The organism is Clostridium estertheticum (genome assembly GCF_011065935.2).
GTDB lineage: Bacteria > Bacillota > Clostridia > Clostridiales > Clostridiaceae > Clostridium_AD > Clostridium_AD estertheticum_A.
The window spans coordinates 433,358-491,028 of the sequence record NZ_JAAMNH020000001.1; the positions used below are offsets into that span (position 1 = coordinate 433,358).

At 31.7% G+C, this 57,671-nt stretch carries 52 protein-coding genes and 3 riboswitches (1 of these 55 cut by a window edge); of the genes, 44 read left to right on the forward strand and 8 right to left on the reverse strand.

All coding sequences use genetic code 11. The features are described 5' to 3' along the window. Nucleotides 1-541: the 5' portion of a DUF4230 domain-containing protein gene (locus G9F72_RS02020; RefSeq protein WP_164956849.1), read on the reverse strand. It extends 71 nt beyond the left edge of the window; 541 of the gene's 612 nt are visible here — the first part of the coding sequence; the start codon lies at nucleotides 539-541; its stop codon lies off the left edge, out of view. Nucleotides 542-822: 281 nt separating this feature from the next. Here G9F72_RS02020 and glgP point away from each other — a divergent pair, with 281 nt between their 5' ends. The 3 genes from glgP to G9F72_RS02035 all read left to right on the forward strand — a co-directional run bounded on the left by glgP (nucleotide 823) and on the right by G9F72_RS02035 (nucleotide 4,175). After that, the gene (glgP, locus tag G9F72_RS02025; RefSeq protein ID WP_164956848.1) at nucleotides 823-2,442 is read left to right on the forward strand and encodes an alpha-glucan family phosphorylase; all 1,620 of its coding nucleotides are present in this window, start codon (nucleotides 823-825) and stop codon (nucleotides 2,440-2,442) included. Nucleotides 2,443-2,560: 118 nt separating this feature from the next. Next, nucleotides 2,561-2,713 (forward strand): hypothetical protein, encoded by a 153-nt coding sequence (locus tag G9F72_RS02030; protein ID WP_164956847.1) that lies wholly within the window; start codon nucleotides 2,561-2,563, stop codon nucleotides 2,711-2,713. Between the two features lie 88 nt (nucleotides 2,714-2,801). Next, a complete protein-coding gene (locus G9F72_RS02035) occupies nucleotides 2,802-4,175 on the forward strand; it encodes an MATE family efflux transporter (protein ID WP_224675921.1) in 1,374 nt (457 codons plus the stop codon). 50 nt (nucleotides 4,176-4,225) lie between these two features. On the opposite strand, the gene G9F72_RS02040 is transcribed toward G9F72_RS02035, so the two are convergent. The 3 genes from G9F72_RS02040 to G9F72_RS02050 form a co-directional block, all read right to left on the reverse strand. Then, nucleotides 4,226-5,254, reverse strand: coding sequence for a branched-chain amino acid aminotransferase (locus G9F72_RS02040; protein ID WP_164956845.1), 1,029 nt, complete (start codon nucleotides 5,252-5,254; stop codon nucleotides 4,226-4,228). Between the two features lie 238 nt (nucleotides 5,255-5,492). Continuing rightward, nucleotides 5,493-5,636 (reverse strand): hypothetical protein, encoded by a 144-nt coding sequence (locus G9F72_RS02045; protein ID WP_164956844.1) that lies wholly within the window; start codon nucleotides 5,634-5,636, stop codon nucleotides 5,493-5,495. A 127-nt stretch (nucleotides 5,637-5,763) separates the two neighbouring features. Further along, nucleotides 5,764-6,399, reverse strand: coding sequence for a RusA family crossover junction endodeoxyribonuclease (locus G9F72_RS02050; RefSeq protein WP_164956843.1), 636 nt, complete (start codon nucleotides 6,397-6,399; stop codon nucleotides 5,764-5,766). A 303-nt stretch (nucleotides 6,400-6,702) separates the two neighbouring features. Between G9F72_RS02050 and tsaD the strand changes: the two genes are divergently transcribed. Continuing rightward, nucleotides 6,703-7,725 carry a tRNA (adenosine(37)-N6)-threonylcarbamoyltransferase complex transferase subunit TsaD gene (gene tsaD / locus G9F72_RS02055; RefSeq protein WP_164956842.1) on the forward strand — a complete coding sequence of 341 codons (1,023 nt, stop codon included), beginning with the start codon at nucleotides 6,703-6,705 and terminating at the stop codon, nucleotides 7,723-7,725. Between the two features lie 4 nt (nucleotides 7,726-7,729). Here the strand turns inward: tsaD and G9F72_RS02060 are convergent, their stop codons facing one another. Continuing rightward, nucleotides 7,730-8,836, reverse strand: coding sequence for an AI-2E family transporter (locus G9F72_RS02060; protein WP_164956841.1), 1,107 nt, complete (start codon nucleotides 8,834-8,836; stop codon nucleotides 7,730-7,732). Nucleotides 8,837-9,124: 288 nt separating this feature from the next. On the opposite strand from G9F72_RS02060, the gene G9F72_RS02065 reads away from it, so the two are divergent. The 5 genes from G9F72_RS02065 to G9F72_RS02085 all read left to right on the forward strand — a co-directional run bounded on the left by G9F72_RS02065 (nucleotide 9,125) and on the right by G9F72_RS02085 (nucleotide 17,255). Continuing rightward, complete coding sequence (locus tag G9F72_RS02065; protein WP_224675922.1) at nucleotides 9,125-9,748, forward strand: TetR/AcrR family transcriptional regulator; 624 nt, start codon at nucleotides 9,125-9,127, stop codon at nucleotides 9,746-9,748. A gap of 24 nt (nucleotides 9,749-9,772) precedes the next feature. After that, entirely contained in the window at nucleotides 9,773-11,884 is a 2,112-nt protein-coding gene (locus G9F72_RS02070) for an efflux RND transporter permease subunit (RefSeq protein ID WP_202054842.1), read from the forward strand. A 63-nt stretch (nucleotides 11,885-11,947) separates the two neighbouring features. Continuing rightward, nucleotides 11,948-14,275 (forward strand): hypothetical protein, encoded by a 2,328-nt coding sequence (locus G9F72_RS02075; RefSeq protein WP_164956840.1) that lies wholly within the window; start codon nucleotides 11,948-11,950, stop codon nucleotides 14,273-14,275. 257 nt (nucleotides 14,276-14,532) lie between these two features. Next, nucleotides 14,533-14,994, forward strand: coding sequence for a two-component system response regulator (locus tag G9F72_RS02080; protein WP_164956839.1), 462 nt, complete (start codon nucleotides 14,533-14,535; stop codon nucleotides 14,992-14,994). A gap of 233 nt (nucleotides 14,995-15,227) precedes the next feature. Next, the gene (locus G9F72_RS02085) at nucleotides 15,228-17,255 is read left to right on the forward strand and encodes a urocanate hydratase (protein WP_164956838.1); all 2,028 of its coding nucleotides are present in this window, start codon (nucleotides 15,228-15,230) and stop codon (nucleotides 17,253-17,255) included. 97 nt (nucleotides 17,256-17,352) lie between these two features. Here G9F72_RS02085 and G9F72_RS02090 read toward each other — a convergent pair whose 3' ends face one another. After that, nucleotides 17,353-17,514 carry a hypothetical protein gene (locus G9F72_RS02090; RefSeq protein ID WP_224675923.1) on the reverse strand — a complete coding sequence of 54 codons (162 nt, stop codon included), beginning with the start codon at nucleotides 17,512-17,514 and terminating at the stop codon, nucleotides 17,353-17,355. A 121-nt stretch (nucleotides 17,515-17,635) separates the two neighbouring features. On the opposite strand from G9F72_RS02090, the gene G9F72_RS02095 reads away from it, so the two are divergent. The 20 genes from G9F72_RS02095 (at nucleotide 17,636) to G9F72_RS02195 (ending at nucleotide 38,394) form a co-directional block, all read left to right on the forward strand. Beyond that, nucleotides 17,636-18,736, forward strand: coding sequence for a hypothetical protein (locus G9F72_RS02095; protein WP_164956837.1), 1,101 nt, complete (start codon nucleotides 17,636-17,638; stop codon nucleotides 18,734-18,736). A 134-nt stretch (nucleotides 18,737-18,870) separates the two neighbouring features. Continuing rightward, nucleotides 18,871-19,302, forward strand: coding sequence for a hypothetical protein (locus G9F72_RS02100; RefSeq protein WP_164956836.1), 432 nt, complete (start codon nucleotides 18,871-18,873; stop codon nucleotides 19,300-19,302). Between the two features lie 297 nt (nucleotides 19,303-19,599). Then, a complete protein-coding gene (locus tag G9F72_RS02105; RefSeq protein WP_164956835.1) occupies nucleotides 19,600-20,358 on the forward strand; it encodes a DUF2087 domain-containing protein in 759 nt (252 codons plus the stop codon). A 14-nt stretch (nucleotides 20,359-20,372) separates the two neighbouring features. Beyond that, entirely contained in the window at nucleotides 20,373-21,263 is an 891-nt protein-coding gene (locus tag G9F72_RS02110; protein ID WP_164956834.1) for a GNAT family N-acetyltransferase, read from the forward strand. Nucleotides 21,264-21,345: 82 nt separating this feature from the next. Further along, a riboswitch (Lysine riboswitch) is annotated at nucleotides 21,346-21,525 on the forward strand. Nucleotides 21,526-21,701: 176 nt separating this feature from the next. Then, the gene (locus G9F72_RS02120) at nucleotides 21,702-22,082 is read left to right on the forward strand and encodes a hotdog fold domain-containing protein (protein WP_164956832.1); all 381 of its coding nucleotides are present in this window, start codon (nucleotides 21,702-21,704) and stop codon (nucleotides 22,080-22,082) included. Nucleotides 22,083-22,143: 61 nt separating this feature from the next. Further along, nucleotides 22,144-22,959, forward strand: a complete 816-nt coding sequence (locus G9F72_RS02125; RefSeq protein ID WP_164956831.1) for a 3-keto-5-aminohexanoate cleavage protein — start codon at nucleotides 22,144-22,146, stop codon at nucleotides 22,957-22,959. A gap of 43 nt (nucleotides 22,960-23,002) precedes the next feature. Further along, complete coding sequence (gene atoD / locus G9F72_RS02130; RefSeq protein ID WP_164956830.1) at nucleotides 23,003-23,656, forward strand: acetate CoA-transferase subunit alpha; 654 nt, start codon at nucleotides 23,003-23,005, stop codon at nucleotides 23,654-23,656. Between the two features lies 1 nt (nucleotide 23,657). After that, nucleotides 23,658-24,323, forward strand: coding sequence for a 3-oxoacid CoA-transferase subunit B (locus tag G9F72_RS02135; RefSeq protein ID WP_164956829.1), 666 nt, complete (start codon nucleotides 23,658-23,660; stop codon nucleotides 24,321-24,323). 12 nt (nucleotides 24,324-24,335) lie between these two features. Next, complete coding sequence (locus G9F72_RS02140; protein WP_164956828.1) at nucleotides 24,336-25,373, forward strand: zinc-binding alcohol dehydrogenase family protein; 1,038 nt, start codon at nucleotides 24,336-24,338, stop codon at nucleotides 25,371-25,373. A 106-nt stretch (nucleotides 25,374-25,479) separates the two neighbouring features. Beyond that, on the forward strand, nucleotides 25,480-26,733 hold the full coding sequence (gene ablA / locus G9F72_RS02145) for a lysine 2,3-aminomutase (protein WP_164956827.1): 1,254 nt from the start codon (nucleotides 25,480-25,482) through the stop codon (nucleotides 26,731-26,733). A 1-nt stretch (nucleotide 26,734) separates the two neighbouring features. Further along, nucleotides 26,735-27,778, forward strand: coding sequence for a hypothetical protein (locus G9F72_RS02150; protein WP_224675924.1), 1,044 nt, complete (start codon nucleotides 26,735-26,737; stop codon nucleotides 27,776-27,778). A 1-nt stretch (nucleotide 27,779) separates the two neighbouring features. Next, nucleotides 27,780-29,249: a MutS-related protein gene (locus tag G9F72_RS02155; RefSeq protein WP_164956826.1), complete on the forward strand. Its 1,470-nt coding sequence runs from the start codon at nucleotides 27,780-27,782 to the stop codon at nucleotides 29,247-29,249. A 1-nt stretch (nucleotide 29,250) separates the two neighbouring features. After that, nucleotides 29,251-30,804 (forward strand): lysine 5,6-aminomutase subunit alpha, encoded by a 1,554-nt coding sequence (locus tag G9F72_RS02160; RefSeq protein ID WP_164956825.1) that lies wholly within the window; start codon nucleotides 29,251-29,253, stop codon nucleotides 30,802-30,804. Between the two features lie 3 nt (nucleotides 30,805-30,807). Next, nucleotides 30,808-31,596, forward strand: coding sequence for an OAM dimerization domain-containing protein (locus G9F72_RS02165; protein WP_164956824.1), 789 nt, complete (start codon nucleotides 30,808-30,810; stop codon nucleotides 31,594-31,596). Between the two features lie 298 nt (nucleotides 31,597-31,894). Then, complete coding sequence (locus G9F72_RS02170; protein ID WP_164956823.1) at nucleotides 31,895-32,692, forward strand: thymidylate synthase; 798 nt, start codon at nucleotides 31,895-31,897, stop codon at nucleotides 32,690-32,692. Beyond that, nucleotides 32,692-33,189, forward strand: a complete 498-nt coding sequence (locus G9F72_RS02175) for a dihydrofolate reductase (protein WP_164956822.1) — start codon at nucleotides 32,692-32,694, stop codon at nucleotides 33,187-33,189. The genes G9F72_RS02170 and G9F72_RS02175 overlap by 1 nt, the downstream gene beginning before the upstream one ends. A 234-nt stretch (nucleotides 33,190-33,423) precedes the next feature. After that, nucleotides 33,424-34,695: a M14 family metallopeptidase gene (locus tag G9F72_RS02180; RefSeq protein ID WP_164956821.1), complete on the forward strand. Its 1,272-nt coding sequence runs from the start codon at nucleotides 33,424-33,426 to the stop codon at nucleotides 34,693-34,695. A gap of 301 nt (nucleotides 34,696-34,996) precedes the next feature. Then, complete coding sequence (locus tag G9F72_RS02185; protein ID WP_164956820.1) at nucleotides 34,997-35,947, forward strand: AAA family ATPase; 951 nt, start codon at nucleotides 34,997-34,999, stop codon at nucleotides 35,945-35,947. A gap of 12 nt (nucleotides 35,948-35,959) precedes the next feature. After that, entirely contained in the window at nucleotides 35,960-37,090 is a 1,131-nt protein-coding gene (locus G9F72_RS02190; protein ID WP_164956819.1) for a DUF58 domain-containing protein, read from the forward strand. Then, nucleotides 37,087-38,394 (forward strand): hypothetical protein, encoded by a 1,308-nt coding sequence (locus tag G9F72_RS02195; protein WP_164956818.1) that lies wholly within the window; start codon nucleotides 37,087-37,089, stop codon nucleotides 38,392-38,394. The genes G9F72_RS02190 and G9F72_RS02195 overlap by 4 nt, the downstream gene beginning before the upstream one ends. A 142-nt stretch (nucleotides 38,395-38,536) precedes the next feature. Here the strand turns inward: G9F72_RS02195 and abc-f are convergent, their stop codons facing one another. Then, nucleotides 38,537-40,462 (reverse strand): ribosomal protection-like ABC-F family protein, encoded by a 1,926-nt coding sequence (gene abc-f / locus G9F72_RS02200; RefSeq protein WP_164957053.1) that lies wholly within the window; start codon nucleotides 40,460-40,462, stop codon nucleotides 38,537-38,539. 265 nt (nucleotides 40,463-40,727) lie between these two features. Between abc-f and G9F72_RS02205 the strand changes: the two genes are divergently transcribed. The 13 genes from G9F72_RS02205 (at nucleotide 40,728) to G9F72_RS02265 (ending at nucleotide 54,272) form a co-directional block, all read left to right on the forward strand. Continuing rightward, nucleotides 40,728-41,366 (forward strand): redox-sensing transcriptional repressor Rex, encoded by a 639-nt coding sequence (locus tag G9F72_RS02205; RefSeq protein WP_164956817.1) that lies wholly within the window; start codon nucleotides 40,728-40,730, stop codon nucleotides 41,364-41,366. A 217-nt stretch (nucleotides 41,367-41,583) separates the two neighbouring features. Further along, on the forward strand, nucleotides 41,584-42,363 hold the full coding sequence (locus G9F72_RS02210) for a short-chain-enoyl-CoA hydratase (RefSeq protein ID WP_164956816.1): 780 nt from the start codon (nucleotides 41,584-41,586) through the stop codon (nucleotides 42,361-42,363). A gap of 74 nt (nucleotides 42,364-42,437) precedes the next feature. Beyond that, the gene (locus G9F72_RS02215) at nucleotides 42,438-43,577 is read left to right on the forward strand and encodes an acyl-CoA dehydrogenase (protein WP_164956815.1); all 1,140 of its coding nucleotides are present in this window, start codon (nucleotides 42,438-42,440) and stop codon (nucleotides 43,575-43,577) included. A 14-nt stretch (nucleotides 43,578-43,591) separates the two neighbouring features. After that, nucleotides 43,592-44,374 (forward strand): electron transfer flavoprotein subunit beta/FixA family protein, encoded by a 783-nt coding sequence (locus tag G9F72_RS02220; RefSeq protein WP_224675925.1) that lies wholly within the window; start codon nucleotides 43,592-43,594, stop codon nucleotides 44,372-44,374. Nucleotides 44,375-44,388: 14 nt separating this feature from the next. Further along, nucleotides 44,389-45,399 (forward strand): electron transfer flavoprotein subunit alpha/FixB family protein, encoded by a 1,011-nt coding sequence (locus G9F72_RS02225; RefSeq protein WP_224675926.1) that lies wholly within the window; start codon nucleotides 44,389-44,391, stop codon nucleotides 45,397-45,399. Between the two features lie 126 nt (nucleotides 45,400-45,525). Then, a complete protein-coding gene (locus G9F72_RS02230; protein WP_164959536.1) occupies nucleotides 45,526-46,374 on the forward strand; it encodes a 3-hydroxybutyryl-CoA dehydrogenase in 849 nt (282 codons plus the stop codon). A 211-nt stretch (nucleotides 46,375-46,585) separates the two neighbouring features. Next, on the forward strand, nucleotides 46,586-47,752 hold the full coding sequence (locus G9F72_RS02235) for an iron-containing alcohol dehydrogenase (protein ID WP_164959535.1): 1,167 nt from the start codon (nucleotides 46,586-46,588) through the stop codon (nucleotides 47,750-47,752). Nucleotides 47,753-47,942: 190 nt separating this feature from the next. Next, nucleotides 47,943-48,045, forward strand: a riboswitch (glycine riboswitch). Nucleotides 48,046-48,293: 248 nt separating this feature from the next. Continuing rightward, nucleotides 48,294-49,163 carry a sulfide/dihydroorotate dehydrogenase-like FAD/NAD-binding protein gene (locus G9F72_RS02240; protein WP_164959534.1) on the forward strand — a complete coding sequence of 290 codons (870 nt, stop codon included), beginning with the start codon at nucleotides 48,294-48,296 and terminating at the stop codon, nucleotides 49,161-49,163. Further along, nucleotides 49,163-50,545 carry an NADPH-dependent glutamate synthase gene (gltA, locus tag G9F72_RS02245; protein WP_164959533.1) on the forward strand — a complete coding sequence of 461 codons (1,383 nt, stop codon included), beginning with the start codon at nucleotides 49,163-49,165 and terminating at the stop codon, nucleotides 50,543-50,545. The genes G9F72_RS02240 and gltA overlap by 1 nt, the downstream gene beginning before the upstream one ends. 328 nt (nucleotides 50,546-50,873) lie before the next feature. Beyond that, complete coding sequence (gene gap, locus G9F72_RS02250) at nucleotides 50,874-51,914, forward strand: type I glyceraldehyde-3-phosphate dehydrogenase (protein ID WP_164959532.1); 1,041 nt, start codon at nucleotides 50,874-50,876, stop codon at nucleotides 51,912-51,914. A gap of 254 nt (nucleotides 51,915-52,168) precedes the next feature. Next, on the forward strand, nucleotides 52,169-52,582 hold the full coding sequence (locus G9F72_RS02255) for a C-GCAxxG-C-C family (seleno)protein (RefSeq protein ID WP_164959531.1): 414 nt from the start codon (nucleotides 52,169-52,171) through the stop codon (nucleotides 52,580-52,582). A 19-nt stretch (nucleotides 52,583-52,601) separates the two neighbouring features. Beyond that, nucleotides 52,602-53,483: a DNA-3-methyladenine glycosylase family protein gene (locus G9F72_RS02260; protein ID WP_164959530.1), complete on the forward strand. Its 882-nt coding sequence runs from the start codon at nucleotides 52,602-52,604 to the stop codon at nucleotides 53,481-53,483. A gap of 75 nt (nucleotides 53,484-53,558) precedes the next feature. After that, nucleotides 53,559-54,272: a TVP38/TMEM64 family protein gene (locus tag G9F72_RS02265; protein WP_164959529.1), complete on the forward strand. Its 714-nt coding sequence runs from the start codon at nucleotides 53,559-53,561 to the stop codon at nucleotides 54,270-54,272. A gap of 32 nt (nucleotides 54,273-54,304) precedes the next feature. On the opposite strand, the gene G9F72_RS02270 is transcribed toward G9F72_RS02265, so the two are convergent. Beyond that, a complete protein-coding gene (locus tag G9F72_RS02270; protein WP_164959528.1) occupies nucleotides 54,305-54,961 on the reverse strand; it encodes a TIGR01906 family membrane protein in 657 nt (218 codons plus the stop codon). A gap of 350 nt (nucleotides 54,962-55,311) precedes the next feature. On the opposite strand from G9F72_RS02270, the gene groES reads away from it, so the two are divergent. Both groES and groL read left to right on the forward strand, forming a co-directional pair. After that, nucleotides 55,312-55,599: a co-chaperone GroES gene (gene groES / locus G9F72_RS02275; protein ID WP_164959527.1), complete on the forward strand. Its 288-nt coding sequence runs from the start codon at nucleotides 55,312-55,314 to the stop codon at nucleotides 55,597-55,599. Nucleotides 55,600-55,710: 111 nt separating this feature from the next. Then, complete coding sequence (gene groL / locus G9F72_RS02280; RefSeq protein ID WP_164959526.1) at nucleotides 55,711-57,339, forward strand: chaperonin GroEL; 1,629 nt, start codon at nucleotides 55,711-55,713, stop codon at nucleotides 57,337-57,339. Nucleotides 57,340-57,514: 175 nt separating this feature from the next. Further along, nucleotides 57,515-57,612: riboswitch (purine riboswitch) on the forward strand. The last annotated feature ends 59 nt before the right edge of the window (nucleotides 57,613-57,671 follow it).

The following is a 57,671-nucleotide window of genomic DNA, read 5'->3' on the forward strand; positions in this document are numbered from 1 at the left end:
TAGTATCAGCTCCACCTAAAAATCCAGTTTTAATTAAATCAGCTTCAGTCTTATTTTTCTGATTACTGATTTCGTTTATCATATCCTGAATACTAAGTTTGTTAAACATCGAGGATTTTTCATCATAAACAAAAAAATCTTCATTATTTATTACATGATCAAGAACTTTAGATTTTTTTAAAGTTATAGTAACACTTTTTTGATTTATAACAATATCTAAATCCTTTAAATCTACCCCCGCTTTAATATATCCACTGTATTTGATCAAAAAAGATTTTTCAGTAAAGGGGATATAGAAATCTTTAAATTTTTTGCTATCTGTGAGAGATATTATATTAGAATAGTTATATTTTATTGTGGATAGTTCTGATATTTTGGACAATCTTTCTGAAATTACAGTAGTACTTATAACTTTATCATTATTAAAATTGTTTATAATGGAATAAATCATTATTGCCCATATAGTTGTGCAAAATAGAATAATTAAAAAAATGAGTTTATTTTTATATTTTATAGGTTTTATGGCTGAGTTTAAATTCATGCTAAAGCAACTCCTTATAATATTTAAATGATTACATAATATGGCTATTATATTATATGGTAGTTAATAACATTTCAGAAGGAATGCCCTCTAATTTTGTAAAGGGAAGGGCATAATAAAATAATTTAGTGCAAACGGTTGCATGAAACGAAAATATTATGTATAATAATTATAAAAGGTAAAGTTATAATAAACTGAAAATTTAAAGGGTCATGAAAATTATAATTAATGATATTTTAATAAGTATTTATTATTAAAAAGGATATAGGAGGGAAAATTTAATGGATAATAATAATCTTCCAAGAGTTGCTTATTTTTGTATGGAGTATGGACTACATCCAGATTTTAAAGCTTATGCAGGAGGTCTCGGAATACTTGCAGGTGACCATTTAAAAGGGGCTAAAGATTTAAATCTTCCACTTGTGGGAATAGGACTTAAGTGGAAACAAGGATATACTGATCAACTTATAGATAAAAACGGAAAAGCCTATGATACATATCATAATTATGAATATGATTTCTTACAAGATACAGGGGTGAAAGTAACTGTTAAAATAAGGGATATAAATGTAGCGTGTAAGGTTTGGAAATTAGAGGAATTTGGAAATAATCCACTATACCTTTTAGATACTGATATACCAGAGAATGGGGATAATTGGATAACTGGACAGTTATATGGCTGGTTTGGTGAAGAAAGAATTGCTCAAGAAATAGTATTAGGTATTGGGGGGGTTAAAGCTTTAAGAGCCCTAGATATTCCTATAGATGTATACCATTTTAATGAAGGTCATGCAGCCCTTGCGGCTACAGAACTTATAAAGGAAAAAATGCAATCAGGATTTAGTTTTGAGGAGTCTTGGAATAAAACCCGCGAAGAAGTAGTATTTACAACTCACACTCCCATAGTTGAAGGTAACGAATCTCATCAGGTTTCTAAATTAGAGTATATGGGAGCATTTAATGGATTAACTAGGGAGCAAATGATTAGATTTGGTGGAGAACCATTTAATATGACGGTAGCTGGACTTAGATTATCAAGAAAGGCAAATGCCGTAGCACAGCTTCATAGGTCAACTGCAAATAAAATGTGGAAGACTGTTGCTGGAAGGTCTGAAATTATTGGTATAACTAATGGAATTCATAAACCAACTTGGGTAGACGACCGAATTACTGAGGCCTACGAAAACAATGGGGACCTTTGGAAAGTACACTTAACTGTTAAAAAGGAATTAATAGGATTTATTAAAGAAAGAACAGGAGTAGAACTAGATGCAGATAAGTTACTTATTGGATTTTCAAGAAGGGCTGCACCGTATAAAAGAAGTGATTTGATATTTACTGAGGAAGAAATTATATCTCCACTCCTCAAAAGCGGAAAAGTTCAAATTGTATTCTCAGGAAAAGCTCATCCCCTTGACGATACAGGAAAAGAAATAGTGGCAAAGCTTGTAAGAATGATGAAGAAGTATCCAAACAGTGTAGTATTCCTGGAAAATTACGACATGAATATAGGAAGAATGCTAACCAGGGGCTCAGATATATGGTTAAACAATCCAAGAAGGCCTTTGGAGGCCAGTGGAACTTCAGGAATGAAGGCTGCAATGAATGGTGTTCTTAACTGTTCTATTCTAGATGGTTGGTGGCCAGAGGCTTGCATCGACGGCGTAAATGGATGGCAGTTTGGGGATGCAGTAGGTCTTGATGATTTAACAGAAACTGAATTAGATATACATGATACGCAGGCTCTTTATGACACTTTAATAAATAGAGTTATGACTACTTATTATGGAAATAGAGAAAAGTGGGTAGAAATGATGAAAGAAAGTATTAAAACTACAAGCTATGAATTCTCAGTAGAGAGAATGCTTGATGAGTATTATAATAAAATGTATATAAAATAATAAAAAAAGCCATGAGAAATCATGGTTTTTTTCTATTTATAATGGGAAATACTAGAATTTATATTGGAGATAAGTTATTATATAGGTATGTATAACTACATAAAAGGAGATGAAATTAATGAGGTTATTTGCGCTTACACATGAAGAGGTATGGAAAAAGCTTAGTAAAGACATAATTGATAATGTAAATAATGTTATAGATAAAACAATTCATCACCAGTCACATATAAAGGGTGCAGGGGGCAAAGACCTATTAGTAGGAAGAAACTAATAAAAAAGAAACTAACGAAATATTTTACACAGAAAATGGTGATAAAGAAATAAGGAAATAGTGAATTATGGCAACAGGGGGGAGCAGCTTGGAGGATAAAGAAAAAATTACTGATACAAAACAAGTACGTAAAAAAATCTATTCCATGATTTTGCCTATAACTATTGAAAATATTCTGCAGATGACAGCCGGATTTGTTTCTATGGCAATGATAGGGCGTATTAACGCTATTGCAATAGTATCACTTGGACTTAGTGCAAGGATTACACAAATTATATGGGCATTATTTAAGGGGATTACAACAGGTGGAGTTGTATTTGTAGCACAAGCTTATGGTTCAGGCAATTCTAAAAAGGTTAAGCATGTTATTCAACAAACATTGTTATCTTCAATAATCTTAGTTTTTATGTTCCAGCAATTTGTATATTGGAAGGCCCCCTTATTACTGAAAATTTTCAATCCAAAACCAGACCTGTTAGGTAACGCAGTAATATATTTAAAGATAGTATCCTGGGGTCTCCCTTTTATGGCCATAATGCTTGTAGTGGCAGGAGTACTGCAGGCTACAGGAAATGCCAAAACACCAATGAAAATAGCATTAATAATGAATTTAACTAATATTGTTTTTAGCTTTATACTTATATTTGGTAAGTTTGGTATACCTGCTTTGGGAATTAGAGGAGCTGCCATTGCTACAATAATTTCACAGTTTACTGGCGCTATGCTTGGTATTTATGTGTTATTTAATAAATCTGGTATATTGTGTTCATTACTTAATAGAAAATTCTTTAAGTTAGACTTAATACAAATTAGTAAAGTATATAAAGTAGGAATGCCTACAGCCTTAGAGTCAATATTTTGGCAAATATCTGCTGTAATTTTAACAAGAGTCATATTATCTTATGGTGAAGTAGCTATGGCATCTTATCAACTTGGACTTCAAGCTGAATCAATTTCTTTTATGCCAGCCATGGGATTTGGTGTTGCAGCCACAGCGTTTATTGGTCAGGCAGTGGGAGCCAAAGATTCTATGCTCGGGAGAAAATATATGAAGGAATTACTTAAAGGTTCAGCTATGATTACTAGCGTAAGTGCTTTTATATTAATATTTTTTCCAGGATCAGTTATGAGACTTCTTACAAATGATGCAAAAATCGTAGAAATGGGAGTAATATACTTAATAGTAATGGGACTCGTGCAACTTCCTCAAAATATTGCAGGAGTTTTTAATGGAGCGTTAAGAGGGGCTGGATATACAAAGGTACCCATGATTGTAGCCGGTGTTGGAATTTGGGTAATAAGAATTCCACTATCACTACTTTTAACATATAAATTTAATATGAGTATAAATGCTATATGGGTAGTTATGGGACTCGACTTAGTGGTGAGATTTATTTTGAGCTTAACTTTATATAAAACAAGAGATATTTATAATAATGAATTGGTTTTTAAGGATAAATAATGAAAGGTTTACCAATATAAAAATTGGTAAACCTTTTATTATACTAATTATTATTTTACTTCTACAATCCATCCTTCTGGAGCTTCTACATCCCCAAATTGGATTCCATAAAGAGTATCATAAAGTTTTGTAGTAATTGGACCTACTTCTGTCTCACTATGGAAAACATGAAGTTCATTCTTATACTCTATACCACCGATAGGGGATATTACAGCAGCTGTACCACATGCACCTGCTTCTTTAAATTCAGAAAGATTATTAATTAGAACATCTCTTTCTTCTGTTTTCAATCCTAAATATTCTTTTGCAACGTGTAATAGTGAGTATTTAGTTATGCTAGCAAGTATTGATGGTGATTTTGGAGTTACAAATACATCATCCTTAGTAATTCCAAAGAAGTTTGCAGCACCAACCTCTTCAATTTTAGTATGAGTTGCAGGGTCAAGGTAGATACAATCTGCAAATCCTTTTTCTACAGCTTGTACATGAGCTAAAAGACTTGCAGCATAATTTCCTCCAACTTTTGCAGCACCAGTTCCGTTTGGTGCTGCTCTATCAAATTCTTCTGAAATCATAAAGTTTACTGGAGACATTCCACCTTTGAAGTAAGCACCTACAGGGCAACAGAATATACCAAATAAAAATTCAGGTGCTGTTCTTACTCCAAGATTATCACCGATGCCTATTACATAAGGTCTAAGATAAAGTGTTGCACCAGTTCCATATGGTGGAACGAAAGCTTCATTTGCTTTAACAACTTGAATACATGCATCAATAAATTTTTCAACAGGTATTTCAGGCATAAGAATACGATTACAACTTCTATTGATACGTTTAGCATTTTCATCAGGTCTGAACAGTTGAATTTTACCATCCTTTGTACGATAAGCTTTTAAGCCTTCGAAACATTGTTGGCCATAATGAATAGCTGTTGAAGCCTCACTTATAGTAATGTTGTTATCTTCAACTAATTTTCCCGCGTCCCATTTTCCATCTTTCCAAATTGAAACATAACGTAAGTCTGTCTTCATGTAAGTGAAACCTAATTTATTCCAATCGATGTTAACATTTTTACTCATATGAACCCCCTACTATGTAATATTTTTTTTAATTAAAATATAATTTATATAAAATATACTTTAATTTAAAATTATTATAACATAAAATATGGACGTGTCGCATTTATTATCAAGATTTTAATAAATTTAATTCATTTTATTTTTAAAATGAATTAAAAGTTGCGATAATAAAAATCTTGATCTATTATTGCAACTTTTTATTCAGTTTGTTATTTTTAAACTATATTATGATGAATTATCACTCTAATCCTTCAGGACTATTTTTTTTATCCTGCAATTTATTATTAGGAATATCATTTAAGGATTTAAAACTTGCAGTGTTTTCCATGTTATTTATAGCTTCATTAACCTTTTTGTTTTTAGTTTTTTTATTTCTGTTCATGAGTGCTGTCTCCCTTCATATTTTGCGCTATTTATATTAATAGCATAGCCATATTTATTGGTATTATGTATATATAAAGAGGGCAGTTTGTTCCATTTTATGATTTTTATAATAGAAGAAGTTGTACTTAAAATAATTTTTTGAAACAGTTTTTGCAGAGTGAAGTTTTACCTTTGTTTGCAGAAATACAGTTATCTTTTAATACAGACTTTCCACATACTTCACATATGAGCTTTGAGCAGCTATTAACCACCATAGAACTCGATTTATTTGCTTTAGAACCTATTGTGCTTTTCTTATTTGAAGGTGGATCATAATTAATTGGTGTTTGTTTTTCGTTCTTTTCAACTATTGCGTAATTCATAGCATATGTACTTTCACCAAAAAGCTCTAGTTCAAATCTGGGATTTTCCGTATCATAAAATTCCTCAATAATAAGTCTTGTAACTTGTGCATCATTTACTATAAGACCACTTTTCTCTATACCATCGAAAATACTTTTTGTTATGTTGTTTGTATCTGGGTGTCTTTTGATGCTTTTATAATATACTTTTAAAACAGCGATAAGAGACTCTGTTAAAAAAATATTGGAATTTTGAATTCTACATTGATAAGCAATTTCTTCTTCATACAAAGCATATCTATCATGGTATTTACCAGAATTATAAGGTAAAATAGCTCTGCCATTCATGTTGAATAGTTTAAAATTAGATTTTGAAATAGGTGAGCCTTTTATTATGACTTTTGCATAGGTGTTACTCATATTTTCCCCCTAGGATTTATTTCCAATAAATGATAATTATTATTTTTAACTTAATTTCTATGATATAATCACATAGATAATTGTATCATAAAGTAGGGATACTTAGTGAGAACACTTAAAAAACCGTATAAAAATTTGAAAAGTAAAAGTTAATAAAGTATAATTAATTTGTGTTATTAATAGATGTAAACATGCTTGAAAATTAACCTTCTTAAAATTTAATTTTTTAATTGAATATTTTTAGAACGTTTTTATGAATATGGGAAGAAACTATATAAACTATATTAAAGGTGGGTAAAAACAATGGAAAAGCAAATTAAAATACTTGCAATAGAATCCAGTTGTGATGAGACAGCAGCGGCAGTGGTAGTTAATGGTCGCGAAATTCTATCAAATATTATTGCATCACAAATAGATATACATGAAAAATTTGGAGGCGTTGTTCCCGAAGTGGCCTCTAGAAAACATATAGAAGTAATAAGTGCTGTAGTTCAGGAGGCATTGGACGCGGCTAAAGTTACATTAGATGAAATAGACGCAATAGGAGTAACTTATGGTCCAGGGCTAGTAGGAGCACTACTGGTAGGAGTTCAATATGCAAAGGGACTAGCATATGCAACTAATAAACCCTTAATTGGGGTTAATCATATTGAAGGTCATATTAGTGCTAATTTCATTCAATATAAAGAGCTAGAGCCACCATTTATGTGTTTGGTAGTTTCAGGTGGGCATACATTTATTGTATACATGAAGGACCACGGCGACTTTGAAGTTATGGGCCAAACGAGAGATGATGCAGCAGGAGAAGCTTTCGATAAGGTGGCTCGTGCTATTGGACTTGGGTATCCAGGCGGTCCTAAAATAGATAAAATTGCAAAAGAAGGCAATGCAGATGCTATAAAGTTTCCAAGAGCTAATTTTCATGATGATAGTTTAGATTTTTCCTTTAGTGGAGTTAAGTCTTCAGTGCTAAATTACCTAAATAAAATGAATATGAAAAATGAGAAAATTAATGTACCTGATGTGGCAGCATCTTTCCAAAAGGCAGTGGTTAATGTTTTGGTTCATAATGCCTTAGAGGCATGTAAAATAAAGGGTTTAGATAAAATAACAATAGCCGGTGGTGTAGCATCAAATTCTTGCCTTAGAGAAACTATGATAAGTGAAGGGCAAAAGAGAAATATAAAAGTTTTGTTTCCTGAAATGGTGCTTTGCACTGATAATGCAGCGATGATTGGGAGTGCAGCTTACTTTGAATTAATTAAAGGAAGAGTTTCGGGGCTAAAACTCAATGCAATACCAAACTTAAAGCTTGGAGAAAGATAGGATATTATAATTTAATATCCTTTTCTTTTAGTCTTCTACTAATGAATCTATTAGCGAGTAGTATAACAATTGCCATAGTGGGTACTGCAAGGAACATGCCAAGGACTCCAAAGGTTCCACCACCTATTAGTATGGAAAGAATAATAAGTAAAGGACTTAATCCAACAGATTTTCCAAGGATCTTTGGACCTAAATATAATCCATCAAATTGTTGAAGAATAATTATGAACAAAAGTACCCAAAAAGCTTTTACAGGACTATCAAGTAGAGTAATAAAAAAAGCGGGAATCATTCCAATTAATGGTCCAAAATAAGGAATCATATTTGTAACTCCAACTATTAAGCTTATAAGTATAACATAGGGCATTTTTAGAATGCTAAGTCCCACAAAGCATATAAAACCAATAATAACGGAGTCAATAAATTTACCTATAACAAAACCTGAAAAAATATTATTCGCTTCATTACTAAATTTTAGAAGGCCATCTGCATTTTCTTTTTTTAAAACTGCATAAATCAGCCTTTTTATATTTAGTATTAAGGTTTCTTTATCCTTTAAAAGATACAGTGAAACAACAAATCCTAGCAAAAACTTCATAAAAGAAGAGGTAAAGCCTACAGCTGTTAGGAAAGCGAAATTAATACCTGTATTTAGATACCTAGTTAAGTTAGACATAAATGTTGAGGTAGCTTGTTCTAAATATTTAGTTACACCATATTTATCAAGCAATTGAAGTTTATCCATATTATTAGAAACCCAAATTTGAGTTTTAGCTATGTAGCCAGGAGTTGCATCTGTCAATTCGCGAATACTTACACCTATATTAGGAGTTAGTATGGTGATACTGAAAAATGATATGCCTAAAACACATACATATATAATAAGTAAAGTTAATGCACGCTTTGTATGGAATTTTTTTTCAATGCTAACCATTATGGGGTTTAATAAGTAAGCAATACCGAAGGCCCATATAAAGGAGCTTATGTAGGATATAAAAACACTAGCAGCATTTGTAAGTACTTCTATATCATTTACTATTCTTAATAAAATAAATGATAATAAGATTATAGGAATTAATTTAATATAAGGGATTTTTCTATCGTTAAACAAGTTAATTCACTTCCTTAGTTAATGATTATTTTAGTAATAACATATGGAATAATTATATCATAAATTGTGTATATAAAAGATATTTATAATAATTTTAAGGCTACCATAAGTTTATGGTGGTCATTTTTTTTGCTCTTGTCAGGGACATTAATAGCTATTTAAAATGTTCATAATTTATTTACAATAATATTATTGACTAATGGTCATAAAAGAATATACTGAATAAGAGTGGTAGCAAAATGACTATTGGTCATAAATAAAATTCACAAGTAAGGTGGTAAATGCACTATGGAGATGGATAAAAATATTAAAGAAAAACAAAGTAAATCAGAGATAAATAAGTCTAAAAAACAAAAGAACTTATACGATGCAGCATATGAACTTTTTACAACTAAAGGAATTAATGACACAGCAATAAATGATATTGTAAAAAAAGCAGGGGTTGCTAAAGGAACTTTTTATCTTTATTTTAAAGATAAATATCACATTATTGACTTGATAGTTTTAAGAAAGAGTTCAAAAGTTTTAAAAGAAGCTATTGAGATATCTATGAATAAGGAGTTTGAAGAATTTAATGATAAAGTAATCTTCTTGGTAGATTATATAATTGAATATTTAAGAAAAGATAAAAAGCTTCTACGACTTATATATAAAAATCTTTCTTGGGGGATTTATAGAAAGGTCATAGCTGAACCTATGGAGTACAATGAAATGAAGGAAATCGCAAAAGTATTTATGGATAATATAGTGAGTGAAACCATGTGCATAACGGAAGCAGAAAAAATATTATTTATGATTATTGAACTAACAGGTTCAGTATGTTATAGCTCAATTATTTTAGAGGAGCCTGATACTATAGACAATATGAAACCTATTTTATTTAAAACAATTAAAAAAATATTACAAAATTAATTTTATAAGGAAGGGATGACCTAATTGAAAAAGTTCGGACATTTTATAGCGAAAAACAGGGTAATAATTTTAATTATCTCTACATTGCTACTCATTCCATCGGTAGTTGGGATGGTAAATACAAGAATAAATTACGATCTTTTGACCTATCTTCCACAAACACTTGATTCAATGAAGGGACAAGACATTTTAGACAAAACCTTTTCAAATGCAGCCACATCCATGCTTATTATTGAGGACATGGAAGCTAAGGATGTTTTAAAAATAAAAGCAAAGGTTGCAAAAGTCCAAGGTGTAGAAAAAGTTATTTGGGTGGATGATATTTTAGATACAACTGTACCTAAAGAAATTTTGCCAGAAGAAATTAAAAGTTCTTTTTATAGTGGAAATTCTACCATGTTAATAATTAAATTTAAAGAATCAGCATCTTCAGAAACCACTCAAAATGGTATAACAAATATAAGGAAGGTAACAAATAAGCAGTGTTATTTAAGTGGTATATCCGCAATTGTAAAGGATACCAAAGATTTAGCTGATAAAGAAACACCATTCTATGTAATGATTGCCGTGATATTATCAGTAATAGTTTTATCTTTAACAATGAAATCTGTTATAATTCCATTTATTTTCTTATTAGGTATAGGGTACGCCATATTATACAATATGGGGACAAATATATTTTTAGGGCAAATTTCTTATGTGACAAAGGCACTGGCAGCAGTACTTCAACTTGGTGTAACTATGGATTATTCGATATTTTTACTTCATAGATATGATGAAGAAAGAGAACTTATGCCAAATGATCATATAGGAGCAATGGGAGATGCAATAGCAAATACCATGGTGGCTATATCAGGAAGTTCACTAACAACTATAGCAGGGTTCTTAGCATTATGTACTATGCAGCTTGCATTAGGAAAGGATATTGGCATAGTAATGGCAAAGGGTGTTTTACTTGGAGTTATATCTACAGTAACAGTGTTACCTTCATTAATCTTAATATTTGATAAACCTATTCATAGATTTAGTCACAAAACCATATTGCCTGAATTCAATAAAACATCAAAGCTGGCTACGAAGCACTATAAAATAATAACTATAGTATTTTTACTTGCATTTATACCAGCTATTTATGGAAATAATCACACTAAGGTTTATTACAACTTAGACGAATCTCTACCAAAGAACTTGGATTCTATTGTAGCAACAAATAAACTAAAGAAAGATTACAATATGACCTCAACACACTTTATTATAATAAATGATAAGCTTGAAACTAATAAAGTTAAGGAAATGGTAAAGAGAGTAGAAAAGGTAAATGGAATTGAAAAGGTACTTTCGTCAGATAAATACTTAGGACCACTTATTCCAGAAAGTTTTATCCCAGAGGATATTAAAGCCATGGTTCAAAAGGGTGGATATAAACTAATAATGGCAAATTCTAAATATAAGGCAGCTACAAATGAAGAAAGTGCTCAAATAAATGAAATAATTAAAATTACAAAAGAATATGACCCGAAATCAATGGTTTCAGGAGAAGGACCTCTTACTAAGGATTTAACCGAAATAGCAGATGTAGACTTCAAGCATGTTAGCATAGCATCCATTGGTGCAATATTTGCCATAATACTCCTAGTATTTGCTTCTCTATCTTTACCTGTAATTTTGGTCTTAGCTATACAGCTCGCAATATTTATAAATATGTCAATTTCATGTTATATGGGTAATGTTATACCATTTGTAGCATCTATAGTTATTGGAACTATACAACTAGGTGCCACAGTTGACTATGCAATATTACTGACAACAAGATTTAGAGAAGAAATGAGAAATGGATACGAGAAAAACAGGGCTATGGAACTCGCGGTTCAGGGCTCTGCTAAATCTATTGTAACCAGCGCATTTACCTTCTTCGCAGCAACGGCTGGGGTAGCAATCATTTCTAAATTGGAAATGATAAGTTCACTATGCACAATGATGGCAAGAGGAGCACTAATAAGTGCGGCAATTATCCTGTTTGTTCTTCCATCTATACTATTAGTAAGTGAAAAAGTAGTAATAATTACTAGCCGAAATTTTAAAACTAAACCAGGAGTAATTAGTAAACTACAAGAAAAATCACAATCAGAAAATTAATTTATAACTTTCATTAGCGCAATAATAAATTTAAAAGTTAATCTACAGGGGAGATGTATTAATGTGAAAAATAAATGTATGTCTAAAAGATTATTAAGCATTGTGTTAATAGGTACATTAGCTATTCCAAATATAACTTATGCCACTGAATTAATTCAAAAGGATGAAACTGTTTATGTTACGTTAGATCAGCAAGGTCAAGTTAAAGAAAGAATAGTAAGTGATTGGATTCACTCAAATGAGAAAAATGTTGAAATTCAAGATAAATCTATATTAAAGGATATAAAAAATGTAAAGAGTGAAGTAAAACCCAATGGTGTTGGTGAAAATTTAACTTGGAAGTTAGAGGGAAACGATGTTTATTATAGAGGAACTACCGATAAAAAGCTCCCTATAGATATAAATGTTAAGTACTTGCTTGATGGAAAGGAAATTAAGGCAGCGGATTTGGCAGGAAAAAGTGGTCAAGTGAAAATAAAAATAGATTATGTGAACAATGAAAGCCATATGGTTAATATCAAAGGGAAAAACAGAAAAGTATATACTCCATTTAGTACTGCAACTATATTAGATTTGCCAATAGATAATTTTAAGAATGTTAAAATTAATAGTGGCAAAATAATTAATGATGGTAATAACCAAATAATTACTTTCATTTGCCTTCCAGGTATGAAAGAGAGCTTAAATTTACAAAAGACTACTTTAGATTTAAAAGAGAATTTAGAAATTACGGCAGAGGTAGAAAACTTTGAAATGGGTCCTATAATGATAACAGGGACTACTGAGCTTCCTAATATGGAAGAGTTTAAAAGTGCTTCATCGCTGCAAGATTTAATAAAGGGTATTAATGACATACAAGATGCTAGTACTAAGCTAGCTGAGGGAACAGGTAAATTATCCGAAAATCAAAGGGCTTTAGCTGATAACATGGCATTGTTTACAGGTGGGGTAAGTAAGCTGGGGGCTGGGGCTTTAGTATTAAATAATGGTATGATAAAGCTTGGAGAAAATGTGAGTGTAGCACAAATGGGTGCAATGCAAGTAGCTGGTGGATTAAAAGAATTTGCTGCAGGCACCGCGAAATTCGGAAGTGGAGCCAAGCAATTTGGAATAGGTGCGTTAGATTTTGCTACAAATTCAAAAACTTTTGCAGATGGTACAATTAAGGTAGCAGAGGGAACAGGTAAATTAGTTACAGGGTCTAAAGGCCTTTCAGATGGGGCTAATAAGTTAGCAGAAGGAACTAATACAGTATCAGGAAAAATGGAATCATTAAGCATGGGGCTAGATACAATGGTGACTTCTACTGAAAAGCTGCAACAAGGTCAAAAGCAAGTAATAGATGGAACTGAGCAAAGCTTAATAGGTATAGATAAACTCAAAAAAGGTAAAGAATTAGAGATAAAATCTAATGATGCTTTAATAGCGAGAATTGAAAAATTACAGGGACTTGTTAGCTTCCTATCGAAGATTCCTGGTACAAGTGAAATAGCAGACAATTTAAATAGTGGATTAGAAAATGAAAAAGCTGGTCTTGTGGCTTTAAAGGATGGTGGCAATGAAGTTTTACAAGGATTAAATGAACTTGAACAAGGTCTGTCAAAAATTAAAGCTGGATCAGGACAGGTAAATACAGGTATGAGTCAGCTTCAAGAAGGACATAAAAACGCAGCAGCAGGGTCGAAAGAATTAGCTAATGCCACAAAACAAATATCAGATAAAACTGGTGAATTAGCTAAAGGAGCAGCGCAGCTTGCACAAGGAGGAGAACAATTAAGTCCTGCAGCAGAGAATCTTAAAAATGGTAGTAATGGGCTCATAGGTGGGGCGGACAAGCTAAATGCTGCTGCCAGCAGTCTAAATTCAGGAACAAAAACAATGGGAGAAAGTACTCAAAAATTAATCGTAGGGTCACAAAGTGTGGCAGATGGTTTAACAAAATTAAATAATGAGGGAATAAAACCATTAACACAAGGGGCTAGTAAATTAAGTTTAGGAATGGGGGAACTTTTTGTAAATTCAGGAAAGTTAAAAGAAGGCGCTGATGAATTAGCAAATGGAAGTAAAGATTTAGATGAAAATATGAAAAAGTTTGATAAAGATGGTATACAAAAGATAAGTGGTGAAGTTGATAGTAAGATAGGAGATTTACAAGATGTTATTGATGTAAAAGATGAGCTTGTAAAAATATCTAATAATTATGGTACATTTTCAGGTGTAGGAGATAAGATGGATGGTAAAGTTAAATTCATTATGAAAACTGATGAGATAAAAGTAAAGTCTGTGGCAAATAAAGAAGATAAAGAAGTTGTAGAGATAAAAGAAGAAAAGAAGGGCTTTTTTGCCTGGATAAAGAATTTGTTTGGTAGCAACGATCAAGCAAAAAAATAATATTAAATTTAAAAATGCAGATTGCTGATAGACATAAAATATCAGCAATCTGTATTTTTTATGTAAGGTAAATTATAAAGTTTAGTGTAAAAGAAATTGTAAAGTTTTAAATATAATGGTACACTTTTCTTATATACAATAAATACTAAATAATGACTAATTTTATAACTCATATAAAATCATTGTTTTATCTTAGTAAAATAAATATTAAAAGAGTAACAAATCATATAAAGAATATTTTGAATAGGAGAAAAAATATGTATAGAGTGCTCTTAGTTAATGATTGTAAATTTGAAAATTTTATTATGAGGGACATGCTTATAAATTTAGGCTATGAGGTTATTATAAGTAATGAACTTAATGCAGTTAGCGATGTACGAGAGCTAGACTGTAACCTTATTATAGCAAATTTCATTATGAAAGAAAAAACAGGAGATAAAATACTGGAGCAGATAAAAGACATGTATACTGAAACAAAGTGTATTTTATCCTCAAGTAATGATATTAAATTAGAGGATTTTAATAATAGTGCAATAGATGGATTTATACATACTCCAGTAACTAAAGAAAAATTGGAAAAAATTATGAAAGAGAATGGACAATCATTAAATATACACAATAAGAAGACGAAGCATTCATTCTGTACATACTGTGGTGGAAAAGTAGATGATAATGCTGACATTGCAAGATTTTGTAAATATTGTGGTGAAAAAATATAAGTAAATAATGAGTATATGATTATTGTGAATAATTGTATGCTCATTATTTATTTGAACCAATGTATCATAATGAAGTATTAACGTGTAAACAATATTTAATGGCTATTTCTACTGAGAAATTGAAGGGATATGCGAAAAAGTGCAGAATATATTTAATATACAGAAAATAAAAATAATAATAATATTTAAAGTAGGTACATAACACAATATTGTTAACACAGGAGGATACAGATATGATTAATAATTTTGAAATCGAACAGGCTATGACTATTAAGATAGATGATGAACTACCAAGTATGCCTGAATTTGCACCAGAAATTAGAAGAGCTCCAGACAGAGGATTTACCCTTTCAAAAGAGCAAGCAGAGCTGGCTCTTAAAAATGCACTTCGCTATATTCCAGAAAAACATCATGCAGTGCTGGCACCAGAGTTTATGGAGGAATTAATTACAAAAGGAAGAATATATGGATACCGTTATAGACCTCAAGGCCGCATTTATGGAAAATCCATAAATGAATATAGTGGTAATTGCTTAGAGGGCATGGCTTTTCAAGTTATGATTGATAATAATTTAGATTCAGACATAGCGTTATACCCTTATGAATTAGTAACCTATGGCGAAACGGGACAGGTATGTCAAAATTGGATGCAGTATACACTGATAAAAAAATATTTAGAAAATTTAACGGAGAATCAAACTCTTGTACTAGAGTCAGGACATCCACTTGGACTTTTTAAATCATCACCGCAATCGCCAAGAGTTATTATAACTAATGGGCTTATGATAGGAATGTTTGATAATCCAAAGGATTGGCATGTAGCAACTCAGCTTGGAGTTGCAAACTATGGCCAAATGACAGCAGGAGGATGGATGTACATTGGACCACAAGGGATAGTACATGGGACATTTAATACATTACTTAATGCAGGGAGATTGAAACTTGGAATACCAGACGATGGTGATTTAACAGGTAGAACATTTATAACTTCTGGACTTGGTGGAATGAGTGGGGCTCAACCTAAAGCTATAGAAATTGCGAATGGTATTGGAATTATAGCAGAAGTTGATTATTCAAGAATTAAAACAAGGCTCGATCAAGGGTGGGTAAATATTGCCTCAGATAACCTTAAAGAGATATTTAATATTGTGGCAGAAAAAATAGAAAAGAAAGAGTGTATTTCTATTGCTTACCACGGAAATATAGTGGATCTGCTCCAATATGTGGTAGATAAAAACATAAAGATAGATTTATTATCAGACCAAACCTCTTGCCATGCACCGTATGATGGAGGATATGCACCACAAGGTGTGACCTTTGAAGAAAGAACAAGACTATTAAAAGAAGACAGAGATAAATTTATAAAGCTAGTTGATAAAACCTTGATTAAACATTTTGAGCTAGTTAAGCTAATGGTAGATAGAGGGACATATTTCTTTGATTATGGAAATTCCTTTATGAAAGCTATTTATGATGCAGGTGCTATAGAAATATCCAAGAATGGTATTGATGAGAAAGATGGATTTATATTTCCATCTTATGTAGAAGATATAATGGGACCAATGCTTTTTGACTATGGTTATGGGCCTTTTAGATGGGTTTGCTTAAGTGGAAATCATGAAGATTTAGTAAAGACTGATAAGGCGGCTATGGGATGTATTGATCCAAATAGGCGTGGACAGGACAGAGACAATTATATTTGGATAAGAGATGCAGAAAAGAATAAATTGGTAGTTGGAACCCAGGCTAGAATACTTTATCAAGATGCACAAGGAAGAATAGATATTGCCTTGAAATTCAATGATATGGTACGGAAAGGAGAAGTTGGACCTATAATGCTGGGGAGAGATCACCATGATGTAAGTGGAACTGATTCTCCATTTAGAGAAACTTCTAATATAAAAGATGGTAGTAACGTAATGGCAGACATGGCAGTTCAATGTTTTGCAGGAAATGCTGCTAGAGGTATGAGTTTAATTGCTCTTCATAATGGCGGAGGGGTAGGAATTGGAAAATCTATTAATGGTGGTTTTGGGCTTGTACTTGATGGCAGTGAAAGAATAGATAGTGTTATAAAGTCATCAATGGCTTGGGATGTTATGGGTGGAGTGGCTAGGCGTGCTTGGGCCAGAAATCCACACTCAATAGAAACAAGCATAGATTACAACAAGAAAAATGCTAACATTGATCATATTACATTGCCATACTTAACAGATGATGCAATCATCTCAAAAGTTATAGAGGATGTTTTTAATAAATAATAAAAATTTAAACAAATACCTGATGATTTTGTTAAACTTATTTTAAAATAGTAAAAAATAACACAACGCATAATTAATTTTATACGTTGTGTTATTTTTATGTTAAATTATTTCGATTTTCTCCTCCAGCCATTTTATTATTTCTTGATGCGGTTAATATTGTGGGTGGAAAACTTTTGAGCTTTTCGTAATCCAATGAGTATTTTGTTGGATCTTCTTTTTCAGAAAAATTGGGTTGTCTAAATGAAAATTTTAACATATAGAAATTGTGTTAAATATAATACATTCTAGTTGATACACTAATATAAGTGGGGTATAATAGTGTGTGTTTCAATGATTAAAAAAGTAATTATTCTTATGACTATAAGAGGAGCAAAATTATGACTATCCATGAGAAAAAAATAAAAAAAATTTTCAAGCTATTCATTATTGCTTTGTGTTTAGTTTTAAGCATATTTGCTCTAGTGGCAGGTTCAAGTAAGATGTGGAAACACAGTGAAAATAAAGTAATTTTACCAAGTAAAAATACTGAGGGTAAGAACGAAGAGCAAGTAGTTGTTAATAGTAAAATAACAAAGATAGCATTTGAAAAGAATAACAATGTTTATCTTTATGATGAAATAAATGGACAAATTAAATCAATAGGGGATAATTCAAAATCCAAGGATTTATTAAAACTCTCTCCAGATAAAACAAAAATAGTATTTAGGTATTATAATCAAGAAAAAGCAATATATCCACCACATGTAATTATTTATAACATTAAAACTGAAAGTCTAACAGATATTGTTATAGATAATAAAAATGTCCAACAAATTATCGATTTGAAATGGATAGATAATGTGAATATTTTGGTCACAGGTCACATTAACCCCTCACTTTCAGGATATGCGGTATACAATATTAAAAATAAAGAGGAATTAATATCTTGTGTGGGTACTATAAGGGATGTTACTATAGATAAAAAAAATATTCTTTATAGCAGTACACCTCATATATTTCCAGCACCAAAAGCTAATTTATTCCTTAATGGTAATAAGATTTTTGAGGCGAGTAACGATAAAGAAGAAATATTTGATGGTGTGATATCTAAAGATGGAAAGATGATTGCATTTAGAAGTTCGGTGGCAAATTCAGCAGATCCAAAGGGTGAAGTAAGTGCATATCTTAATATAGTTAAAGTTAATAATGATAATAAATCCATAAGCAATTTAAAGAAGATAAGCATAAGTAGTGATACAACTGGAGATCTAGAATTTGACGATAAAAATAATATAAGTATTGTAGGTAATGAATTTATATACAAATTAAAAGATGATAATCTTATTAAGATAGAGAATTCGACTCCAAAGAAACTAGAACTCTCTGATCAACAGCTTAAAAAATTTAAACAAGTTTTGGCTAAAGAATTTCCTAAGGATTCTATTTCAGAAATAACCTTATTAGAGGATATTGATATATATGATATGGAAACTTTTTAAATTTTGAAAAATTATATAGAAACTAAACAGTAGAGTTTATTTTCATGAGCATATAAAATATTGTTAACAAATATTTAAAAATTTGGTATAATAACCTTAAGAGTTTTGGAAAAAAATATGGAAGAAGGGTTATTATGAAAAAGAATAATACTTATAGGGCTCAAAATACAAAAACCCATGTAAAGTCTCAACCAATGTCTATACCAAAATCTATACCAAAATTAATAGGTAGCAAATTAGCTATGTTACTGGGCATTATTATACCAATAGCTGCATTGATAGGTTACTCTATGAATATGAATTTTTTCTCTATTGCAAGAATTCTATCAGCTTTTGTTTTAATTATAAGTATAGCTGCTTATTTAAAAGAAGAAGTTATTTATCCTAATCCTAAAGCAGTACAACATGATAATACATTAACCACAAAGAAACTTTTAATAAACAAAAAACCTAGCAAAAGCTTTTCTTTTTCACTGAAAAAAGGAACGGTTCAAGTGGTATTATCTATGATAATAATTATATTATGTACTTATTTAGGACAAGTTATATATAAATCAATTGGATAATTAAAATAATACGCATTTAGGTTCACTATTTAGGCATCATCAAAAGATAGGCTAGTATAATGACTAGTTATTTTTTGATGATGCCTTTTATCAAGTTAAAAGATATAAGTAACTATCAAAGGGTAAAAAACCTTTTGATAGCTTTTTAAATTAAAGGTAATTGTAAACAATAAATTTTATTATCTATAAATAAATAAACAATAATTAAAATGGTTTACAAATATAAAATAGTGGAATATAATGTATTATATAAGTTTATAGTAAATAAACAAGTTAAGCTAGAAGGATGGGATTAATATGGATATTTCAAAATTGTTTTGGGCTTCATCTGTAGAGGATATGTCTAAAGGGTATATTTATGATGAAATTTCAGAAAATTATATTTGCCTTATTTGTGGAGAGAAATTCACTAGAGGACTTATATTTAATGATGGGGGAGTACTTATGGAAGCTGCCATGGCTGCTTCGGTTCATATAGATAAAGTTCACGGAGGTGTTTTTGAATATTTATTGTCACTAGATAAAAAGTATACAGGGTTATCAGAGGTTCAAAGTAAGATTTTAGAATATTTTCATAAGGGGTATAGTGATAAAGAGATTGTGAAACTAGAGGGGGATGGTAGTGAATCAACTATCAGAAATCACAGATTTAAATTAAGAGAAAAAGAAAAACAAGCAAAAACCTTTTTAGCTTTGATGACATTACTTTCAAAAAATGATGCGGATGATAACGATAATAAATTGGTGCAAATTCATAGGAGGGCAACTATGGTGGATGAGAGATATACAATTACCGAAATAGAAAAAGAAAATATTATTAAAAATTATATTGTAAATGATAAAATAGTTAAGATACCAAGGGCTGAAAAGAAAAAGATCATTATTCTTCAGTATTTGTTACAAAAATTTCAGCAAAATAAGAGATATACAGAAAAGGAAGTCAATGAAATTATAAAATCCATGCATGAAGATTATGCAGCTCTTCGTAGATATTTAATTCAATATGGATTTATGGATAGAGAGGACAATGGTAGTGCTTATTGGATAAATGACTAAAAGGGGATGAGTGAATGGAGATTAAGGAATTTAAAGTAATATCCTCTCAGCAAAGAAAGGAATTATATAATTTCATAAAAAGTACGGATTCGACTTATAATAAAAGCTATTTAGAAATGACTAGAATATATGAAAGTGATACTTTTAATGATGGGAACACCGTTTTTATAATATTTCAAAAAGGCCAAATTAAAGGAAGTTTAGCCTTAATAACCAAGGAAATCAGTGTTAGAGGAGAGGCATTTATTACAGATATATATGTTAAAAAAGAAAATGCAGAGATATTTTTAAATTTTTTGATTAAAAAAATAGTTGAATATTGCAATATGTGTAGTGCTATAAGTATAAAAATTGGTATTCGTGAAAGTGAAAAACACCTTATTCCATATATTAATAAATTTGAATTTAGTCATATTTATGATGCGGTGGTCATAGGATATAGAGGAGATAAAAATACGAGTTTGAAATTAAACAAGGATATGGAACTTAGGCCTCTTTGTATTTCAAATTCACAGGAGTACATGAATATTCATAATGAAGCTTTTAAAAATAGTCCTAATGGAGGAACTATAGATGAGGTAGAAGTAAAAGATTATATAGTTCAATATGCTAACAATGAAGATTTGATTGGAATATGTTTTTTTAATAAAAAACCCTGTGGTATATATGAACTTTCCAATGATGGAAACATAGGATGGATTGATTCATTAGCAATTACACCTAGCTTCCAACACATGGGATTAGGTAAATTATTATTAGTTAAATGTATTAATAAGCTATATGAAAAAAAATTAGATGAGATTAAACTTTTAGTAATTACATCCAATGAAATTGCAATGGCCATGTATAGAGATATGGGATTCGATCTGGAATGTGTATTTTCTTATTGGTTTGAAAAAAAATAATAATTTTCTGAAAAGTATTGTATTTGAATTATTTACAGATTATAATTATGGCAGAGACGAATAAAATTAAAATTTAATAATTCACATAAATAGAGGCGCAGATAAAGAGGTAGTTTTTGAATGATAAGGATAGGAACATCCGATATCAAAAATGAAGTATTCGTTTGCCGAAAGAGTATTTTGGTTCTTCAACATATTCTTGGGGATAGAGATCAGATTTCTATCACTGCCATAAAGATTTTTATGGAGGGCTATTTATGTAATGGAAAAGTAATTTTTCATTGCATTAATAGGCTAGCTACTTTTGTTTATTAAGGCACTGAGAATTCAGCGCCTTTTTTTATTTTCAAAATAAAATAGAAATAAGGAAGTTGAAAAGATAAAAGAGAATTAAGTAGTATAAACATGACAACTACAATAAAAGAGGAGGAAGTTAAAATGAAATCTTTAATCAGATTAAGAATGAGTGCACATGATGCACATTATGGTGGAAACTTAGTGGACGGAGCAAGAATGCTTCAATTATTTGGGGATGTAGCTACAGAACTTTTAATTTTAAACGATGGCGATGAGGGGTTATTTAAAGCATATGATGCTATAGAATTCTTAGCACCGGTTTATGCAGGCGACTTTATAGAAGCTGTTGGAGAAATAGTGAGTGTAGGAAATTCTTCAAGAAAAATGATTTTTGAAGCAAGAAAAGTTATAGTACCAAGACCAGAGATTAATGATTCAGCTTGCGATGTATTAGCGGAGCCAATTGTGGTTTGTAGGGCAAGCGGGACTTGTGTAGTTCTAAAAGACAAACAAAGAAAATAATATAAAGCATATAATGTAAACTTTTTCATCTAGTGATTTATATTTTAAAGGGGGATACCAAATGGAAAAATTAATAATTACTGCAGCTATATGTGGAGCAGAAGTTACAAAAGAACATAATCCAAATGTGCCATACACTGTTTTGGAGATAGCAAATGAGGCTGAAAAAGCATATAGAGCAGGAGCTAGCATTATTCATTTACACGTAAGACAAGATGATGGAACACCTACTCAAGATAGGGAAAGATTTAGTGCCTGCATGAAAGCAATTAAAGATAGATGTCCGGATGTAATTGTTCAACCATCAACAGGGGGAGCGGTTGGCATGAGTAATGCAGAAAGATTGCAACCTGTTGATTTAAGGCCGGAAATGGCAACCTTAGATGCAGGGACTTGTAATTTTGGTGGAGATGACGTATTCGTAAACACTGAAAATACCATTAAAGAATTTGGTGAAAAGATGATTGAACTAGGAGTAAAACCAGAAATTGAAGTTTTTGATAAGGGCATGATAGATATGGCTATAAGACTTCAAAAGAAAGGTTTTATAAAAACGCCAATGCATTTTAATTTTGTTATGGGCGTAAATGGGGGGATTTCGGCAACTCCTAGAGATTTAGTATTCATGGAGGGAAGCATACCTGCTGGAAGCACTTTCACTGTATCAGGTATTGGTAGAAGTGAATTCCAAATGGCAGCTATGGCTATTGTTATGGGCGGACATGTAAGAGTTGGATTTGAAGATAATGTGTATATTGAAAAAGGTATACCAGCTAAATCAAATGCAGAACTCGTGGAAAGAGTAGTTAGACTTGCGAAAGAGCTGGGCAGAGAAATTGCTAGTCCTAAGGAAGCAAGAGAAATATTAGGTTTATAGTGCATTGTTATATCCCCTAGAGGAATACAAGGAGGTATTATTAATGAATAAGGTTGTATCTTTAGAACAAATTAGGCCTTTATTTAGAGATGGAATGTCAATAATGATTGGTGGTTTTTTAGCCTGTGGAACACCCCATAAGATGATTAATCTATTAATGGAATCGAATGTTAAAAATTTAACTATAATAGCCAATGATACCAGTTTCGTAGACAAAGGTATAGGGAAACTTATAGTTAATGGTCAAGTTAAGAGGGTCGTAGCTTCTCATATAGGGACAAATGCCGAAACAGGTAGGCTTATGACAGAAGGAAAAATGGAAGTAGATCTTGTGCCACAGGGAACACTAATTGAAAGAATAAGAGCAGGTGGAGCTGGGCTTGGTGGAATACTTACACCTACAGGGGTTGGAACTATGGTGGAAGAAGGAAAACAAAAGCTAACAATAGAGGGAAAAGAATATTTATTAGAACTTCCAATTAAAGCAGATTTAGCACTTGTTTATGCAAGTGTAGTGGATGAAATTGGAAATGCAGTTTATTATGGAACAACAAGAAACTTTAATCCCATTATAGCTACAGCAGCAGAAATTGTAATAGTTGAAGCTGAAACTATTGTTAAAGTTGGAGAGCTTGATCCAAATAATATTGTTACTCCAAGTGTATTGATTGATTATATTATAGGAGTTGAGGACTAATATGATTACGGATAGTGTGCTTGCAAGACAAATTATTGCGAAAAGAATTGCTAAAGAATTAAAGGATGGACAACTTGTTAACCTAGGCATAGGACTTCCAACATTAGTTACAAATTATATTCCAGAAGGTATACATGTTACTTTCCAATCGGAAAATGGAATGGTTGGAATGGGAGCTGTACCAGAAAAAGGAGTAGAAAATAAAGATATAACCAATGCAGGGGGACAATATAGTACAATACTTCCCCAAGGCGCTTTTTTTGACAGTGCAATGTCTTTCACCTTAATAAGAGGTGGACACGTTGATATGACTGTTCTTGGGGCACTAGAAGTAGACCAGGAAGGAAATTTAGCCAATTGGATTGTACCAGGCAAAATGGTTCCTGGCATGGGTGGAGCAATGGATTTAGTAGTAGGAGCTAAAGAAGTTATTGTTGCAATGCAACATACAGCGAATGGAGTTCCTAAAATATTAAAGCTATGTAAATTACCATTAACTGCAAAAGCACAAGTTAACCTTATAGTTACGGAGCTCTGTGTAATAGAAGTTACTAAAGCAGGTTTGGTTTTAAAGGAAATATATAATCATACAACAATAGATGAGGTTAAATCACTTACAGAAGCTGAACTCATCATATCAGAAGATCTAAAAATAATGGATATATAGGAGGAACTCATGATGAATAAAGGATGTAAATACGGAACTCACAGAGTACTAGAACCAAAAGGAGTTCTACCACAACCAGCAACTAAAATCTCAAATGATATGAACATATTTGATAATGAAATTTTAATTGATGTTCAAGCTTTAAATATTGATTCAGCTAGTTTTACTCAAATAGAGGAAGAGGCGGGCCATGATATTGAAAAAATAAAAGCTAAAATTATTAAAATTGTTACGACCAGTGGAAAGATGCAAAATCCTGTAACAGGTTCAGGCGGAATGCTTATTGGAACAGTTGAAAAAATAGGTGAAGCACTAATTGGAATAACTGATCTTAAAGTTGGAGATAAAATCTCTACATTAGTTTCATTGTCTTTAACTCCACTCAGAATAGATGAAATTATAGATATTAAACCAGACATCGATAGAGTTGTAATAAAGGGAAAAGCAATTTTATTCCAAAGTGGCTTATATGCAAAACTTCCAAAAGATATGGATGAAAATTTAGCATTAGCAGCATTAGACGTTGCAGGAGCACCAGCTCAAGTTGCTAAACTTGTTAAACCAGGTCAATCAGTTCTACTACTAGGTGCAGCAGGAAAATCAGGAATGCTTTGCAGCTATGAAGCAGTTAAAAGAGTAGGACCAACAGGAAACGTTATAGGTCTTGTAAGAAACCAGGAAGAGAAAGCAAGACTCGAAAGATTAAATTTAAGAATGCAAATAGTTATTGGAGATGCTAGAAATGCTATTGATGTAATGAATACTACACTAGCACATAATAATGGGCAAGAAGTTGATGTAGCAATAAACATAGTTAACGTACCAAATACTGAAATGTCAACAATACTGCCAGTAAAAGATAACGGGATAGTTTACTTCTTCTCAATGGCTACAAGCTTTACAAAAGCAGCACTTGGAGCTGAGGGTGTAGGTAAAGATGTTACTATGATTGTAGGAAATGGGTATACTAAAGGTCATGCAGAAATAACTCTTGAAGAGTTAAGAGAAAATGAAACATTAAGAAGTGTATTCGAAGAATTATACGTTTAATAGTGATTTACAGAGGCAATATTAGGCTATATTACATGATCTCTAAAACATATTAACATATCAGCAACACATCATGAAAAAAATATTACACGATGGAGGTACTAATATGAGAGTCAATAGAAGGTTTGAATTATTTAAAGATGTAACAGATGAGCAGTGGAACGATTGGAAGTGGCAGGTTAAAAATAGAATTGAAACTGTGGAGGATCTTAAGAAATATATACCTCTAACAGCAGATGAAGAAGAAGGGGTTAAACAATGTATTCAAACATTAAGAATGGCTATAACCCCTTATTATTTAGCATTAATAGATCCAAGTGATCCACATGATCCAATAAGAAAGCAAGCTATACCAACTGCATTAGAATTGCATAAGGCAGATGCTGATTTATTAGACCCATTACATGAAGATGCAGATTCTCCAGTGCCAGGACTCACTCATAGATATCCAGACAGAGCATTAATATTAGTAACAGATATGTGCTCAATGTATTGTAGACATTGTACAAGAAGAAGATTCGCAGGACAAAGTGATAGTTCTATGCCAATGGAAAGAATAGATAAAGCCATAGAGTACATCAAAAATACGGTGCAAGTTAGAGACGTTTTATTATCAGGTGGAGATGCACTGCTTATTTCAGATGAAAAATTAGAATATATAATTAAAAAATTAAGAGAAATTCCTCACGTTGAAATAATAAGAATAGGTTCAAGAGTACCAGTAGTTCTTCCACAAAGAATTACGCTAGAACTTGTAGATATGTTAAAGAAATATCATCCAATTTGGCTTAACACTCATTTTAATCATCCAAATGAAATTACACAGGAGTCAAAACTTGCTTGCGAGAGGATGGCAAATGCAGGAATACCTCTAGGAAACCAATCAGTTCTTTTAAAAGGAGTTAATGATTGTCCACATGTAATGATGGATTTAGTACATGACCTTGTTAAAATTAGAGTTAGACCTTACTATATCTATCAATGTGACCTTTCAATGGGACTTGAGCACTTTAGAACACCAGTATCTAAAGGAATAGAAATTATTGAAGCACTAAGAGGGCATACTTCAGGATTTTGTATACCAACATTTGTTGTTGATGCGCCAGGTGGTGGTGGAAAAATTCCAGTAATGCCAAGCTATCTTATATCTCAAAGCCCTGAAAAAGTAATACTTAGAAACTTTGAAGGCGTTATAACTTCTTATCAACAACCAACTAGCTATACATCAGACTGCCACTGCGACGTTTGCGAAGGATCTAAGAAGGTTCACAAAGTAGGAGTTGCAGGACTATTAAATCATGAGGGAATGGCAATGGAACCAGTTGGACTTGAGAGAAATTTAAGAGCACATCACGAGTAAAATGATACTAGAATCAAAAATGCTAAGTATTTTCCAAATGGTTCAAAAATATGACAGCATTTCTATAATAGGAATGAATAAAAATGTAGGAAAAACAACCACCTTAAATCACATATTGAAAGAAGCCAGAGGGAAGATATCCCTCGGGCTTACCTCTATAGGAAGAGACGGAGAAGATCAGGATATAGTAACAGGAGCAGAGAAACCTAAAATTTACGTAGAGTGCGGAACTTTAATTGCTACTGCAAAACAATGCTTATTAAATAGTGATATAACTAGAGAAATACTAAAAACTACAGGGTTTCATACTCCTATGGGAGAAATAATTATATGCAGAGCTCTAAGTGACGGATATGTAGATTTGGGCGGTCCATCCGTTAATTCTTATATGACTTTAATATGTGATGAACTTAAAAGGCTTGGAAGTGAACTTGTAATTGTGGATGGTGCCCTTAGTAGAAAAACTTTTGCTTCTCCATCAATTACTAAGGCTACAATTTTATCAACTGGAGCAGCACTATCAAAAAGTATGAGTGTGGTTATAGAAGAAACTAGTCATGCTGTTAAATTATTATCCACAGAAAATGAAGTGGATGATGAAATATTAAAGCTGGCCAGCGAAGTTTTGTGCAAAGCAAGAATAGGTATTATACGCCGCGATAATAGTATGAAAATTCTAGATGCACTTACGGCACTGGGATCTTCTAAGGAAATTGTTGAGGAAATAGACGAAAATACCTCCTATGTAGTTATCAAGGGTGTTGTTTCAGATAATCTTCTAGAAGATATTATGACCACCACAAAAATGTATAGAGGGGTAACTTTCCTAGTTGAAGATGGAACAAAGCTATTTTTATCTAGGGATACCCTTTATAAATTTAAGGTTCAAGGTGGAATTATAAAAACAATAAATCCCATTAATATAGTTTGTGTTACAGCTAATCCAAAATCACCTTATGGGTATGAATTTGATAAGTATAAGTTTTTAGATGGACTTAGGAATAATTTGAATATACCTGTATTTGATGTAATTGGGGGGGAGTAAAATGAAATTTTTAGATGTGCAGCAGAGGGAGCAAGTAGGATTTTCTTTTGTTATGGACAAACTGGGAATAACTACCTCTTATGGACTAGAAGTAAGAAAAAATATTCTTCCCTTTAAAGCTTCAGAAACAGATGAATTAAACCATGAATTAAATAGTCTAGAAAGTATAATTAATTCTATGAATTCTCATGTGGACGAGTATAACGCAATAGGAAGAATATTTTGTAAGCTAAAAGATATAAGAAATTCTATTAAAAGATGTAGTGAAAACAAAACATTAGATGAAGTTGAATTATACGAAATTAAATATTTCTCAATGTTAGTTACGCAGTTAAAAGATGTGCTAGACGAATTACATCTTAATATAGAGGAGCTTCATCTAAACTCACTACAGGGAATTATTTATACCTTGGATCCCAAGGGTATAGGAATACCTACTTTTTATGTTTATGATGAGTACTCTAAAACTTTAAAGGACATTCGTGAAAAGAAAAAACAAAGGGAAAAGGAAATTTTCATCGCAAAAAATGATGAAGAAATAAGTCAGCTAAGGCAGCAAAGGCTAGACTTAGTTATAGAGGAAGAAGCGGAAGAACTCCGTATTAGAAAAGAGCTAACACTAGATATTTCTAAAGAAGTAAGCGCCATAATTCAGAATATAAAAGCCATAGGTAGATTAGATTTTTTAATTGCTAAAGCAAATTTATCCATAGCTTATGGTGCCATCAGGCCAAAAATTTGTAATGAAATGAACATTCACCTTGAAGAATCCTTTAGCCCTGAAATTAAAGAAATATTAGAAAGTGATAAAAAACGATTTACTCCTGTTAGTATAGATCTATTTGCAGGGACAACTATTATAACTGGTGCAAATATGGGAGGGAAAAGTGTTACTCTAAAGACTATTGTTCTGAATTTACTTCTGGGTCAAATGGGCTTTTTTGTATTTGCAAAAGAGGCACAATTTCCAATTCTTAGTTTTATTCACTTCGTTTCAGATGATATGCAATCAGTATCCAAAGGTTTAAGTACATTTGGCGCAGAAATAATAAAGTTAAAACAAGTAGTAGAGTGTGCAAAAAGAGAAGATGGCTTTATAGCTTTAGATGAGTTTGCCAGAGGCACTAATCCAAAAGAAGGGTACTTTCTTGTGAAATCTCTTGCTAGATACTTGACTAAAATTAACTCTGTAAGCCTCATATCAACTCATTATGACGGAGTGGTTGAGGACAATATGGAGCATTATCAAGTAATGGGACTTAAAAATGTGGATTTTGATGACTTAAAATATAAAATAAATGAGAATAGAAGTCATTCTGTTGAATTAATACAAGAACATATGGATTATAAGCTAGAGAAGGTTTCAAAAGAAAATAAGGTACCTAAAGATGCACTTAATATAGCATTATTATTAGGCCTTCAAAATGAAATAGTTGATATAGCAAAAAAAATCTATAATGAGGAGGAATAATATGGAAAGCAAATTAAATTTAAATTGGGCTGTGGTTGATAAAGCTAGACAATCAGCTAGAAATATAGCAAAAGATACTCAAGAATTTATTGATATACATACTACAGTAACAGTTGAAAGAACTGTTTGTAGACTTTTAGGCATTGATGGGGTAGATGAAGTGGGAGTACCCATTCCAAATATCGTCGTAGATAACATTAAAAATGGCAATGGATTAGCACTTGGTGCTGCAATGTTTATAGGAAATGCTATGGTTGAAACCGGCCACACGCCGCAAGAAATTGCAGAAAAAGTAGCAAGTGGTGAAATAGATTTAACTAAACTTCCTATGCATGATGAATTTGAAATCAAAATGGCTGTAGATAAAGTAGCTAAGGCAATGGTTTCTAAAATTAGTGAAAATAGAGGCAAGAGAGAAGCATATCTTAAGAAATTCGGCGATAAAAGTGGCCCTTATCTTTATGCAATAGTTGCTACAGGTAATATTTATGAAGATATAACCCAAGCAAGAGCAGCAGCAAAGCAAGGCGCAGATATAATTGCAGTTATAAGAACCACAGGGCAAAGCTTACTTGACTTTGTTCCCTACGGAGCTACAACCGAAGGCTTTGGAGGAACGGTTGCAACTCAAGAAAACTTCAGGCTTATGAGAGCAGCTCTTGATGAAGTAGGAGAGGAACTGGGGAGGTACATAAGACTTTGTAACTATTGCTCAGGACTATGTATGCCTGAAATAGCTGCAATGGGAGCTATAGAAAGATTAGACGTAATGCTTAATGACGCACTATACGGAATTCTTTTTAGAGATATCAACATGCAAAGAACTATAGTTGACCAATATTTCTCAAGAATAATCAATGGATTTGCCGGAGTTATCATAAACACTGGAGAAGATAACTATTTAACTACAGCAGATGCAGTAGAAGAAGCTCATACTGTACTTGCGTCTCAATTTATAAATGAGCAATTTGCATTAGTTGCTGGAATTCCAGAAGAACAAATGGGACTTGGCCATGCCTTTGAAATAAGCCCAGATGTTGAAAATGGATTCATATATGAACTGGCACAAGCACAAATGGCAAGAGAAATCTTCCCTAAAGCTCCACTAAAATATATGCCTCCAACTAAGTTTAAGACTGGAGATATATTTAAAGGACAAGTACAAGATGCATTATTCAACATGGTTACTATTATGACAGGACAAAAATTACATCTTCTTGGAATGCTTACAGAAGCAATACACACTCCATTTATGGCAGATAGAGCGATATCAATAGATAATGCTCAATATATATTTAGCACTATGAAGGATTTAGGATCAGAAATCACCTTCAAAAAAGGTGGCATAATGGAAACAAGAGTTGATGAGGTATTAAATAAAGCAGCAGATCTAATTGGAGAAATTGAAAAAGAAGGCTTATTCAGTACGCTTCAACAAGGGAAATTTGCAGGAATTAAGAGACCTCTAACTGGTGGAAAAGGACTTGCAGGAGTTGTTCAAAAAGAAAAAGCTTATTTCAATCCATTTATAGATTTAATGCTAGGGGGGGAATAAATAATGAGCGAAGGACAATATTCATTAGAAGTTAAAGAGTATGATAAAAGTTTAGATTTAACAAAGCTTAAACCCTATGGAGATACTATGAATGATGGCAAGGTTCAAGTGAGCTTTACACTTCCAGTAGAAGATAATGAAAGAGGAGTAGAAGCGGCACTAAAGCTTGCTAGATCCATGGGACTTAAAGATCCAATCTGTGCTCATCATGGTTCTTTAGATAGTGAATTTGCTTTCTATGTGATTTACGGTTCATTAACACATACTGTAAACTATGAAGAAATCCATGTTCAAACTGTAGAGTGTGAAGTAATGGATATGAAAGAAGTTGGAGAGTATATAAAAGAAAACATTAAACGTGATGTAGTAATAATTGGAGCTAGTACAGGTACAGATGCGCATACAGTTGGTATAGATGCTGTAATGAACATGAAGGGCTTTGCAGGACACTATGGACTTGAGAGATACCCTATGATAGAAGCACTGAACTTAGGAAGCCAAGTTGAGAATGAAGAATTCATTAAAAAAGCTATAGAGCTTAAAGCAGATGTTCTTCTAGTTTCTCAAACTGTAACACAAAAGGATATACACATTCAAAACCTTACTAACCTAGTAGAATTATTAGAAGCAGAAGGAATCAGAGATAAAGTTGTATTAATATGTGGAGGTCCAAGAATAACACATGAGCTTGCTAAAGAACTCGGATACGATGCAGGTTTCGGACCAGGAAAATTTGCTGGTGATATAGCAAGTTTTGCTATTACAGAAATGGTTGAGAGAGGGCTCGTTTAAATAATAAGTCTAGAGAGAAATCTCTAGATTTATTTTTTAGCTCAAATATTTAAAGTCTTGTTGTTATAATTATTGAATTTATGATACATTCAATGTAACAAGTTGGTAGGATATGTTATTGAAAAATATTTGGCTATGTTTAAAATATAGTTGAAATTTCATGATATAATATTTAAAACACATTTGTAGAATATGAATATTGACACATAACTTTTAGTGCCTTGTACATAGGATATAGAAAGGAAGTGAGTATTTAGTGGGTTTGGGTAAATGTACACTCTCTCACTAAAGATAAATTATGTTAAATGAAATGGATAGACAATATCTTGATATTGTTAAGAAAATTATAAAAAAAGGATACTACGACCAAAATCGTACTGGGATTGCAACTTTAAAAATTCCTCACCAAATTATGCAATTTGATTTAGAAGAAGAGTTTCCAATATTAACAACTAAATTTGTTGCTTTTAAAACAGCAGTTAAGGAATTGCTTTGGATTTTTAAAGACCAATCTAATGATGTAAAAAAACTTCAAGAACAAAATGTGCATATATGGGATAAGTGGGCTTTAGATGATGGAACTATAGGCAATGCCTATGGTTTTCAAATAGCCAAGTACCATCAAATAGATAAACTTATTGAGGCTTTGAAAAATAATCCTCAAGATAGAAGAATGATGATGAACTTGTGGAATATAGAAGACCTTCCTAAAATGGCACTGCAACCTTGTTGTTTTCTAACTATGTGGGATGTAACTAATGGAAGGCTAAATTGTATGTTAGTACAAAGGTCTGGAGATATGGGGCTTGGAGTACCGTTTAACACAAGTCAATACGCAGTCTTAGTTCATATGATAGCACAAGTTACAGGATTAAAAGCAGGGTTATTCACTCATGTTATAAATAATGCACATGTTTACGAAAATCATATTGAAGGATTAGAATTACAGCTTTCAAGAAAAGAAGAAGCGTTAGAAGCCCCTAAGTTCTGGATTAATCCAGAAATTAAAAACTTTTATGACTTCACAGCAGAGGATGTTAAACTTATAGGTTATAAACATCTAGGAAAAATAAATATAGGGAGTGTTGCTGTATAATGCTAACTTGCGTAGTCGCCATTGGAGAAAATTTTGCTATTGGAAAAAACAATGAATTACTTTGGCATTTTTCAAAAGATTTAAAAAGATTCAAACAAATTACAAGTGGAAATACTATTATAATGGGAAGAAAGACCTTCCAATCGCTTCCTGGTATTCTTCCTGGAAGACACCATATTGTTATTACTCAAAATAAAGATTTTGTTATAAATGATGAAAGAGTTACCGTTTTAAATTCTAAGGAAGAGCTATTCGCTCTGTTGGAAGAAAGTAAAGAATACTTTGTCATAGGTGGGGGAGAGATTTACAAGTTATTATTGCCTTATTGTAATAAGATACATTTAACAAAAGTACACAAGGAATATAATGCTGATATATTCTTCCCTGAACTTAATTATTCAGAGTGGAATATTAGAGAAGAAGAAACTGGATACGTCAATGATGATAAAACAACAGGGTACACTTTTTTAACCTTGGAACGCATTGTTAAGGTGTAAATAGAAATTTATAATACCCCATATAATAGACTAAAAAAGTCTACTATATGGGGTATTTTATGCATCATGAAATAAGTATCAGGGAAATTAATTTATATATAATTATGTTAGAAATTTTAAAATAATTAGTGAAATTTTATAAGTACATTATTTTTTATTATATTAATTTAAAGTTGTAACATTTTTCATTAAATTTCATAAAATAGTAGTATAAGAAATTTTAGGAGGTGTAATTTGCAAATCCTAAAGATAGGATCAAGAGGAACCGCGGTAATGGAAATACAAGCACTACTTAATAAATTAGGTTTTGGTGTGGGAGAGATAGATGGAATTTATGGACCCAAAACTGCAGCAGCAGTTGTGAAATTTCAAAGATATTTTGGCCTATCTCCTACAGGAGTAGTGAATGATGATACTTATAAACTTATGAATAGATTTTTAATAGGTTATGATACTTATAGAATTAGACCGGGCGATACATTATATCTTATAGCAAGGAGGTATTATACAACAGTTGCAAGCATAATTACAGCTAATCCTCAAATAAATCCTAATAATTTGCAAGTTGGACGTGAGATTATAGTTCCTTATTCATTGGAGGTGGTATATACAAATATTGACTACACCTATGACATTATGAAAAAGGACTTAGAAGGGCTAAAGGCTAGGTATCCATTTATTGAAGTTGCTAGTGCAGGGAAGAGTGAGCTAGGAAAAGAACTTTATTATGTAAAACTGGGAAATGGACCTAATAAAGTTTTTTATAATGGATCTCATCATGCTGATGAATGGATAACTACTGTACTTTTAATGAAATTTATTGAGAATTTTGCTAAAGCATATGCTTTAGGTCAACCTTTAGAAGGTTATAATGCTCAGGATATATGGAATAAAAGCAGTATATATGTAATGCCTATGGTAAATCCAGATGGAGTTGACTTAGTGCTTAATGGGCTAGATAGGAGTAACCCATACTACAATGATTTAATTAAGTGGAATAATGGAAGTACTGATTTTTCAAGAAATTGGAGCTCAAATATAAGGGGGGTAGACCTTAATCATAATTATGATGCTCTGTGGCAAAAATCAAAGGACGCAGAAAAAAGCTATGGAGTATATGGACCAGGACCTTCAAGATATTCAGGAACGGCACCAGAATCAGAATCAGAATCTAAAGCTGTAGCAGATTTTACAAGAAAAAATAACTTTAGATTAGTAATAGCTTATCACAGTCAAGGGGAGGTAATTTACTGGGATTTTGAAAATTTGGCTAGCGCTGAAGCCAGAAGAATAGCGGAGACATTTTCCCGGTTAAGTGGTTATGAACTCGGAGAAACCTATGGAATAACAAGTTATGCAGGATATAAGGATTGGTTTATAGAAAAATTTAGAAGACCTGGCTATACCATTGAGGTTGGACTTGGAGAAAATCCTCTTCCAATAAGTCAATTTAATAAAATTTATAAAGATAACATTAAAGTGTTACTAGAAGGGGCATTGATATAATTAATATTCCACGAAATGTATTGTAAAACCCTTAAATTTTTTTAGGGGTTTTTTTACTTGTGTTTTTCTTTCACTTTTAAATTTAAATCATACTGTACCTGAAATTATTACTTATATTAACAAAAAGTAGGGAATAAGGAAATTAATATTATGTAATAAGCACACAATATTACATCTTTTTTAATATGAATACTATACTATATGATTAACTATATAAATATTTTAAAATTCTCATTAATACATTACGTGTACAGTTAATAGGCAAGATGTATTATATCTAAAAATAAAAGGGAGGCTGTTAATGGAAGTTGAAAAATTTAAATTATTCGCAAGTAAAATAACAAAAAACGTTAATAAGGTTATTGTAGGAAAAGAAAAGAATATAACAAAAATAATTGTAGCATTTATTTCTTCAGGGCATGTATTGCTTGAGGACGTACCTGGACTTGGAAAAACAAAGCTCGCAAGAAGTTTATCAAAATCTATGAATTGTAGCTTTAAAAGAATACAATTTACCCCAGACCTGTTACCATCAGATTTAGTTGGTATATATTATTATAATCAAAAAATACAGGAGTTTGAATATAGGCAGGGACCTATATTAAGTCAATTTTTATTAGCAGATGAAATAAATAGAGCAACACCTAGAACTCAATCTGCATTATTAGAATGCATGGAAGAGAGGCAAGTAACCGTAGAAGGAAATACCATTAAGCTTAACAAACCATTTTTTATTATTGCCACACAAAATCCAGTAGAGCAGTTTGGAACTTTCCCATTACCTGAGGCACAATTAGATAGATTTTTTATGAAGATTTCTATGGGGTATCCAGATTTTAATGATGAAAAGAATATGATAGATAGATTTATTACAAATGATCCATTAGAAGATTTACAGCCTGTTGTAAGCATGGAAGAAATAGAGTATGTCCAAAATAATTATAATCAAGTGCATGTAAGTGAAGAGTTAAAAAAATACATATTAAATATAGTGGTAGCAACAAGAAATCATAAGGACGTAGAGCTTGGATGCAGCCCAAGGGGGACATTGAATCTCATAAAAGGAAGTCAAGCTTTAGCTGCTATTAGTGGTAGAGGCTACGTAATACCAGAAGATGTTAAAGAACTTGCAGTAGCTATACTAAGTCATAGATTAATTTTAAAAAGCGAAATGAATTTAGGAAATGATAAGGCGAGTGAAATAATTGAAGAAATTATAAACACTATTGAAGCTCCATTAGAAAAACTATAGGGGGAGGGTAGTATGGGAGTAAAGTTTATACTAATAGTATTAATATCATGGGTGATGTTAGAAATATCAAATATTACAAAGAAAAGAGGCTTCAAAAAGCTTAAAATTAGAAGGGAAATAGATAATCCTAGAATTTTTGAAGGTGAAGTGTTTTCAATTAAGACAACAGTTGAGAATAATAAGCGTCTTCCTATATCTTTTTTAGTTATAAATGAAGTGATACCTAAAGGTATAAGTTTCAATAATGAAGTTGTTAGCTATAAGTATGGCGATAATTTATGCCATATAAGCAGGTATAAGATAGGGCGATATGAAAGACGGAAAAGAACATATGAATTAGTTGCGCAAAAGAGAGGGACTTATATACTTAAAAACATACAAATTACCGTTGGTGATATCTTTGGGTTATCAGCCGAGTCTATAGAAACAGAAAACTATCTCGAGATTTTAGTTTATCCAAGATTAAAAAATATGTCTAGCTATAAATTTGATACCACTAGTTTTCAAGGGAATAACACTGTGAAAAGATGGATTTTAAAAGACACTTTGTATATAAAGGGTATAAGAGAGTACAATGTGGAAGATAGAATGAAGGATATTCATTGGAAAACTAGCTTGAAAATGGACAAACTTATGGTTAAGGACTATGATACCACTTCAGATAAAGAATTAGTTATAATACTTAATGTTCAATGTGGAGATCCAGCTTGGGCACATATAATGGAAGCACCTATTGAAATTGGAATAAAAATAGCAGTATCATTAACAAATAAGGCTATAAAAGAGGGGATTCCAACAGGTTTGTGGACAAATTCTAGGATAATTTCTATGAATGGAAACTTAACTGGAGAAGTTGCACCTGCCTTAAATTCTTTTAAAAGAATTATGGAATTAGCAGCTAGAATTGACTCAGGGGTTAGGGTGGTATTTGATGAATATTTAAAACAGCAAGCTAATAAATTCAATAAAAATGTAACTTACATATTAGTAACTCCATTTTTAAATGAAAAGAGCATATGTGTACTTAATAAACTATGTAAAAGTGGCTTTAAACTTAAAATCATAGATGTATCTATAAATGAAGATATTCCTTTCATAAGTGGAATCGAAAAAATAACTTATAAAGGAGAGAAAATAGTATGAGCTCTCTTAGGCAGATTAAAACACTGGTAACTTTAGACATTACATTAATTACTTTTGTAGTTTGGGTAGCTATGACAAATTTCTTATTTAAAAATGTAGCAGACTATAAATTGTTTTTTCTTTCTTTAGTGGTAGTATTCTTAATGCAATGCATTTATCTTAAAAAAAATAATAAATATTTAGCTATAATACTACCTACAATAGGCAGTATACCTTTTATGTGGATTTTATTTGACGGCTTAGCAATTTTAATTAATTTAATATTTGTGGTTGCTGCTGTCTTTGTAAATTTAGCTATGGAAGAGTTGCCTGTAGATTATCAAGAATATAAGTCCAAAGCGAAGCAAGGAGCAATAATTTTAGCATTAATAGCTATAATCTCATTTTGGTTAGAAAAATCTATTGCTGACTATTTATACAGATTTTTTATAAATTATATGATAGTTACAGTAATACTTCTTAAGGAAAGTAGGAACTATTATTATAAAGTAGGAATAGAAAGTAAAAATACAGAAAAAGCAAAAAAAATAAGTATTATAAAAAACTTATTTACAAATATCTTTTTCAAGTATGGCATAGTTGTAATATCAACAATTATGTTAACTACTGATTGTGTTTTTAACAAATCCCTTAGTTCAATAAATGTTTTAAATAAGGGGCTAGATATTGTAATAGGTAAATTTTTAGATTTAGTTATAAAAATAGTAGGACCCATTATAGTAATTATAATAGATATATTACGTAAATTATTACGGAAAAATTTTTTGCCAGGATTAGATGGATATTCAAAGAGTTTATTTTTTAGTAAAAATAAAAATTTAGAAAATAGTGGAGCAACTGCAGCTGATAATATAATTTGGTTTACTACAGTAAAAATTATTATTTTACTTATTTTTGTTTTATTTATTATTGATGTAATAAAAAAAATGAGGTTTATGAAATCTAAGAGTGAACAGTATACAGAAGAAAAAGAAAAAATGGATAAGAATAGTAAGGAATATAAGCATAAAAACAGTATATCAACCATATTAAAGAAAGTATTTAGAATGAATAATACTATGAAGGACAAAATTTTAAATATTTATAGGGATTTTGAAAAAATAACTGAAAAAGCAAAGATTTATAAATCGTATATGACAGCCACTCAATTAAAAAATACAACTAAGGCAAACATAGAAAATGATGACTATCTGGATGAAATGACAGATATATATAACGAAGTAAAATTTTCAAACTATGAGCCTAGTGAAAATCAGCTGGATTTAGTAAGAAAATCTCTTGATAATGTAAAGAAACAATTATAATCATCAAAGTTCGGAATGTAGGAGTGTGGCAGATAGTATATAATGAATTTTTCATGGAATAAACTTAGAGTCTGTTAATGAATTCTTTACTATCAGAACATCCTACATTCCGAACCTTAATATGCTTAAAATAGAATTTTTTTTATTCTACTTCAGCTATAAAGTCTTCCCAAGTTGCATAAAGATCTTGAAGCTCCTTTTTAACATTTGCAAGTTGACTATTTACCTCTGAGCTTCTAATAGGATTTGAATAAACCTCTTCAATACAAAGATCGTTATTCAATTTTTCTGATTCTTGTTCTAATGAAGAAATTTTATCTTCTAGATCTTTTAGGGCCGTTTTCTTTTGTTTTTCTAATTTTGATTCTTCTCTTTTCTTTTTTTTATCAAAATTAATTTGGGTTTTTGACATTCCAACTTGGGCTTCTTCTACTTGGAACCTAAGAGGGTTTTTCTTTTTTTCTACATAATAATTATAATTACCTAAATATTCTTTGAGACCATCTTGGTTCAATTCAAGTATTTTAGAAATTACCTTATTTAAGAAATATCTATCATGAGATATTACAATAACGGTGCCGTCATATGCCTGTATTGAATCCTCTAGTGCTTCGCGTGACATAATATCTAAGTGATTTGTCGGCTCATCTAGTAGTAAAAAGTTGGATTTAGATAGCATGATCTTTAGAAGATTAATCCTGCATCTTTCCCCACCACTTAATGAATATATATTTTTGAATACATCTTCACCTATAAATAAGAATGCAGCCAGGGCTGTACGGAGCTCGGTGGTAGTAAGTTTAGGGAATTCATCCCAAACCTCATCTATTATAGTTTTTTCTTCATTCAAATTTGATTGTTCTTGGTCATAATATCCTACAAAAATATTTTTGCCTAATATTTTTATGCCTGTATCACTTGGGATTTTATCCATTATAATTTTAAAAAGAGTGGTTTTGCCTCTTCCGTTTTCTCCAATAAGAGCAATCTTATCTGACCTTTTCATATCTAGGTTTAAATTTTCGAACAAAAGATTGTCTCCAAATGATTTTGATAAATTTTCTATATGGAGGACGTCATTTCCACTTTTTATTTCTGTTTCAAAATTAATTCTAGTTTCCCTAGGATCCCTGTCAGGTTGATAAATCCTTTCCATTTTGTCCAAGGATTTTTGCCTGCTCTCTGCAGCCCTTACACTTTTTTCCCTGTTAAAGGATTTATATTTAGTTATAATATCTTCTTGTCTTTTTATTTCTATTTGTTGCAAATTGTAGGCCTTTAATTGAATTTCATAATTTATCTTCTTTAAATCAATAAAATTTGTATAGTTTCCATTATAACAATCCACATGACCATTAAGAAGTTCGAAAGTTTTATTAGAAATAGTATCTAAAAAGAACCTATCATGAGATATTATAAACATAGTTCCTTTATAGGCTCTCAAATAATCTTCCAACCATTCTATAGCATCTAGGTCCAAGTGGTTAGTGGGCTCATCCAGTAACAATACATCTGGATTTTTAAGCAATAACTTGCATAGTGCAACTCTAGTCTTTTGACCACCGCTTAATATGTTGATGGGCTTATTATAGTCTTCTTCCATAAAGCCAAGACCTTTAAGAACCCTACCAATTTCTGCTTTATAGGTGTATCCTCCACGATTGTTGTAAAGGTCATAAGTTAATGTATATTCTTTTATTATTCTATTAGTATATTCCTCTTTTGAAGCATCATAAGGTTCATTCATTTTTGATTCTAAATCTTTAAGGTTTTTTTCGAGGCTTAAGAGATCCTCGAATACTAAAAGTGTTTCTTCGTATATAGTACTATCGGAATTTAAGGTTAGATCCTGAGATAGATAACCAACCCTCTTATTTTTATCTATAAATAGCTCACCATTATCGTAATCTAATTGATTCGTGAGTATTTTAAAAAGTGTAGATTTACCTGCTCCATTAGCACCAATAAAACCTACTTTTTCACCTTCATTTATACTAAAAGTTATTTTGTCTAAAATAACATCTATACCATAACTTTTGTGAATGTCTTTGCAACTTAGAACTATTATTATGTTCACCTTCCCTGCTCTGTAGTATTACCATTATAATATTAATTAAAGACCGTTTATATATTATTGTACTATTTATATTGAAATTTTTGTAGTGAAAAATAAATATATGTAGGATTTTTTTAAAAAACAGTGTAGAAACAAAGTAAAATGGCAAAAATAACATAAGAACTATTAATTTTGTAATAAAAAGTAGTGTTAAATTCTAATAGTGTGGTAAAATAAATAATATGAAATTTATGATGTTGGTGGAGGGGTGTAAACTGTGGAAAGAAAAAAGAATATATCAATGGCAGTTATTAAAAGATTGCCTAAATACCATAGATACTTAAGAGAACTTTTAAAAAATGATGTAGATAGGATATCCTCAAAAGAATTAGGGGAAAAAATTGGGTTTACAGCATCTCAAATTAGACAAGACCTGAACTGTTTTGGAGATTTTGGACAACAGGGATACGGATATAATGTAAAAGAATTATTAAATGAAATAAGTGGAATACTTGGATTATCAAAAGAGTATAAGATGATAATAATAGGAGCTGGCAATATAGGGCAAGCTATTGCCAATTATACACGTTTTGAAAAGTTAGCATTTAATTTAGTAGGTATTTTTGATATTAACCCAAAGCTAATAGGACTCAAAATTAGAGATGTTGAAGTAAGTGACATAGATAAATTAGTGGAATTTCTTAAATCTACACCAATAGATATTGGTGTAATCTGTGTGTCTAAAAACAATGCGCAAGTAGTTGCTGATATGATGGTAACAAATGGGGTTAAGGGTATATGGAATTTTGCACCTGTGGATTTAGAGGTATCGGAAGAAATAATAGTGGAAAATGTACATTTAAGTGAAAGTCTTCTAACTCTTAGTTGCTTAATGAATGACAGGACATATCCATAAAATTATGGTGTAATACATAGCAAAATTAAAACTTAAAAAATACTGTTTTAAAATAAAAAAGTGATTTTTTATTGAAATAAGTACCATAAAGATATATACTGTAGTTGAAGTAAAGTGCTTCAACTATTTTTTTTGATTTTCAATTGTTATATTATTAACAATTGTTATATTATTAACAAATGGTTAATATGGATTAATTCGTAAGGAGTGGATTATTGTGGAATACAAAAATGTTGTTCTTCAAAAAGAAGACAGAGTTGCAGTTATTACAATTAGTAGACCCAAAGCTCTAAATGCATTAAACACAGAAACATTAAAAGAGCTAGAACTCGCAATTGATGAAATTGCTAGTGATGACCAAATTTACGCAGTGATTATAACAGGAGAGGGAAAAGCTTTCGTTGCAGGAGCTGATATCTCAGAAATGAAAGATCTTGATGTAATGGGCGCTAGAAGATTTGGAAATTTAGGAAACAAAGTATTTAGAAAACTAGAAACTTTAGAAAAACCTATAATAGCAGCAGTAAACGGTTTTGCGCTAGGTGGAGGTTGTGAGCTTTCTATGGCTTGCGATATCAGAATAGCTTCAGCAAAAGCAAAATTTGGACAACCTGAGACCGGACTTGGAATTACACCTGGATTTGGAGGTACTCAAAGACTAGCTAGACTTGTAGGTATGGGTATGGCTAAACAATTATTATTTACTGCGGAAATTATCAATGCAGAGGAAGCCTTAAGAATAGGGCTTGTTAATAAGGTAGTAGAACCTGAAAATTTAATTGAAGAAGCAAAACTATTAGCTAAGAAAATTGCAAGCAACGCACCTATAGCTGTTAAATTGTGTAAAACAGCAATTAATAGGGGTATGCAAATGGATATAGATACAGCTTTAATTTATGAAGCTGAGATTTTCGGAGAATGTTTCGCGACTGAAGACCAAAAAAGTGGAATGATAGCATTTCTTGAAAAATCAGAAAAATGCTTTAAAAATAAATAAATATAATTTTCTATAAAAACAAGAGAAAGTTAACAATTGTTATCTTTCTCAGAGAATAGCGAGGAGGAAGATTTATGGATTTTTCATTGACAAAACAACAAGAATTTGTAAAACAAATGGTAAGGGAATTTACAATAAATGAAGTTGAACCAATAGCTGCGGAAATTGATAGAACAGAAAGATTCCCTACAGAAACTGTAGAGAAAATGGCTAGATATAATATGCTTGGTATTCCAATTTCTACTGAATTTGGTGGAGCTGGCGGAGACAATTTATCTTACGCTATTGCTGTTGAAGAACTATCAAAAGCATGTGGAACTACGGGAGTTATACTTTCAGCCCATACTTCATTATGTGCTGGCCCAATAGATATGTTTGGAACATTAGAGCAAAAGAACAAATACTTAATTCCACTTGCAAAAGGTGAAAAATTAGGTGCTTTTGGATTAACTGAACCTAATGCAGGAACAGATGCGTCTGAGCAACAAACTACAGCAATTTTAGACGGAGATAATTATATATTAAATGGTTCAAAAATATTTATCACTAATGCTGCAGTAGCAGATTTATTTATAGTCTTTGCTATGACTGATAAGAGCAAAGGAACAAAAGGAATTACTGCTTTCATAGTTGAAAAAGAGTTTCCTGGATTCTCAATTGGTAAATTAGAAGATAAATTAGGAATAAGAGCATCTTCAACTGGTGAGCTTATATTTGAAAACTGTATAGTTCCAAAAGAAAATATGCTGGGAAAAGAAGGAAGAGGATTTGGTATAGCAATGAAAACTCTTGACGGAGGAAGAATTGGTATAGCAGCTCAAGCACTAGGAATTGCAGAAGGTGCACTAGAAGCAGCAGCTAAATACATGAAAGAAAGAAAACAATTTGGGAAACCATTATCAGCATTCCAAGGACTTCAATGGATGATGGCAGAACTAGATGTTAAAGTTGAAGCTTCAAAACTTTTAGTATATAAGGCAGCATGGAACAAGGATAATGGTCTTCCATATAGTGTAGAAGCTGCTAGAGCAAAATTATATGCATCAGAAACAGCTATGGAAGTTACAACTAAAGCTGTTCAAATCTTCGGTGGATATGGATATACAAAAGAATACCCAGTAGAAAGAATGATGAGAGATGCTAAGATAACTGAGATTTATGAAGGAACTTCACAAGTTCAAAAAATGGTTATCGCTGGAAACTTATTAAAGTAGGAGGGGTTTAAGAAATGAATATAGTTGTATGTTTAAAACAAGTTCCAGATACAAATGAAGTTAAAATAGATCCAAAGACAGGAACCCTTATAAGAGAAGGAGTTCCATCCATTATAAATCCAGATGATAAAAATGCACTAGAAGAAGCATTAAGATTAAAAGATAGCAATGGTGCCCATATAACAGTTATAAGTATGGGACCACCACAAGCAGAAAAAGCACTAAGAGAAGCACTAGCTATGGGAGCGGACGCCGCAATATTAGTATCTGACAGAGCCTTTGCAGGAGCAGATACATTAGCTACATCTCATGCCCTGGCAGCAACTTTAAGAAAATTAGACTACGACATTGTTTTTGCAGGTAGACAAGCTATAGATGGAGATACAGCGCAAGTTGGTCCAGAAATAGCAGAACACTTAGGTCTTCCACAAATAACTTACGTTGAAAAAGTTGAAGTAATTAAGGGTGGATTAAAAGTTAGAAAAGCTTGGGAAGATGGATATGAAGACATAGAAGTAAAATCTCCAGTTCTTTTAACAGCTATAAAAGAATTAAATCAGCCAAGATATATGAACATAAAAAACATTTTTGATATGTACCAAAATAAAGAAGTTAAAGTTTGGAATGCAGACAATATTGATGCAGACAAAGCTCTTCTAGGTCTAAGCGGTTCACCAACAAAGGTTAAAAAGTCTATGACTAAAGAACCTAAAGGAAATGGAGAACTTGTAAAGTTACCACCTAAAGAAGCAGCTCAATATGTAGTTTCAAAATTAAAAGAAAACCACTTTATTTAAGGAGGGATCAAGCAATGAATATAGAAGATTATAAAGGAGTCTGGGTCTTTGCTGAGCAAAGAGACGGAGAACTTCAAAAGGTATCACTTGAAATTTTAGGTAAGGGACGTGAAATAGCTAATAAATTAGGCGAAGAGTTAACAGCTGTAGTGCTTGGAGACAAAACAGATGCTATGGTTCGCGAACTCGTAGCTTATGGCGCTGATAAAGTAATAGTAGCTGAGAGTCCATTACTCGGCCACTTTTCAACTGATGCCTATGCAAAAGTTATTTGTGAACTAGCCAGCGAGCGAAAACCAGAAATAATTTTTATCGGAGCAAGTTATTTAGGAAGAGATTTAGGACCAAGAGTATCAGCAAGACTTGCAACAGGACTTACAGCTGATTGTACTTCTTTAGATATAGATACAGAAACTAAAAATCTACTTATGACAAGACCAGCATTTGGAGGAAACCTAATGGCTACTATAGTTTGTGGAGATCATAGGCCACAAATGGCTACTATTAGACCAGGAGTTTTTGAAAAATTAGCTAAAGATAAAAATAGAACCTGCATTATTGAAAAGGTTACTGTAAACCTAACAGAAGCTGATATCAGAACTAAAACTTTAGAAGTTGTAAAACTTGCTAAAGATATAGCAGATATCGGAGAAGCTAACATCATCGTATCTGGTGGTCGTGGAGTTGGATCTAAAGAAAACTTCGCACTACTCGAAACTCTAGCATCTAGCCTTGGCGGAGTTGTTGGAGGATCTAGAGCAGCAGTTGAAAATGGTTGGGTAGATAAATCACTTCAAGTTGGACAAACAGGGAAAACAGTTAGACCAACTGTATATATAGCTTGTGGTATATCAGGGGCAATTCAGCATTTAGCTGGTATGCAAGAATCTGATTTTATAATAGCTATAAACAAAGATGCAACAGCACCTATCATGAAAGTTGCAGATATTGCAATAGCTGGGGATTACACAAAGGTACTTCCAGAAATGGTAGCTCAAATCAATGCATTAAACGAAGATAAATAATTCAATTTAAAATAGATTTAATTAAAGTGAACTTGCTCTAATGCTAAAATTTAGTATTAGAGTAAGTTTTAAAAATAGATACTACTTTTATTTTCAAACAAACTAAAATTCGAGGAGTGTGTTATTATGGAAAAGATTTTTGTACTTGGAGCTGGAACTATGGGAGCAGGTATTGTTCAAACATTTGCAGCTAAGGGATATGAAGTAATAATGAGAGATATCAAAGATGAATTTGTAGATAAAGGACTTGCTGGAATCAAAAAGAATTTAGAAAGATTAGTTAGCAAGGAAAAAATGACAGTAGAAAAAATGGAAGAAATACTTTCAAGAATTACAGGAACTACTGATATGGGTTTAGCATCAGATTGTGATTTAGTAGTTGAAGCTGCTGTTGAAAACATGGAAATTAAGAAACAAATTTTCGCAGAGCTCGGTACAATCTGTAAACCAGAAACTATTTTAGCATCAAATACATCTTCACTTTCTATAACAGAAGTAGGAACTGCTACAAATAGACCTGACAAAGTTATAGGAATGCATTTCTTTAATCCAGCTCCAATGATGAAGCTTGTAGAAATAATTAAAGGAATGGCTACATCAACTGAAACTTTCGATGCAGTTAAAGAAGTAGCTATAGCTATTGGAAAAGACCCTGTACAAGTTGAAGAGGCACCAGGATTTGTGGTAAACAGAATACTAATACCAATGGTCAATGAAGCTGTAGGCATACTTGCAGAAGGTATTGCAACTGCAGAAGATATCGATAAAGCAATGATGCTAGGAGCTAATCACCCAATGGGACCATTAGCACTTGGAGACCTTATAGGACTTGACGTATGTCTTGCTATAATGGATGTTTTATATAAAGAAACTGGAGACTCTAAGTACAGGGCTCATAGCCTTTTAAGAAAATATGTTAGAGGTGGATTCTTAGGAAGAAAAACTAAAAGTGGATTCTTTAATTATACAAGATAAGATCATATTTTGAAGGATGAATTTAGAGAGTATTATAACTTATAATGAGTTGTAATGCTCTCTAAATATTGTTTTATATAAATAAGATTAACAATTAAATGGTTACTTGCATTGTTAAAGATATATCGTTAACGATGTCTTGGGAAAAATATAAAGTTGCTAAGTAAATATATAGATAAATACTATTATATTAAAAATGGAGGGGTATATAATGAACAGATTTACGCTACCAAGAGACATTTATTTTGGAGAAAATTCATTAGAAGTTTTGAAAACTATAAAGGGTAAAAAAGCAGTAATAGTTACTGGTGGAAGCTCTATGAAAAAATTCGGATTCTTAGATAAGGTTGAAGCTTATTTAAAAGAAGCAGGAATTGAAGTTAAGCATATTACTGGAGTAGAACCAGATCCATCAGTAGAAACGGTAATGAATGGTGCAGCAGTAATGAGAGAATTTCAGCCAGACTTAATAGTATCAATCGGTGGGGGTTCACCAATAGATGCAGCAAAGGCTATGTGGATTTTCTATGAATATCCAGAATTTACTTTTGAACAAGCGGTTATACCCTTTGGTCTTCCAGAGCTAAGACAAAAAGCTAAATTTATAGCTATACCATCAACTAGTGGAACAGCAACTGAGGTTACAGCATTTTCAGTAATTACTGACTATAAAGCAAAAATAAAATATCCACTAGCAGATTTCAACTTAACACCAGATATAGCAATAGTTGATCCTGCACTTGCTCAAACAATGCCACCTATGTTAGTAGCACATACAGGCATGGATGCATTAACTCATGCAATTGAAGCTTATGTAGCAGGACTTCATTCAAGTTTTTCAGACCCACTTGCAATGCAAGCTATAACTATGATTAAAGAAAATTTATTAAAGTCCTTTGAAGGAAATGATGAAGCAAGAAATGAAATGCATATTGCGCAATGCTTAGCTGGAATGGCATTTTCAAATGCACTACTAGGAATTGCTCATAGTATGGCACATAAAACAGGAGCTGTATTACATATTCCTCATGGCCTCGCAAACGCAATATTCCTCCCATATGTTATAGATTTTAATAAAAAAGCTTGTGGAGATAGATATGCTACAATAGCAAGAAACTTAAATTTAAGTGGAAAATCGCAAGATGAATTAATAGATTCATTAACTAATATGATAAGAGATTTAAATAAAGTTATGAATATCCCCTGTTCTTTAGCTGAATATGGAATAACTAAAGAAGAATTTGAAGCAAATGTAGATTTTATGGCTGAAAATGCTATAAAAGATGCATGCACAGGATCTAACCCAAGATCAATAAATGTTGATGAAATGAAAAAAGTGTTTACATGCACATTTACAGGAGAAAAAGTTAATTTTTAACCGCAGGTGACTATTAAAATATGGAGTTTATGTTGACTATAGCTCTAGAAAGATTTAAAATATAAATGTAATTTAATATTGGTGGATGATAATTGTTGGAGATATCCCATATACTTTGGGGTAACCGAAGAAGAAATGAGTAAATTTTGCTAGGAATTACTCAGAAGCTTTCAGGTTGAGTACAATAATTGGACATGTTCCTGGAGAGATCCATTAAAATGGGCATCGAAGAAGAAACTCAAATAGGTTAATATTTTGAGGAAACTTTCAGATAAAAGGACAGGTAGTGAGTAGCATTAGTGTTCCTATGCTCTTTACTGCCTGTCTATTTAATTTAGGTATGCAGAAAGAAATATCAATTCAATGAATCCTGAAATCGTTTTACTAATAAATATGTTATGAAAAATGGATGTTAAGCCATAGACTTTAACTCTTTGTGGTAAAATAAAGTTATACTGAGCATTATATATTTACAATAATTGTGTTTTTAATGTACTTACTATAAATAGACAAAATCATAGATGAACATGGAGGAAGAAAAATGTATAAAATCGTTGAGAAAAGAGCATTAGCACCTCAAATATTTTTAATGGATATTGAGGCGCCAAGAGTAGCTAAATCAGCTAAACCAGGTCAATTTGTAATTATCAAAATGGATGAAAAAGGTGAAAGAATACCACTCACAATTTCTGACTATGATACTGAAAGAGGAACGGTGACTATAGTAGTTCAAACAATAGGTTGTTCAACGAAAGAAATGGAAAACTATGAAGTTGGTGATTCATTTTTAGATTTTGTAGGACCACTTGGACAAGCATCAGAATTAATGAGTGAAAGCATTGAAGAGCTAAAAAACAAGAAAATCATTTTTATAGCAGGTGGACTTGGAACAGCTCCAGTATATCCTCAAGTTAAATGGTTAAATGAGCAAGGCGTAAAAGCAGATGTAATAATAGGTGCAAAGGCTGAAGAATATGTGATTATGGAAAAAGAAATGAAAAGTGTAGCAGGCAACGTTTATCCATGTACTGATGATGGTTCTTATGGATTCAAAGGACTTGTTACAAATAAATTAAAAGAATTAGTCCAAAATGAAGGAAAGAAATACGATTTAGTTATTGCTATTGGACCAATGATAATGATGAAATTTGTTTGCAAATTAACTGAAGAACTTGGAATAACAACTATTGTAAGTATGAATCCAATTATGGTAGATGGCACAGGTATGTGTGGAGCTTGTAGACTTACTGTAGATGGCGAGACTAAGTTTGCCTGTGTAGATGGACCAGAATTTGATGGCCATAAGGTTAATTTTGAAGAAGCAATGAGAAGACAAACAATGTACAAAACACAAGAATTTTCTAAAAATGAAGGTATTAAAGCAGGCTGTGGCCTGGGAGGTGCTAAATAATGGATAGAATGAAGAGGGTTCCAATATCTGAACAAGATCCAAAAATAAGAGCAACTAATTTTGAAGAAGTATGTCTAGGTTATACAGAAGATGAAGCAGTTGAAGAAGCTACAAGATGCTTAAACTGTAAAAATCCAAAGTGTGTTACTAAATGTCCTGTAGCAATAGATATTCCAGGGTTTATTCAGCATGTTAAGAATAGAGAATTTGAAGAAGCAGTTAAAGTAATAGCAGAATATAGTGCATTACCAGCTGTTTGTGGAAGAGTCTGTCCACAAGAAACCCAATGCGAAAGCAAATGTATACTTGGAATAAAGGGAGAAGCTGTAGCTATAGGTAAACTTGAAAGATTTGTAGGTGACTATTCAAGAGTACATAATGTTGATATTTCACAAACAAAACCTAAAAATGGTAAGAAGATTGCAGTAATAGGAAGCGGCCCTGCTGGACTTACTTGTGCAGGAGAGCTAGCTAAAGATGGATATGATGTAACTATTTTTGAAGCACTTCATGAAGCTGGGGGAGTTTTGGTTTATGGAATTCCAGAATTTAGATTGCCAAAAGAAACAGTTGTTAAACATGAAGTTGAAAATGTTAAAAAATTAGGAGTTAAAATAGAAACAAATGTTATTGTAGGAAGAACTGTAACAATAAATCAATTAATGGAAGAAGAAAATTTTGTGGCTGTATTTATTGGTTCAGGTGCAGGACTTCCAATGTTCATGGGAATACCCGGAGAAAATTTAAATGGAGTATTTTCTGCTAATGAATATTTGACTAGAAACAATTTGATGAAAGCATATAAAGAAGGCTATCAAACCCCTATTAGAACAGGCAACAAGGTTGCTGTTGTAGGTGGAGGTAATGTTGCAATGGACTCTGTACGTACAGCAGTAAGACTAGGTGCTGAGGGTCATATAGTATACAGAAGATCAGAATCAGAACTTCCAGCAAGAGCTGAAGAAGTGCATCATGCAAAAGAAGAAGGAGTTATAATGGATTTACTTGTGAATCCAGTTGAGATTCTAGGAGATGAAAAAGGAAATGTTATAGGCATGAAGTGTATAAGAATGGAACTTGGTGAGCCTGATGCTTCAGGTAGAAGAAGACCTATAGAAATTAAAGGTTCAGAGTTTATAATTGATGTAGATACAGTTATAATGTCTCTTGGAACATCACCAAATCCATTAATTGCATCAACCACAGAAGGCCTAGAAATTAACAAATGGAAGTGTATAATTGCAGAAGATGAAACTGGCTTAACTTCTAAAAAGAATGTATACGCCGGTGGAGATGCTGTTTCAGGAGCGGCTACAGTTATATTGGCCATGGAAGCAGGCAAAAAAGCTGCTAAAGCTATAAATGAAATGTTAACAAAATAATAGAGTTTAACAAAAGCAACTCCATAAACTAAGGTTTATGGAGTTGTTTTTAATATCTACATTTTTAGAAAATAAAAGAAATCATAAGCATTATGTAGTTAATTGTATATATAATCACAAATTTAGAAAATTACTCGAACATTTACTATTGACAAAAGTGTAGTACATTGATATAAATAATGTAGCACATAAAATCATATATGTTACATTTAGTTGTAAACGGTTTAATATATTATATTAAATGCTGAAAACATGTGCGTATTTCAAATTATATAAAGAAATAGTGTATCACAATACATGAAATAAGATATATATTGGAGGAGTAAATATGTGTGTAAAAATTGCTATAAACGGGTTTGGAAGAATAGGAAGGGTTGTATTAAGAATCGCACAAGATAATTTATATGAAGGAGCAGAAATAGTAGCTATAAATGCAAGAGCAGATGTAGAAACCCTTGCACACCTTTTTACCTATGATTCTTGTTATGGAACATTTAAAGGTAAAGTAGAAACGCAAGGTAACTCATTAATAATAAATGGTAAGGAAATTAAAGTGTTTAACGAAAAAGAAGCTAAAAATTTACCTTGGAAGGAACTAGGTGTAGGTCTTGTTATAGAATCAACAGGGATATATACAAATGGAGAACAGGCTATGCAACATATTGAAGCAGGGGCTAAAAAGGTAGTAATTACCGCACCAGCAAAAAATGAGGATATAACAATAGTTATGGGAGTTAATGACGAAAAGTATAACCCTCAAAAACACCATATTATTTCAAATGCTTCTTGTACTACCAATTGTCTTGCACCTTTTACTAAAGTATTAGATGAACAATTTGGTATAGTTAATGGATGTATGACAACGATACACTCCTATACTAATGATCAAAAAATATTAGACAAAACTCATAAAGATTTAAGACGTGCTAGAGCTGCGGGGGAGTCAATAATTCCTACAACTACTGGAGCTGCAAAAGCGCTTGCAAAGGTAATTCCAAATCTTAAAGGCAAAATCAATGGGTCAGCTTTAAGGGTACCTACCGCAGCAGTGTCTATAACAGAACTTATATGTGAAATGTCAAAAGAAGTAACTGTAGAACAAGTAAATAATGCATTCCAATATGCATCACAACATGAGCTTAAAGGCATATTAGGCTATTCAGAAAAACCATTAGTATCTATAGATTATAAGGGTGATGATAGATCATCTATAGTTGATGGACTTTCAACCATGGTTATAGGCAAAAATATTTTAAAGGTGCTAGCATGGTATGATAATGAATGGGGATATTCAGCTAGAACTGTAGATTTAGTAAATCTTGTAGCAAGTAAGATAGCAATTGAAAAGAATATGAAGAAGGTAGGATAGCTTGAAAAGAAACGGGGACGGTGAACAATTATTAACTAGTTTATTAGTTAATAATTGTTCACCGTTCCTCTTTACTTTAAAAGGACAAAACAGTGGGGACTGTTAACAACTATTGGACATTTAAGGACTAAAAGGTCCAATAGTTGTTAACTGTCCCTACATAAAACTTAAAAAATACAAAAAATTCACAACTAAGGGTTAATAATTTGATATAATAAGGTTATATAAAAGATTATAAAGTAGGGGGGATATTTATGTTAATGGATAAAATAAACAAATATTATACTAAAGAGTATGATTTGAGTTGCTCTGAAGTAATGATTTATGCTGCTAGTGATGAATATAATATGAATTTAAAAAGTGAAACATTTAAAGCTATGTCGTCCTTTGGTGGTGGAATGGGTGTTGAGAGCGTATGTGGAGCTATAACAGGCTCCCTTTCAGTTATAGGTATACTATTCACTAAAGAAAAAGCACATGAAGGAGATAGGGTTAAAAAGCTCTGTCAGGAATTCTTTCAAAAGTTTGAAGCAAAATTAGGTACAGATAATTGTGCGAGGCTTAAGGAAGAATATAAAAAGCAGGATATTGGATGCAGGGTTATGATTGAAACTGCTGCACAAATATTAGATGAAATTGTTATAAGAGAATTAAAAATTAATAATTGAACGAAGGAAAGGGAAAATTATGGATTATAAAAATATTGAATCATTTGATAAAGGCATCATTATAAAAGATGTAGAGAATTTTGAATTAGACCATATTTTCGAATGCGGCCAATGTTTTAGATGGAACAAACAAGCGAGTGGTAACTACATAGGAGTGGCATACGGTAAGGTAATAGAAGTAGAAAAGAAGGATACTCAGGTAAAAATATATAATATAAATGAGGAAGAATTTAATGCGCTTTGGTGTGATTATTTTGACCTTAAAAGAGATTATACAGTTATCAAGGATGAATTTCAGAAGGACCCTCTTCTTAAAAAATCTGTTGATTTTGGATATGGGATTAGACTACTTCAGCAAGAGCCTTTTGAGCTAACCATGTCATTTATAATTTCTTCGAATAATAGAATCCCCATGATAAAAAGAGCCATAGACAATTTGAGCAAAAGATGGGGCAAAGAAATAGAATATAAAGGTGAAACCTACTATACCTTTCCAAATGCTTCTGATTTAGAAGCTGCGTCATTAGAAGATATAAAGAGTTGTGGGCTAGGGTTCAGGTCTAAGTATGTAAAAGATACGGTGCATAGGGTTTATACTGGTGAAGTAAATTTGGAAGTTATTAAATCCGAGGAAGATGATAAATGCCACGAAGAATTGCAAAAGCTTATGGGTATTGGCCCAAAGGTTTCGGATTGTATTATGTTATTTTCTATGCAAAAATATTCTGCTTTTCCAGTGGATGTCTGGGTTAAGAGGGCAATGCAATTTTTTTATTTAGCACCAGATGTATCTCTACCCAAAATAAGAATTTTTGCTAGGGATAAATTTGAAAACACGGCAGGGTTTGCACAACAGTATTTATTTTATTATGCAAGGGAGAATAATATTAAAATCGAATAAAATAATAAAAATTAAGCAAAATAACATTGAATATATAGATGTTGAATTTTATAATAATAAAGAGGATGAAAATCAATGAAAAAAATATGGGAGTTCATCACAACAAGGTTCTCTGAATATAAACAATATGTAGTACTATCAGTTTTTTTGCTGTTTTTCATATATGTTGGATATGAATATTATTTCAAGTATTCATATATATTTAAAAACCCCAATATATTAAAAGAAGTCATTCGTTCTTATGGCAATTTCAGTATTTTAGTCTTCATTCTGATGCAGGTTATGCAAGTGGTCGTTTTTTTTATTCCAGGAGAATTTATACAAGTGGCTGGAGGGTATATTTTTGGCGCTTTTTTAGGGGGAATAATATCTTTGATGGGTATTACCTTAGGAAGTATAATAGTATATTTTATCTCTAATAACTATGGTAGGCCCTTTGTGGAAAAAATCATATTAAATAAGAAAGTGAAATTTTTCAAAAAGATATTAAGTGCAGGAAGTAAAAAAAATGTTGTATTCATATTTTTTTTGATACCAGGAATACCAAAAGATGCCATAACATATATATGTGGAGTATCAGATATTTCTTTTAAAGATTTCTTTATATATTCAACATTAGGTAGGGTTCCAGGTATTTTTATATCTTCTTACTTTGGCCAAAAAATATATACATGGGATGTTACAAGTCTAATAACTATAGGCATAACCATGACTATTTTATCCCTATTAGGAATATTCAAAGGGAATACAATAATCAAGGCTATGATTAAAAAGAAAAAGACTTATTAAAAATCAATGAAATCATATTTAATATTAAAGTATTATAAAGAATGCTGTTTTTTGTATTGTGATTTATATATGCATCTTAAAACTATGCTGATTATACTAATGGACAAAATTATAAGTAGTGAGCAATGAAAGAAAAAATCCTGTGGAAGGATTGTTATTATTGGGTCAGTGGCAATATCAAATAGCCAGTAATCATTATTGAAAAATATTTGATGAAAAATAGTGAAACTTCTATCAAAATTAATTAAAAAAGGTATAAGTAACGTTATTGGAAGTACTATTAAAACTATGGAGCTAGTTAACAAATACCTTATTTTTTTCTGCCTTTTGTTTATAAGGATACCTACAATACTTACTAATATTGAGAAAAGTAGCATTACCTTAAGTTTATCAAATATTACCTTAACTTCTTTAAAATGAATTTTGCCATGATCAGATGAAGGTAGTGTTGGGAGGTTAAATTCTTCAGTTTTATTATTGGTTAAATATGTAATCAAATAGTCGTAATTAGCCTTTAATTCCTCTTTATTAATATTGGTGGAAGCTTCAATATTTAAAATATTAATATCTGAATAGTATAATGGCTTAAAAAGCAAAGTGAAATATACACTTAAGGTTATAAAAGAAAAAGTAAAACAAAAAATAAAAAAGGTTTTTAACAAAAATTTAAGAAAAGTTTTTATATTCATAAAATCACCCCTAATTATTAATTTTAACAATATATGAAAGCATATTCAATAATTATAATTACAAAAGGACAGATTAAATGATTATAATTGCAAAAAAGACTTATTAAATATTGTTAGAATTCAATAATAATATAAATTATAGAAATATAAAGTAAACGAGAGATAAACTATAGAATTCCACGATAAACAAGCATAGTTTATCCATTTGGCTATAAATGGTATAATATATAGAATAAACGAATTTGATATTATACCCATTATTAATTAGTATATTAGTTACAGGTCATGTTAGCACTCGGATGTACGGAGTGCTAACAGAAAAAATAAAAATATATAAGGAGGGGTTTAAAATGAACATTAGACCACTTAGTGATAGAGTATTAATTAAAAGATTAGAAGCAGAAGAAACTACAAAAAGTGGAATACTTCTTTCAGGAGCTTCAAAGGAAAAACCACAAGAAGCTGAGGTAGTTGCTGTAGGACCAGGAAAAGTTGAGGATGGTAAACTAATTGAGATGGAAGTTACAGTAGGGGATAAAATATTATTCTCTAAATACTCAGGAAGCGAAATAAAATATGATGGTATTGAATATATCATATTAAAACAAGAAGAAATACTAGCTATAATTGAAAAATAATTTAATAAACGTAATAATGATTAAAATATAATTCGATAATTAAATAATAATTTTATAATTATTATTTAATTTTTGAATTATCTTAATTATTAGCGTATAGGAGGGTTTTAAATGGCTAAAAGTATATTATTTGGAGAAGACGCAAGAAGAGCTATGCAAAGAGGTGTAGATAAGCTTGCAGATACGGTTAAAATTACACTAGGACCCAAAGGAAGAAATGTCATTTTAGATAAAAAATTTGGATCACCATTAATAACTAATGATGGTGTTACTATAGCTAGAGAAATAGAATTAGAAGATCCTTATGAAAATATGGGAGCGCAACTTGTTAAAGAAGTGGCTACAAAGACTAATGACGTAGCAGGTGATGGAACAACTACAGCTACACTTCTTGCTCAAGCTATTATAAGAGAAGGCCTTAAAAATGTTACGGCTGGTGCCAACCCTATGTTAATAAGAACTGGTATAAAAATGGCTGTAGATAAAGCTGTTGAAGAAATTAAAAAATCTTCTAAACCAGTTAACGGTAAGGAAGATATAGCTAGAGTAGCTGCAATATCAGCTAGTGATGAACAAATTGGAACTCTAATAGCCGATGCTATGGAAAAAGTAGGTAATGAAGGTGTTATAACTGTTGAAGAATCAAAATCTATGGAAACTGAACTTGATGTAGTTGAAGGAATGCAGTTTGATAGAGGATATTTAAGTGCATATATGGTTACAGATGCAGAAAAAATGGAAGCAAACCTTGAAGAAGCATATATTTTAATAACAGATAAGAAAATTACTAATATACAAGATATACTTCCAATACTTGAGCAAATTGTTCAACAAGGAAGAAAGTTATTAATAATTGCTGAAGATGTTGAAGGTGAAGCACTAGGTACATTAGTTGTTAATAAATTAAGAGGAACATTTACTTGCGTAGCTGTTAAAGCTCCAGGTTTTGGTGATAGAAGAAAAGAAATGCTTCAAGATATAGCGATTTTAACTGGTGGAGAAGTTATCTGTGAAGAATTAGGAAGAGAATTAAAAGATGTTACTCTAGATATGCTAGGAAGAGCTGAAAGTGTTAAAATATCTAAAGAAAACACTACAATAGTAAACGGAAAAGGTGAAAAAGATTCAATACATGATAGAGTTTCTCAAATTAAGAGACAAATTGAAGAAACTACATCGGATTTCGATAGAGAAAAATTGCAAGAAAGGCTTGCTAAACTTGCAGGGGGAGTAGCTGTAATAAAAGTTGGAGCTGCTACTGAAACTGAATTAAAAGAAAAGAAACTAAGAATAGAAGATGCTCTTGCAGCTACAAAAGCAGCAGTTGAAGAGGGAATCCTTCCTGGTGGCGGAACAGTTTATATTAATGCTATTATAGAGATTGCCAAATTAACATCAGATATATCAGATGTTCAAGTGGGTATCAACATAATTAAAAGAGCTTTAGAAGAACCATTAAGACAAATAGCTACAAATGCGGGTGCAGAAGCTTCAGTTATAATAGAAAAAGTAAGAGAAAGCGCTGGAGAAGTTGGATATGACGCTCTACGTGGAGAAATGGTAAATATGATAAAAGCAGGAATTGTAGATCCTACAAAGGTTGTAAGATCAGCACTTCAAAACGCCGCATCTGTTGCAGCAACATTCTTAACAACAGAAGTTGCAGTTGCAGATATTCCAGAAAAAAATGCAGCACCAATGGGTGGCGGACCAGGAATGGGAATGGACGGAATGTACTAAAAGTAAATTAAAATAAAAACATATTTAAATAAAAAATTAGCTAGGCTGAGTCCTAGTTAATTTTTTTATACTTTTAATATGTTTCTAATGGACTGACTTGTTTAATATTATGATTTGCCTTGGTAAGAAATTGCCATTGACAAATTATCAAACATTATCTATTATTAATACTAACTTTAAAAAAAATAACGTCACTCGTATATCCCTTGAATATGGCAAGGAGTATCTACCGGAAGCCACAAATTTCCGACTATGGGTAATCTTAGTGTGTACTTATTTTAGGCATGCTAATTTTACTTTAGTCAAAGTAGGATTGGTATGCCTTTTTATAC

What these genes read in the sequence shown, in the direction of transcription:
- glgP (WP_164956848.1), top strand. Translation starts at nt 823, where the DNA reads ATGGATAATAATAATCTTCCAAGAGTTGCTTATTTTTGTATGGAGTAT.
- G9F72_RS02030 (WP_164956847.1), top strand. Translation starts at nt 2,561, where the DNA reads ATGAGGTTATTTGCGCTTACACATGAAGAGGTATGGAAAAAGCTTAGT.
- G9F72_RS02040 (WP_164956845.1), bottom strand. Translation starts at nt 5,254, where the DNA reads ATGAGTAAAAATGTTAACATCGATTGGAATAAATTAGGTTTCACTTAC.
- G9F72_RS02045 (WP_164956844.1), bottom strand. Translation starts at nt 5,636, where the DNA reads ATGAACAGAAATAAAAAAACTAAAAACAAAAAGGTTAATGAAGCTATA.
- G9F72_RS02050 (WP_164956843.1), bottom strand. Translation starts at nt 6,399, where the DNA reads ATGAGTAACACCTATGCAAAAGTCATAATAAAAGGCTCACCTATTTCA.
- tsaD (WP_164956842.1), top strand. Translation starts at nt 6,703, where the DNA reads ATGGAAAAGCAAATTAAAATACTTGCAATAGAATCCAGTTGTGATGAG.
- G9F72_RS02065 (WP_224675922.1), top strand. Translation starts at nt 9,125, where the DNA reads ATGGAGATGGATAAAAATATTAAAGAAAAACAAAGTAAATCAGAGATA.
- G9F72_RS02080 (WP_164956839.1), top strand. Translation starts at nt 14,533, where the DNA reads ATGTATAGAGTGCTCTTAGTTAATGATTGTAAATTTGAAAATTTTATT.
- G9F72_RS02085 (WP_164956838.1), top strand. Translation starts at nt 15,228, where the DNA reads ATGATTAATAATTTTGAAATCGAACAGGCTATGACTATTAAGATAGAT.
- G9F72_RS02090 (WP_224675923.1), bottom strand. Translation starts at nt 17,514, where the DNA reads ATGTTAAAATTTTCATTTAGACAACCCAATTTTTCTGAAAAAGAAGAT.
- G9F72_RS02095 (WP_164956837.1), top strand. Translation starts at nt 17,636, where the DNA reads ATGACTATCCATGAGAAAAAAATAAAAAAAATTTTCAAGCTATTCATT.
- G9F72_RS02100 (WP_164956836.1), top strand. Translation starts at nt 18,871, where the DNA reads ATGAAAAAGAATAATACTTATAGGGCTCAAAATACAAAAACCCATGTA.
- G9F72_RS02105 (WP_164956835.1), top strand. Translation starts at nt 19,600, where the DNA reads ATGGATATTTCAAAATTGTTTTGGGCTTCATCTGTAGAGGATATGTCT.
- G9F72_RS02110 (WP_164956834.1), top strand. Translation starts at nt 20,373, where the DNA reads ATGGAGATTAAGGAATTTAAAGTAATATCCTCTCAGCAAAGAAAGGAA.
- G9F72_RS02120 (WP_164956832.1), top strand. Translation starts at nt 21,702, where the DNA reads ATGAAATCTTTAATCAGATTAAGAATGAGTGCACATGATGCACATTAT.
- G9F72_RS02125 (WP_164956831.1), top strand. Translation starts at nt 22,144, where the DNA reads ATGGAAAAATTAATAATTACTGCAGCTATATGTGGAGCAGAAGTTACA.
- atoD (WP_164956830.1), top strand. Translation starts at nt 23,003, where the DNA reads ATGAATAAGGTTGTATCTTTAGAACAAATTAGGCCTTTATTTAGAGAT.
- G9F72_RS02135 (WP_164956829.1), top strand. Translation starts at nt 23,658, where the DNA reads ATGATTACGGATAGTGTGCTTGCAAGACAAATTATTGCGAAAAGAATT.
- G9F72_RS02140 (WP_164956828.1), top strand. Translation starts at nt 24,336, where the DNA reads ATGAATAAAGGATGTAAATACGGAACTCACAGAGTACTAGAACCAAAA.
- ablA (WP_164956827.1), top strand. Translation starts at nt 25,480, where the DNA reads ATGAGAGTCAATAGAAGGTTTGAATTATTTAAAGATGTAACAGATGAG.
- G9F72_RS02150 (WP_224675924.1), top strand. Translation starts at nt 26,735, where the DNA reads ATGATACTAGAATCAAAAATGCTAAGTATTTTCCAAATGGTTCAAAAA.
- G9F72_RS02155 (WP_164956826.1), top strand. Translation starts at nt 27,780, where the DNA reads ATGAAATTTTTAGATGTGCAGCAGAGGGAGCAAGTAGGATTTTCTTTT.
- G9F72_RS02160 (WP_164956825.1), top strand. Translation starts at nt 29,251, where the DNA reads ATGGAAAGCAAATTAAATTTAAATTGGGCTGTGGTTGATAAAGCTAGA.
- G9F72_RS02165 (WP_164956824.1), top strand. Translation starts at nt 30,808, where the DNA reads ATGAGCGAAGGACAATATTCATTAGAAGTTAAAGAGTATGATAAAAGT.
- G9F72_RS02170 (WP_164956823.1), top strand. Translation starts at nt 31,895, where the DNA reads ATGTTAAATGAAATGGATAGACAATATCTTGATATTGTTAAGAAAATT.
- G9F72_RS02175 (WP_164956822.1), top strand. Translation starts at nt 32,692, where the DNA reads ATGCTAACTTGCGTAGTCGCCATTGGAGAAAATTTTGCTATTGGAAAA.
- G9F72_RS02185 (WP_164956820.1), top strand. Translation starts at nt 34,997, where the DNA reads ATGGAAGTTGAAAAATTTAAATTATTCGCAAGTAAAATAACAAAAAAC.
- G9F72_RS02190 (WP_164956819.1), top strand. Translation starts at nt 35,960, where the DNA reads ATGGGAGTAAAGTTTATACTAATAGTATTAATATCATGGGTGATGTTA.
- G9F72_RS02195 (WP_164956818.1), top strand. Translation starts at nt 37,087, where the DNA reads ATGAGCTCTCTTAGGCAGATTAAAACACTGGTAACTTTAGACATTACA.
- G9F72_RS02215 (WP_164956815.1), top strand. Translation starts at nt 42,438, where the DNA reads ATGGATTTTTCATTGACAAAACAACAAGAATTTGTAAAACAAATGGTA.
- G9F72_RS02220 (WP_224675925.1), top strand. Translation starts at nt 43,592, where the DNA reads ATGAATATAGTTGTATGTTTAAAACAAGTTCCAGATACAAATGAAGTT.
- G9F72_RS02225 (WP_224675926.1), top strand. Translation starts at nt 44,389, where the DNA reads ATGAATATAGAAGATTATAAAGGAGTCTGGGTCTTTGCTGAGCAAAGA.
- G9F72_RS02230 (WP_164959536.1), top strand. Translation starts at nt 45,526, where the DNA reads ATGGAAAAGATTTTTGTACTTGGAGCTGGAACTATGGGAGCAGGTATT.
- G9F72_RS02235 (WP_164959535.1), top strand. Translation starts at nt 46,586, where the DNA reads ATGAACAGATTTACGCTACCAAGAGACATTTATTTTGGAGAAAATTCA.
- G9F72_RS02240 (WP_164959534.1), top strand. Translation starts at nt 48,294, where the DNA reads ATGTATAAAATCGTTGAGAAAAGAGCATTAGCACCTCAAATATTTTTA.
- gltA (WP_164959533.1), top strand. Translation starts at nt 49,163, where the DNA reads ATGGATAGAATGAAGAGGGTTCCAATATCTGAACAAGATCCAAAAATA.
- gap (WP_164959532.1), top strand. Translation starts at nt 50,874, where the DNA reads ATGTGTGTAAAAATTGCTATAAACGGGTTTGGAAGAATAGGAAGGGTT.
- G9F72_RS02255 (WP_164959531.1), top strand. Translation starts at nt 52,169, where the DNA reads ATGTTAATGGATAAAATAAACAAATATTATACTAAAGAGTATGATTTG.
- G9F72_RS02260 (WP_164959530.1), top strand. Translation starts at nt 52,602, where the DNA reads ATGGATTATAAAAATATTGAATCATTTGATAAAGGCATCATTATAAAA.
- G9F72_RS02265 (WP_164959529.1), top strand. Translation starts at nt 53,559, where the DNA reads ATGAAAAAAATATGGGAGTTCATCACAACAAGGTTCTCTGAATATAAA.
- G9F72_RS02270 (WP_164959528.1), bottom strand. Translation starts at nt 54,961, where the DNA reads ATGAATATAAAAACTTTTCTTAAATTTTTGTTAAAAACCTTTTTTATT.
- groES (WP_164959527.1), top strand. Translation starts at nt 55,312, where the DNA reads ATGAACATTAGACCACTTAGTGATAGAGTATTAATTAAAAGATTAGAA.
- groL (WP_164959526.1), top strand. Translation starts at nt 55,711, where the DNA reads ATGGCTAAAAGTATATTATTTGGAGAAGACGCAAGAAGAGCTATGCAA.